Annotated in this window: 34 protein-coding genes, 1 pseudogene and 3 CRISPR repeat arrays (1 of these 38 running past the window's edge); of the genes and pseudogenes, 23 read left to right on the forward strand and 12 right to left on the reverse strand. The window is 45.4% G+C overall.

Going from position 1 to position 57,671, the window contains the following annotated elements:
* Window positions 1–589: 589 nt before the first annotated feature.
* Together QUB63_RS30300 and QUB63_RS30305 are read right to left on the reverse strand one after the other, a co-directional pair.
* Window positions 590–1,327, reverse strand: a complete 738-nt coding sequence (locus tag QUB63_RS30300; protein ID WP_332949077.1) for a class I SAM-dependent methyltransferase — start codon at window positions 1,325–1,327, stop codon at window positions 590–592.
* A gap of 7 nt (window positions 1,328–1,334) precedes the next feature.
* Window positions 1,335–1,532, reverse strand: a complete 198-nt coding sequence (locus QUB63_RS30305; RefSeq protein WP_332949078.1) for a hypothetical protein — start codon at window positions 1,530–1,532, stop codon at window positions 1,335–1,337.
* 48 nt (window positions 1,533–1,580) lie between these two features.
* Between QUB63_RS30305 and QUB63_RS30310 the strand changes: the two genes are divergently transcribed.
* From QUB63_RS30310 to QUB63_RS30325, 4 genes and pseudogenes are all read left to right on the forward strand, one after another.
* A complete protein-coding gene (locus QUB63_RS30310) occupies window positions 1,581–1,781 on the forward strand; it encodes a hypothetical protein (protein ID WP_332949079.1) in 201 nt (66 codons plus the stop codon).
* A 556-nt stretch (window positions 1,782–2,337) separates the two neighbouring features.
* Window positions 2,338–3,527, forward strand: a pseudogene (locus tag QUB63_RS30315) (RNA-guided endonuclease InsQ/TnpB family protein).
* Between the two features lie 101 nt (window positions 3,528–3,628).
* Window positions 3,629–6,172: a mannose-1-phosphate guanyltransferase gene (locus QUB63_RS30320; RefSeq protein WP_332949080.1), complete on the forward strand. Its 2,544-nt coding sequence runs from the start codon at window positions 3,629–3,631 to the stop codon at window positions 6,170–6,172.
* Window positions 6,173–6,469: 297 nt separating this feature from the next.
* Window positions 6,470–7,021: a single-stranded DNA-binding protein gene (locus tag QUB63_RS30325; protein WP_332949081.1), complete on the forward strand. Its 552-nt coding sequence runs from the start codon at window positions 6,470–6,472 to the stop codon at window positions 7,019–7,021.
* 243 nt (window positions 7,022–7,264) lie between these two features.
* On the opposite strand, the gene lipB is transcribed toward QUB63_RS30325, so the two are convergent.
* Window positions 7,265–7,975, reverse strand: a complete 711-nt coding sequence (gene lipB / locus QUB63_RS30330; protein WP_332949082.1) for a lipoyl(octanoyl) transferase LipB — start codon at window positions 7,973–7,975, stop codon at window positions 7,265–7,267.
* A gap of 151 nt (window positions 7,976–8,126) precedes the next feature.
* Between lipB and hpf the strand changes: the two genes are divergently transcribed.
* Entirely contained in the window at window positions 8,127–8,780 is a 654-nt protein-coding gene (hpf, locus tag QUB63_RS30335; protein ID WP_332949083.1) for a ribosome hibernation-promoting factor, HPF/YfiA family, read from the forward strand.
* Between the two features lie 560 nt (window positions 8,781–9,340).
* Window positions 9,341–9,706 carry a Uma2 family endonuclease gene (locus QUB63_RS30340; RefSeq protein WP_332949084.1) on the forward strand — a complete coding sequence of 122 codons (366 nt, stop codon included), beginning with the start codon at window positions 9,341–9,343 and terminating at the stop codon, window positions 9,704–9,706.
* 81 nt (window positions 9,707–9,787) lie between these two features.
* Here QUB63_RS30340 and QUB63_RS30345 read toward each other — a convergent pair whose 3' ends face one another.
* Complete coding sequence (locus tag QUB63_RS30345; protein ID WP_332949085.1) at window positions 9,788–10,963, reverse strand: helix-turn-helix transcriptional regulator; 1,176 nt, start codon at window positions 10,961–10,963, stop codon at window positions 9,788–9,790.
* Window positions 10,964–11,153: 190 nt separating this feature from the next.
* Between QUB63_RS30345 and cas10 the strand changes: the two genes are divergently transcribed.
* From cas10 to cas2, 9 genes are all read left to right on the forward strand, one after another.
* Window positions 11,154–14,135, forward strand: coding sequence for a type III-B CRISPR-associated protein Cas10/Cmr2 (gene cas10, locus QUB63_RS30350; protein WP_332949086.1), 2,982 nt, complete (start codon window positions 11,154–11,156; stop codon window positions 14,133–14,135).
* Between the two features lie 11 nt (window positions 14,136–14,146).
* The gene (locus tag QUB63_RS30355; RefSeq protein WP_332949087.1) at window positions 14,147–15,319 is read left to right on the forward strand and encodes a type III-B CRISPR module-associated Cmr3 family protein; all 1,173 of its coding nucleotides are present in this window, start codon (window positions 14,147–14,149) and stop codon (window positions 15,317–15,319) included.
* The gene (gene cmr4, locus QUB63_RS30360; protein WP_332949088.1) at window positions 15,312–16,148 is read left to right on the forward strand and encodes a type III-B CRISPR module RAMP protein Cmr4; all 837 of its coding nucleotides are present in this window, start codon (window positions 15,312–15,314) and stop codon (window positions 16,146–16,148) included. Before QUB63_RS30355 ends, cmr4 begins: the two co-directional genes overlap by 8 nt.
* Window positions 16,149–16,160: 12 nt before the next feature.
* Window positions 16,161–16,553: a hypothetical protein gene (locus QUB63_RS30365; protein WP_332949089.1), complete on the forward strand. Its 393-nt coding sequence runs from the start codon at window positions 16,161–16,163 to the stop codon at window positions 16,551–16,553.
* 2 nt (window positions 16,554–16,555) lie between these two features.
* The gene (locus QUB63_RS30370; protein ID WP_332949090.1) at window positions 16,556–18,598 is read left to right on the forward strand and encodes an RAMP superfamily CRISPR-associated protein; all 2,043 of its coding nucleotides are present in this window, start codon (window positions 16,556–16,558) and stop codon (window positions 18,596–18,598) included.
* Between the two features lie 71 nt (window positions 18,599–18,669).
* Window positions 18,670–20,250, forward strand: coding sequence for a hypothetical protein (locus tag QUB63_RS30375; RefSeq protein ID WP_332949091.1), 1,581 nt, complete (start codon window positions 18,670–18,672; stop codon window positions 20,248–20,250).
* Between the two features lie 154 nt (window positions 20,251–20,404).
* Window positions 20,405–20,689, forward strand: coding sequence for a CRISPR-associated protein Csx18 (gene csx18, locus QUB63_RS30380; RefSeq protein WP_332949092.1), 285 nt, complete (start codon window positions 20,405–20,407; stop codon window positions 20,687–20,689).
* A 230-nt stretch (window positions 20,690–20,919) separates the two neighbouring features.
* The gene (cas1, locus tag QUB63_RS30385) at window positions 20,920–21,912 is read left to right on the forward strand and encodes a CRISPR-associated endonuclease Cas1 (protein ID WP_332949093.1); all 993 of its coding nucleotides are present in this window, start codon (window positions 20,920–20,922) and stop codon (window positions 21,910–21,912) included.
* Window positions 21,913–21,915: 3 nt separating this feature from the next.
* The gene (gene cas2, locus QUB63_RS30390) at window positions 21,916–22,197 is read left to right on the forward strand and encodes a CRISPR-associated endonuclease Cas2 (RefSeq protein ID WP_332949094.1); all 282 of its coding nucleotides are present in this window, start codon (window positions 21,916–21,918) and stop codon (window positions 22,195–22,197) included.
* Between the two features lie 184 nt (window positions 22,198–22,381).
* Window positions 22,382–25,405: direct repeats of the CRISPR family, unit length 36 nt.
* Window positions 25,406–25,516: 111 nt separating this feature from the next.
* A CRISPR array of direct repeats spans window positions 25,517–28,249; the repeat unit is 36 nt; unit sequence CTCCCCACTCGCTGGGGAAACTAATTGAATGGAAAC.
* Window positions 28,250–28,368: 119 nt separating this feature from the next.
* Window positions 28,369–33,501: a CRISPR direct-repeat array (repeat unit 36 nt; unit sequence CTCCCCACTCGCTGGGGAAACTAATTGAATGGAAAC).
* Between the two features lie 159 nt (window positions 33,502–33,660).
* Here cas2 and QUB63_RS35180 read toward each other — a convergent pair.
* Entirely contained in the window at window positions 33,661–34,038 is a 378-nt protein-coding gene (locus QUB63_RS35180; protein ID WP_442921763.1) for a hypothetical protein, read from the reverse strand.
* Between the two features lie 121 nt (window positions 34,039–34,159).
* Here QUB63_RS35180 and QUB63_RS30395 point away from each other — a divergent pair, with 121 nt between their 5' ends.
* Window positions 34,160–34,411, forward strand: a complete 252-nt coding sequence (locus tag QUB63_RS30395) for a hypothetical protein (protein WP_332949095.1) — start codon at window positions 34,160–34,162, stop codon at window positions 34,409–34,411.
* Window positions 34,412–34,623: 212 nt separating this feature from the next.
* Complete coding sequence (locus QUB63_RS30400) at window positions 34,624–35,181, forward strand: HPP family protein (protein WP_332986451.1); 558 nt, start codon at window positions 34,624–34,626, stop codon at window positions 35,179–35,181.
* 495 nt (window positions 35,182–35,676) lie between these two features.
* Here QUB63_RS30400 and QUB63_RS30405 read toward each other — a convergent pair whose 3' ends face one another.
* The 3 genes from QUB63_RS30405 to QUB63_RS30415 form a co-directional block, all read right to left on the reverse strand.
* On the reverse strand, window positions 35,677–36,135 hold the full coding sequence (locus QUB63_RS30405; protein ID WP_332949097.1) for a peroxiredoxin: 459 nt from the start codon (window positions 36,133–36,135) through the stop codon (window positions 35,677–35,679).
* A gap of 454 nt (window positions 36,136–36,589) precedes the next feature.
* Window positions 36,590–37,486 (reverse strand): metal ABC transporter permease, encoded by an 897-nt coding sequence (locus QUB63_RS30410; RefSeq protein WP_332949098.1) that lies wholly within the window; start codon window positions 37,484–37,486, stop codon window positions 36,590–36,592.
* A gap of 433 nt (window positions 37,487–37,919) precedes the next feature.
* Window positions 37,920–38,729, reverse strand: coding sequence for a metal ABC transporter ATP-binding protein (locus QUB63_RS30415; RefSeq protein WP_332949099.1), 810 nt, complete (start codon window positions 38,727–38,729; stop codon window positions 37,920–37,922).
* Window positions 38,730–38,831: 102 nt separating this feature from the next.
* On the opposite strand from QUB63_RS30415, the gene QUB63_RS30420 reads away from it, so the two are divergent.
* Window positions 38,832–40,067 carry a metal ABC transporter substrate-binding protein gene (locus QUB63_RS30420; protein WP_442921761.1) on the forward strand — a complete coding sequence of 412 codons (1,236 nt, stop codon included), beginning with the start codon at window positions 38,832–38,834 and terminating at the stop codon, window positions 40,065–40,067.
* 370 nt (window positions 40,068–40,437) lie between these two features.
* On the opposite strand, the gene QUB63_RS30425 is transcribed toward QUB63_RS30420, so the two are convergent.
* Genes QUB63_RS30425 through QUB63_RS30435 form a run of 3 tightly spaced genes read right to left on the reverse strand, consistent with a single transcriptional unit; the run spans window position 40,438 to window position 47,382 of the window.
* Window positions 40,438–44,076: a helicase gene (locus tag QUB63_RS30425; protein ID WP_332949100.1), complete on the reverse strand. Its 3,639-nt coding sequence runs from the start codon at window positions 44,074–44,076 to the stop codon at window positions 40,438–40,440.
* The gene (locus tag QUB63_RS30430) at window positions 44,076–47,099 is read right to left on the reverse strand and encodes a hypothetical protein (protein WP_332949101.1); all 3,024 of its coding nucleotides are present in this window, start codon (window positions 47,097–47,099) and stop codon (window positions 44,076–44,078) included. Before QUB63_RS30430 ends, QUB63_RS30425 begins: the two co-directional genes overlap by 1 nt.
* Before the next feature lie 13 nt (window positions 47,100–47,112).
* A complete protein-coding gene (locus QUB63_RS30435) occupies window positions 47,113–47,382 on the reverse strand; it encodes a YciI family protein (RefSeq protein WP_332949102.1) in 270 nt (89 codons plus the stop codon).
* A 164-nt stretch (window positions 47,383–47,546) separates the two neighbouring features.
* Between QUB63_RS30435 and QUB63_RS30440 the strand changes: the two genes are divergently transcribed.
* On the forward strand, window positions 47,547–48,116 hold the full coding sequence (locus tag QUB63_RS30440) for a Uma2 family endonuclease (RefSeq protein ID WP_332949103.1): 570 nt from the start codon (window positions 47,547–47,549) through the stop codon (window positions 48,114–48,116).
* 156 nt (window positions 48,117–48,272) lie between these two features.
* Here QUB63_RS30440 and pheT read toward each other — a convergent pair whose 3' ends face one another.
* Window positions 48,273–50,717 (reverse strand): phenylalanine--tRNA ligase subunit beta, encoded by a 2,445-nt coding sequence (gene pheT / locus QUB63_RS30445; protein ID WP_332949104.1) that lies wholly within the window; start codon window positions 50,715–50,717, stop codon window positions 48,273–48,275.
* 642 nt (window positions 50,718–51,359) lie between these two features.
* On the opposite strand from pheT, the gene QUB63_RS30450 reads away from it, so the two are divergent.
* The 4 genes from QUB63_RS30450 to QUB63_RS30465 form a co-directional block, all read left to right on the forward strand.
* Window positions 51,360–52,994 carry a serine/threonine-protein kinase gene (locus QUB63_RS30450; RefSeq protein ID WP_332949105.1) on the forward strand — a complete coding sequence of 545 codons (1,635 nt, stop codon included), beginning with the start codon at window positions 51,360–51,362 and terminating at the stop codon, window positions 52,992–52,994.
* Window positions 52,995–53,311: 317 nt separating this feature from the next.
* The gene (locus QUB63_RS30455) at window positions 53,312–54,085 is read left to right on the forward strand and encodes an MASE1 domain-containing protein (protein WP_332949106.1); all 774 of its coding nucleotides are present in this window, start codon (window positions 53,312–53,314) and stop codon (window positions 54,083–54,085) included.
* Between the two features lie 40 nt (window positions 54,086–54,125).
* A complete protein-coding gene (locus tag QUB63_RS30460; RefSeq protein WP_332949107.1) occupies window positions 54,126–56,483 on the forward strand; it encodes an ATP-binding protein in 2,358 nt (785 codons plus the stop codon).
* Between the two features lie 361 nt (window positions 56,484–56,844).
* Window positions 56,845–57,671 carry the start of a PAS domain-containing sensor histidine kinase gene (locus tag QUB63_RS30465; RefSeq protein ID WP_332949108.1) on the forward strand. It continues 961 nt past the right edge of the window, so the window shows 827 of its 1,788 coding nt (coding positions 1–827); the start codon lies at window positions 56,845–56,847; its stop codon lies off the right edge, out of view.

Below are 57,671 nucleotides of genomic sequence, written 5' to 3' on the forward strand. Positions count from 1 at the left end.
TCTCCTGAAGCTGCGCCTTCTCCTGAAGCTGCGCCTTCTCCTGAAGCTGCGCCTTCTCCTGAAGCTGCGCCTTCTCCCGAAGCTGCGCCTTCTCCCGAAGCTGCGCCTTCTCCCGCTACCGCAAATTGATTGTTCGTGGGAAAGCGGGAATTATTGGTGATATCAAATCTGCTTGCTTCGCTTTAGTAGGGTGCACCAGCTTCGATATTTGTTGTTTCTCAAACTAACTTGGTAGTTGCTGACGCACCTGACATTTTTAACTTGTGCATTGATGTTATAAACCGGGTTTCTGAGATTTAAGGAAGTATTTGTAGGGTGCGTCTGTTGCCCTATTTTTTGATTGTTAAACTAATTGATAGGCTGACGCACCTGCTTTTTTAACAGATAATGAGATTGTCGGTGAGACCTAGTTTTTTGCGGACTAAAGTCCGATGCTGCGAACCGGGTTTTTGCGGACTGAAGTCCTCACTGCGAACTGGGTTTTTGCGGACTTAAGTCCTTACTGCGAACCGGGTTTTTGCGGACTTAACTCCTTACTGCGAACCGGGTTTTTGCGGACTTAAGTCCTTACTACAAACCGGGTTACCTCTCAATTGTATTGAACTTTATACATTTGGAATAAATCGCCGCTTTGCTTTTTTACTACTTTAGCGCCGGCCGCTTTAATCATTTTTTCCCAGTCTTCGATTGTCTCTAAAAATACTTCCCCGGCTCGATAAGTTTCCAGAATTGCCCAATCTTCTGCTAGAGGTGCATTGGGGTTGAGGACATCAAACACAAAATGACCGCCCGGTTTTAGTACCCGCTTTACTTCTCCCATAACTGTACTCCAATAGTCTATGGGATAGTAACAGCTAAAGCCTGTCGCTAGGCATAAATCGAACTGATCGTCGGGGTAATTTAACTGGTGAGCGGGGGCCCATTCTACGCCTTTGAATAGCTTGGAATTGAGCTGAGGGCCGCGGGCGTTTAAGGCGTCTCGGGCGGCGCTGCTGATTTCTTGACCGTAAAAATATGCTTCCCATTCCCGCCAAGGGTAGATCAGAAAGCTGACTCCGCAGCCAATGTCTAAACAGCGCTGATTTTTTTGGGGTTTGGCAATTTTCCAGAAGGGAGATACTGTTTTTTCTTGGAGTGTTCCGGCGACTGATTCTAGGAAAATCGGCATGGCTTCGACTTCTTCGGGTAAGGCGAATGCTTCTCCTCGATATTCGCGATCGAACCGAGTGGCGACTTGCGACAGTAAAACTTGCCAGCTATCTGATTTTCCCTTAGCAAACCAAGTCTGCTCTTGACCTGCGACTGGGCGATCTGACTTTTTAGACATTCTTTAATTACCTTCTAGAGCCTTTGAGTGCTTTTGTAAAGTTTTGGCGGTAAGGCTTATTAAAAATTAACGCGGGCCAGAGCAGCGACAGTTTCAGGCGATTTGCGAAACTTCTGTCGAAGTTAGTGCGATCGAAACCATTCCAAAATTTCCAGATACCGCCGCCGTAAGCGACTAGCAGCGCCAATCCAATTAACGGTTCCATGAAATAACCCCCTAAACGACTGATTGGATTTTGAGTCAGCAAGCCTGCATGGCTACTTTTAATCTATCATTTTTCAGCCCTCCGGGCGCACCGATACCTGTAGCAATTCTACCTTCAGCTAGAGACTTCCAAATCCCCGCTGGCCACAAACTTAAAAATAGAGCCGAAAAAAGTTCGGCAACGGATTATTTAACCGATGTAACGGATGTTAGGCAAGTTCGGCTCTTGGGACCAATGTACCGGATGTAACGGACGTAACGGATGTTAGGCAAGTTCGGCTCTTGGGACCAATGTACCGGATGTAACGGACGTAACGGATGTTAGGCAAGAAGCAATATTCAGCAAGGATGGAAGCAATGCGAGAACGTCCTAACCGTCGGGCGCGGTTGCTATATAGCAGTTGACAGTTGACCGCTTGACAGTGGACAGTTACATAATACGGGAATCAAACCGTTTATGCTGTGGGTTCTCGTCTCCATTCATGGCAGTTATTTATGCCCTCACGCCATGTGGCGGTTGCTATAAGAGCCTGGAAATAGCTTTCAGGGAGCAAGTAAGAAGCGACTTCTGCCAAAAGTCGATGTGGCAAATCCTAATTCGGTTGAAATCGGTTGCTGTTGGGGGATGACCTCGCTTCCCTTGGATTTCAGAGACGCGCGATTACTCAAAGATAATTAACACTGATAGCTAGTACCCCACAAGTTACCGAAAAACTGGGTCTAAAGCCTCCCCCTTCTAGGGGGACTTTTCTTTAATCTACTTCTTTTTATGATGGGGGTGCTATCATAAAGACAGGAGGTAAACCATGCTAGTCTTTGAGTTCAAAACATACGGCAAAGCCAATCAATACGCTTCAGTAGACGAAGCTATCCGAACCACACAGTTTATTCGGAATAAAGCCATTCGATTGTGGATAGATGGTCAAGCAAAGTCATGGGTTGAACTTTCTAGGCATTGCTCAAAAATTGCTGCTGAGTTTCCGTTTGCCAACAAGCTAAACTCAATGGCACGTCAAGCAGCAGCAGAACGAGCATGGGCAGCTATCTCTCGGTTCTATGACAATTGTAAAAAGGGGATATCTGGCCAAAAAGGGTTTCCAGCATTCCAAAAAGACTGTCGTTCTGTAGAGTACAAAACATCTGGATGGAAACTTGCCGACAACCGGAAATCTATCACTTTCACAGACAAGAACGGTATTGGCAGACTGAAACTCAAAGGTACTCGCGACCTGCACTTTTATCAAATCGATCAAATCAAGCGTGTCAGATTAGTTAAACGTGCAGATGGTGTGTATGTTCAGTTTTGTCTGTCGGTTGACCGTAAAGAAGTTGTAGAACCCTCAGGTAATGCTATTGGTTTAGATGTAGGACTGAAAGATTATTATACCGACTCCAATGGCTTAACGGTTGAGAATCCTCGGTTTCTTCGCAAGGGGGGACAGAAACTCAAGCGTCGAACACGAAAAGTTTCACGAAGAGTGAAAGGTTCAAAAAACAGAGGCAAAGCCAGACAGGATCTTGGGAAGCGCCACCTCAAGATAAGTAGACAACGTAAAGACCATGCCGTCAAGTTGGCACGGTGCGTAATCACATCAAACGATGTAGTCGTCTATGAAGACTTGAGAATAAAAAATATGGTGAAAAATCACTGTTTGGCTAAGTCTATTAATGATGCTTCTTGGTATCAGTTTCGAGTCTGGCTTGAGTATTTCGGCAAGGTTTTCAAAAAAATAACCATCGCTGTAAATCCGGCATACACAAGCCTTGAATGCTCTAGATGCGGGACGATTGTTAAGAAAAGCCTGTCTACTCGTACCCACATTTGTAAATGTGGGTGCATTCTGGACAGAGATCGTAACGCTGCTAGAAACATCCTGAGTCAAGGATTGGGTACGGTAGGGCATACCGGAACCTTCATGCTAGACATGAGCAACGCTTTAGGAGAACGACCTCTACTTTGATTGGAGCAATCCTGTCTAAGCAAGTTGGCTCATAGATTAAAGAATCCCCGTGCGTTCACGCCCGGGAGTGTCAAAGCAGGCAAACTTTTTCTAGCGGACAATGACGGTAGAGAGGTTTCTAAGCAAGGAGGATTTTATGCGTGCAGTGCTGATGGCTGGGGGGTCGGGAACGAGACTCAGACCCCTGACGTGCGATTTGCCCAAACCGATGGTGCCGATTCTCAATCGCCCGATCGCAGAACACATTATTAATTTGCTAAAAAGGCATAATATTACGGAAATTATTGCCACGCTGCACTACCTTCCCGATATCATGCGCGAATATTTTACTGATGGGGCAGAGTTTGGCGTTCAAATGACTTACGCTGTGGAGGAAGACCAACCGCTGGGTACGGCTGGTTGCGTCAAAAATATTGCGGAATTGCTCGATCGAACTTTTATAGTCATCAGCGGCGACAGCATCACAGATTTAGACTTGACCGCAGCTATCAAATTTCACCGCCGCAAGCAATCCAAAGCGACGTTAATTTTAACTCGCGTTCCCAACCCGATGGAATTTGGGGTGGTGATTACTGACGAAAATTACCGCATCAGCCGCTTTCTGGAAAAGCCTTCTAGCAGCGAAATTTTCTCCGATACCGTCAATACCGGCACCTACATTTTAGAGCCCGAAGTCTTGGATTACCTGCCGGCAAATCAAGAGTGCGACTTCTCGAAAGACTTGTTTCCGCTGCTGCTGGAAAAAAACGAGCCGATGTACGGTTACATCGCCGAGGGTTACTGGTGCGATGTCGGCCAGCTTGACGTTTACCGGGAAGCTCAGTATGACGCGCTGCGGGGAAAGGTGCAACTGGATTTGAGCTACTACGACGAAGTTCGATCGGGACTTTGGGTAGGTCAAAATACTTTTATTGACGATAGCGCGCTCGTCGAAGTACCAGCCATGATCGGCAACAATTGCCGGATTGGAGCCCGAGTGAGAATCGATGCCGGTACGGTAATCGGAGATAACGTGACAGTCGGCGCCGACGCCAACCTCAAACGTCCCATCGTCTGGAATGGAGCAATTGTCGGCGAAGACGCTCACCTCAGAGCCTGCGTGATTTGCCGCAGTACCCGCGTAGACAGGCGCGCCCACGTCCTCGAAGGTGCTGTCGTCGGTTCTATGTCGATCGTGGGAGAAGAAGCGCAAGTCGGCCCTAGCGTGCGCGTCTGGCCGAGCAAAAATATTGAATCGGGCGCTCTGTTAAATCAAAATTTAATTTGGGGAGAACAAGCTAAACGGAATTTGTTCGGCCAGCGCGGCGTTCAAGGACTGGCAAATGTGGATATTACCCCGGAATTTGCGGTGAAATTGGGCGCGGCTTACGGCTCAACTTTGAAACCCGGGGCTTCGGTATCGGTTTCTCGCGATCAGCGGAGCATTTCGCGGATGGTTTCGAGGTCTTTGATTGCGGGTTTGATGTCGGTGGGAATTAATGTGGTCAATTTGGAATCGACGGCAATTCCGATCGCGCGCACGGTTTCGTCTACGCTCTCAATCGCTGGCGGCATTCACGTTCGCATTTCGCCCGATCGCTCCGACCACATTTTAATTGAATTCTTCGATATCAAAGGCATCAATATTACTAAAGCTGCTGAGAAAAAAATCGAGGGCGCTTATTTTAAGGAAGATTTGCGCAGGGCTCTGATTCCCGAAATTGGAGAGATGTCGTACTTTAACCAAGCTCTCGACGTTTACAACCGCATTTTTGAGCGGCAGATGAATGTTGAGGCAATTCGTTACAGCAATTCTAAGGTGGTAATCGATTACGTTTACGCAGTTTCCGGAGCCATTCTGCCGCAAATGCTCGCCAAATTCGGCTGCGATGCGGTAGTGCTCAATGCCAGTCTCAAGCAGACTTCTCTGAGCAACGGGGAACGGGAATATTTGCTCGACCAACTCGGCCGGGTGGTGAAAGCACTCAGCGCTAATTTTGGAGTGCAGGTGTCGGCCAACGGCGAACAACTCATTTTGGTAGATGAGTCTGGGATAGCGATTCGCGGGGAAATGCTGACGGCGCTGATGGTAAATTTGATGCTGACTTCTCATCCCAAAGGTACAGTAGTAGTGCCGGTGAATGCGTCTTCTGCGGTGGAGGCGATCGCCCGCCGCTATCAAAGCAAGGTAATCCGCACTAAGGCGAACCCAACTGCTTTGATGGAAGCCGCTAACAGGAACCCGAATGTGGTTTTGGGCGGCAGCGGTAATATGGGTTTTATTTTCCCGCAGTTGCATCCGGGCTTTGACGGAATGTTCTGCATTGCTAAAGTGATAGAAATGATGACGGTTCAGGAGCGATCGCTCGGACAGATCAAAGCCGAACTTCCCCGCGTCACCCACCGCAGTTACAGCGTCCGCTGTCCTTGGACGGTTAAGGGTTCGCTAATGCGGCATTTGGTAGAAACTCATTCGCCCGATCGTTTAGAATTAATAGATGGAGTGAAGATTTTTAACTACAGCGATGACAATTGGCTATTAGTTTTGCCCGATGCTAGCGAACCCACCGTTCATATCTTCGCCAACAGCGAGGATCGAGATTGGGTCTCTGAAACTTTGAAGGAGTACCGCGCCCTCGTTCACGATTTTGTCACCCAAAGCGAGGCGGCGGTTCGCCAAGATAAATTTGGTAACGGGTAATCGGGAAAAAGGGAAATTGGTAATTGGTAATTGGTAATGGGTAATCGGTGACAACTAACAGGGAAGAGCGCAGAAAAATCAACAGACTTGCATTGAATTCATTGACTCTCCTATCTTCTTGAAATGCCTCTGCTTTCCGAAGCGTTCCGAAGCGGTTTGCCTCAAAATCAAAGATTTATGCAATCTGGTCTAATAATCCTGAATTCCCAATTACCCATTCCCAATTACCCATTCCCAATTACCCATTCCCAATTACCCATTCCCAATTACCCATTCCCAATTACGCACAGATAAAAAATGAATAGCTGCATTTTAATGGCCGAAATCATTCAACAACCGCAACTCCGTTATACTTCGGAAAATCAAGTTCCAATCGCTGAGATGCTGGTGCAGTTTCCCGGCCCAAAACCTGAAGATCCGCCGGAACATTTAAAGGTGATAGGATGGGGCAATTTAGCTCAAGAAATTCACGACAAATATCGCGAGGGCGATCGCGTGATTATTGAAGGCCGGCTGGGTATGAATACGATCGACAGAGATGGTATCAAAGAAAAGCGCGCTGAACTGACAGCCCAAAGGATTTACACTCTCGGCGCCGATGCCATGAGCGCTGCACCCGCAGCTAGAACCGCCCCCGAACCCGCTCAAATTCGATCCACCGCCCCGGCTAATGTGCCGAGCAATGTGGTTCCCATGAGTTCCCGAGGCCGCAGTTCTAACAGCGCTCCAGCCCCTGCTAAGGGCACGTCTAGTTCGGATTGGAACTCGCATCAGTCTTCTGAGTCCGATCGCAAGTCTGGTTCCTCTAACGAAGCTGACAATCCAGATTACGATCCGATTCCGTTTTAAGATCCGACGGCGAATAGATCCGACGGCGAATAGATCCGACGGCGAATAGATCCGACGGCGAATAGATCCGACGGCCGTTGAAACCGCGTCTACACGAGACTTTACCCGACGGGAGCGGGTTGAAGATCCGTTGAAGATCAGACGGCGGTTGACATTACCTTCTTTTCTTCAGTCGGCGTCCGGCAGACTTCGTTTTTGTAAACCTGGTTTCAACCGTACGTCCTCGTTTTTGTAAACCTGGTTTCAACCGTACGTCCGATCCGATGGCACAATTTCGCGATCGGATCGCACAATTTCCACCCCAAAAACGCGAGCAAACTCTGCGACAACGATCGATCGGACTCGATCGACCTCAATTCCCGGAATAAACTGCTCTAAACTGCCAACGGGTTTATCAGCAATCCCGCAAGGTACAATTTGCCCAAAACCTGCGAGATCCGGACAAACATTTAAGGCAAAACCGTGCATCGTAATCCAGCGGCTGACTTTAATCCCGATCGCACCTACCTTGCAGCCATCCACCCAAACCCCAGTCATTCCCGGAACCCGCGAACCCTTCAGCCCGCAAACGAACAGCACCCCCAACAGCACTTCCTCCAACTGTCGCAAATACCAGTGCAAATCCTGCTGGTGGCGGCGCAAATTCAAAATCGGATAGCCCACCAACTGGCCCGGACAGTGGTAAGTCACCTCACCGCCCCGCTCAACTCGGTGCAATTGGGGCCCAGTTTGGCCAGGGTCAAATTTCACAAAGTCCAACTTCGATCCCAGTCCCAAAGTGTAAACCGGCGGATGTTCCAGCAAAATCAGCACATCAGGCAAATCTGGATTGTCCCGGCGCTCTTGCACCAGTTTTTGCTGGATTTCCCAAGCTTGGGAGTAGGGCACAAGTCCCCAATCGAGGAGCAAACAGGGTTCAGGGATCACAGGTTTATGGATGAGAGGGGAAATCATGAAAAAAATCAATAGTGTTTTTACGGAATATTGGCGCACTTTAAATCAAGAATTGTCAACAGATAAAAAAAGATTTGTAAGATAAGTGTTTTCTAGAATACATAGTGCTACTGTATAAACTATACCCACGTTACAGAAGGGAGGGAGCTCTATGAAGCTTGTTATCCAGGGTAAAAATATAGAAATCACCGATGCGATCCGCGAGTACGTCAATCTAAAGGTTGAAAAGGCAGTTAGCCATTTTCAAACTTTGACGACAGAAGTGGACATCCATCTATCGGTGGCTCGTAACCCCAGGATCAATCCTAAGCAGACTGCTGAGGTGACAATCTATGCTAACGGCAGCGTGATTCGGGCTGAGGAAAGCACGGAAAGCCTTTATGCCAGCATCGATTTGGTTGCCGACAAGATAGCTCGTCAACTGCGGAAATTTAAGGAAAAACGCCAGGACAACAAAACCCAGACTAATGCCAAAACGGTAACTGTGGTTGATGAACATCCTGTGGTAGCAGATTTGATTGGCGATCGAACTCCCGAACTTCCAGCCGAGGTGGTGAGGACTAAGTATTTTGCCATGCCTCCAATGACTGTGCAAGAAGCTTTGGAACAATTGCAGATTATCGACCACGATTTCTATATGTTCCGCAATGCGGAAACAAACGAAATTAACGTCCTCTACGAACGCAAGAGTCACAGCGGCTATGGAGTTATCCAACCCCGCAACGGCAACGGTAACGGTAATAGCAAAAATGGCAAAACTGCCGAAAGCGCTGCACCAGAAAAATCTAGTGTTGGGAAAAGCTAGATAATTGCTAAGTCTTAATTGTTAATGGCTGGAAGTCATTAGCAATAAAGGACTAAAGTCCTCACTACAAACATGAAGTTCGTAGTCAGGACTTTAGTCCTTTCTTGGTTGTTTAGACAATAGACTTGCATTGCATTCATTCGCTATTCTTGAAATCATCTGCGTCCATCTGTGTTTATCTGCCTTGTATCTGCGGTTGACTTATCGCTCAAAGATTTATACCAGAACTCTAATCATTCGCAGTAAGGACTTTGCTGATATTTCCTAAAGAAAATGGATGAACAATTATGCTATTGGAATTAAGACAATTAAATATTCAACCAGGTCAGCAATTACTGGTTGAGGATGTGAACTGGCAACAATTTGAAAGTATTTAAGCCGAATTGGGAGAACATCGTGCTTCCCGAATTTCCTATAGTAACGGACGGTTAGAAATTATGGTTCCTCTACCCGAACAGGAAAAAGATAAGGAAATAATTGGAGATATGGTAAAAATTTTGTTGGAAGCACGACAAATAGCATTTGAGTCCTTGGGTTCGACAACTTAAAAAAACGAACGAATGAGTCAGGCTGTCGAACCGGATACCTGTTTTTACATTCAAAATCAAGCAGCGGTAATCGGTAAAAATCGCCTCGATATGAGCGTCGATCCGCCGCCAGACTTAGCTATAGAAATCGAGCTCACCTCTCGCACGCAGTTGGATAATTATCAAGTTCTCGGAGTACCGGAACTTTGGCGAGACGCACGGCCAGGGCTACAAATCAACGTCTTGGAATCAGAACAATATATTGAGTCTGATGTGAGTCGGACTTTCCCAAATATTCCGATTGTTGAACTGGTGAATCAGTACACTCAGCAGAGTCAAGTGGCTGGTAGAACCCAGGCTATTCAAGCTTTTAGAAATTGGGTTCGGGAAAATCTATAATTGGGAATCGTAGGGTGCGTCACCATCGAAAATCTGTCAATAAAAATCGATAATCTAATAGCGACGCACCCGATCGCCCGATCAACTATATCTCGCGACTAAATCTATCGCTGCTTGTCGGTGTTTTTCTACCAAACTCGGCGGCGAAAGCACTTGGGCGCTATCCATATGCTTGTTCACCCACAGGCTGAATTCGTTGAGGGAGCGATCGGGCAAATCGATCCAATAATCAACATACAGCAGCTTGCCAGCACTATCTCGCGGGCCTTCCTTAATCTTTTGTCGCGGATGTCGCCGATCGCCCTCTAGAATAAATCCTACGACTTTCTCAAAAAATCGCACCTTCACTTTTTGCAACTTCAGCGTACCCTCCAATTCAGCCTGCTGTTGCTTTGGTTTACCCAAGTACAGCCCCCAACCATTTTTTAACAACTTTTGAGCTATTTTCAAGTTTTGTTCCTGTGCGGCCAAGCCGCGCCCCTCTGGATCGATAATTTCGCAGTAGTCACTAAAGCGGTTGATTCGTTCTACGGTTAAATGCCCGCTGTCGCAATCTTGGCAAATCAGATACCAGGCGATATCGTGATAAATCAGTTGCAGGGGCCAGATGCGCCGTAAGCCAGTATGGCTTTTGCCGTAATAGTTGCTTTGACGGTAAAGTTCGATCGACTGGCCGCGCACAATTGCTGTTTCGACAATATCTAATTTGTGGAATAGCGTATGCTGATTGTTTTGGCGATCGATCATTTCGACTGGATCGGTGTAAATAATGGCGCGATTCAGGTGTTGGCGAACGGGATAAAACAATTCGCCTTTGAGTTCGATATCCAATCCGCGCAACAGTTTAGTGAGTTTTTCGTAAATGCGGCGCACTTGGGCATTTCCCTGATGTTTTGCTTGGGATGCGAGTGCTTGGAATGCTACTTGCAGTTCTTCGCGAGTCATTGCACCGGTGCCGAGATAGTAGCCGGATCGATACATTCTTTTATCGAGGATTCCGTAGTTTCGCAAGGTTTCTAAGTCTTTGCGGATTGTGGGAGTTGCGGGATAGTTTTCGGGAAATTCGATGCCGGAGGCGGCGGCGATTTTCTGCAATTGCGATCGCACTTCTAGCAGGGCGTCGCGATATTTGCCGTCCGATGTTTCGGTGTCGGAGTATCCGATTCCCGGATGGTTTACTAATGTGGCAATTAGGAGCATTATGCGATCGAATGTCAGTTTGTCGGCGTAGGGGTGGGGGGTTGGTTTTTTTGCCATGAGCTCGGATACGGGTAAATCGCGGAAAAGTCAAGGAAAAGACAATATTGACATAAAATTTTATAAATGGCTGGATACGCTTATTTAGATAGCTTTAGCCTTCGCAATAAATTTAATAAATATTGTGAATTCCGAGCAGTGAGGCAGGCTCGACTGATATAGTAAGTTGAGTCGTTAGCGGAAGACAGCAATGTCAGAATTCTGGAAAGCTAAAATTTGGGGACTGCTGCACGACCCCGTGCTCAAAGCATTGCATTTCAATACAGGTCGCGGCGGGAACAGCTTTTGGCAAGACCTTGCTGTCATGCAAGAATGGCGAGAAAATAACTGGAATCCTGAAGAATCTACAGGAACGGCTTTAAAACACATTCACTTAGCCGATTATATTACTTCGGCGAGCGATCGGGCCGCGATCGGCAGTCTTTCAGAAAGCATTAATTACGCTCCCAAAAACAACTCAGACAAAGGTTTAGAACTTTTTCACCTTTTATCAAGCGAACCCCTTGACTTTAAGTTATCCCAGCACGAAAACCTGATTAAAGCGTCCAATCGAGCAAACTATTTAAACGAAATCGAACAATCATTATTTCAGCAACAAATCATCGACCCTGACGACAACCAGCCGAAACCAATAAGAGAAATTTCTCACCCGCAAAAAGTCTTTTGGTGGCTGTGGCGCTGTTTGCCTGTAGAAGTTTGCCGCCAATTTGGTAACGATGAATCTTTGCTGTTAATGCCGGCAGAAACTCGCATTCCCGATGCTTCCATCTGGAGTCACGCAAGTTTAACGGCGGCATTAGCAGGTGCTTTAGCTGGATATGGCTTAACAAGCGATCAAATTAAAAGATGGCCTGCTAATAAAAATGCCTCGCGACCTTACATAGCCATTTTCAGTTTTACTCCCATCCAAGAATTGATTAAAGCCAGTCGCAAAATGCGCGATTTTTGGGCTGGTTCTTGGATTTTGCATTACCTATCTGCTAAAGTTTGCTGGAAATTAGCCCAGCTTTACGGGCCGGATAGTTTGGTTTATCCCTGTTTGTTTCAACAGCCTTTAATTGACGCTTGGCTGTTACAACAATGGCCTGATTTTGATAATTGGATCGATAGTTCGCCACCCAAAAAAATATTAACTGCTGGCTTTCCGAATGTTTTGGTGTTAGTTTTGCCTGACGATCGAGTCAAGGAAGCCATGCAAGAAGCCAAGCAAATTTTATTGCAAGAATGGCACAATTTAGGTCATTTAGTTTTTGAGGAACTGAACGGTAACAGGCAGTGGATGCCTGACTTGGAGGAAAACAGCAAAACTTGGAAAGATTGGCTGGGCGCTCAATGGCAAACTTACTGGACTGCTGTTCCCCTTGGCGACATTGAAAAACAGCTTAAAAGCAGCGAAATTTATCAAGACGATCGGGAGGAAAACCAACAGTGGAGAAATGCTCAAAATCTGCTGTGCAATTTAGATAAAAAGCGGCAACTCTTTTTGACAGAAGAGTTAAACTTTTTGCAAGCAGCGGCAAAATTGCGTAAGGAAAAGCAAAACAGATATCCTTTTAGCGCAAATGTCGGTTCTTGGTGGCCGTATTTATTTGACCAGACGAGATTTGCTCTCAGTTCGATTAAAAGTGCTAGAACCTGGAAAATACCGACAGCTTTTGGCGATCGATCGACCATTTCCGGTTTGGGCCCCGCCGTACATCCCGATAACTTCGGAGGCCGCAAAGATTGGGTAACTGAAGCGCAAACAAAAGCTTTATGGCAGCGTCGAGTCGGCTTTTTTGACGGCAATGAAAAATTAAATTCCGCTGAAACAGTCAAGCGCTGTTTGCATAAAGTTTTACCCCAACTTTTCCAATTTAGCGAGGATGATATTGCGGCATCTTACCCGGATTTAACTGCTGGTGTTGCCGGATATCTCAAAGTTCACCCTGAAGGAAAGCAACATTTTGAAGATGCTTGTGACGCTATTCTCAAACAATTCGATTGGGCAAAACAAGTCATCCGGGAAATGCGGGGGAAATGGGGTATTCCTTGGGCTGATGCTGGTTCTCAAAAATATCACCCCCGCTTGCTGAATGCTGGCTGGTTAATTGAAGATGCAGAAGCCGAAAATCGGGAGCAGTTGCGGGTTAACGTGCAAAACTTAATTGACAGTTATTATCCCAACAATAATCCTGCTGATTGGTATGTCATTGCTGCGGGAGATGGAGACGGGATGAGCGATTGGCTCAAAGGTAAAAATTTGGGTAATTATGGCGATTTTATCCCGCAAGAATTGCGTACCAAACTTAATAAATCTCTTGAGACAAAAAAATTAGCTGAGTTGGAAATGGAAGTGCGCCAAACTTTCCAAACTTTCCTCGAACAGCCGAAGCGCATGGGGCCGTCTACTCACAGCGCTTTGAGCCGCGCTTTGTTGGATTTTTCCAATCAATTAGTACCTTATCTCACAGAACAGCGATATGCTGGGCGTTTGATTTACGGCGGCGGTGATGATGTTTTAGCTTATACAAATCTTTGGGAATGGGATAAGTGGCTGTGGGATATTCGCGAGTGTTTTCGAGGTGTTGATGACCCTCACGATGAATTTGAACGTCGGGGCGATTATTGGCAGTGGAAAGATGAAAAAACACTGCCCCAAAATTTAGCTCGACGCCCTTTATTTACAATGGGAAGCAAGGCGACGATTAGTTTTGGAATTGTCATCGCTCATCATTCAGTACCGCTGGCGATCGCCCTTGAAAATATCTGGCAAGCTGAGGCGGAAGCTAAGGAACACATCTCGCCCGATCGCCGTAAAAAAGATGCCGTGCAAGTTCGAGTTTTGTACGGTAACGGCAACATCTTAAAAGCCACCTGTAAATTTGAGGTGTTTCGTCAGTGGCAATTACTGACGGCTATCCCCGATTTAGACAGCGCTATTTTCGAGCAAGCTGCGACTGTCTGGAGCCAACATCCCGCACCGATGTCTGAGGCGATCGCACCTTGGAGCCAAGCCTTTTGTTCGCGGCGAGAGCAATTGGTTGATGACAGCGATCGACTGTTTCAGCAAAAGTTATCAGAGTTTCTTCAAGCTTTGTGGAAAACAACGGTAGAGGATAAGTTAACTCAAGAAATTTATAACTGGTTGAAATTAGCAGCTTTTGTCATCCGCAAACGTCAAATAAATTGAGGGGAGCTTGAATGTATTGGTACACTTTGACACCGTTGGATATCTTGTTGTTTCGAGATGCCAAACCATTTACACCGGGAGAAAGAGCTTGGGCGGGAAGCGTTTTTCCGCCGAACGGACACGCGATCGCAGGTGCTTTAAGTGCTTTCTTGAATCGTAAAAAAGACGATAAAAGTTTAAAACTAAAAGGGCCGTTTTTCTGCTATAATTATCAAAACCTTTACTTTCCCCGCCCTTTGGGTTTTGACAAAAAAACAGCGCTCGTTCCTTTAGCTTGGGTGAATCATCCGTTAAAGAATCAAGTGATGTACGATCGCGCTCAACCTTCTCCTTTAATCAGGCCGAGTGGCGCACCTCCCGATGATGATGAGGACGAGCTAGAATCCGAGGCTGCTTGTCCCAGTAATTACCGAAAAAAATATCGCCAGTTCCTGCCTTTTGATGTGGTTAAAACCTATCTGGAAACTAGCACCATTTTACCTGAATCTTGGCAAGCGGACGATGGCATTCCGGGAGAAGACAAACCTTGGATAGTTGAAACTCGATCGCACAATTCCTTGGAGTTGGGGACGAGGCAAGTCAAGTCAGAAGACGGCTATTTTGTCGAGAATGCAGTCAGGATGAAGGCTGGTTGGAGTTTGGCGATCGCCCTAAATCAAAAAATCGAAAATCCCGTCACTTTCCGACTTGGCGGCGAAGGACACCGAGTGATTTTAGAGCCGCAACCTCACCTCGGTTTGCAATGGGACGAACTGCAAGAACTTTCTAAAAAAAATCAAGATTTAGGTGGCAAAAGCCTCGCCTATTTAGTCACGCCCGGAGCCTTTGAACGCAAGCACAGCAACGGCAAAGTCTCGTGCAGGGCGTGGCCTTGGGAGTGGGATTTAGCCGAACCGGAAAATCCGCAAGCAAGGCGGGGGCAATTAGTGAGCGTGGCTACTGATAAAGCTGTTCCGATTAGTTGCAGGTTTCGCGACAAGCCGGAAAATAAAAGCATTCCCGCACCGCAGGTTTTTGCCGCACCTCCGGGGAGCGTTTATTACTTGAATCAACCGCAAAGTTTGTTTCAGGAAGATCCGCCGCTGACGAAGGATGGTAAACAAAATCCCATTAAAGTCTGGCGACAGTTGGGTTACTCAGAATTGTTTTGGATTAATTACAAAGGAGACAAAAACCATGATTAACTACGTCTACTTATATCTGCTTTCACCCCTGCATACAGGTGGCACTACTCAAGAGGGTAATTTATTGGGAATTGCCCGCGAATCTCATACTACTCTGCCCTATATTCCCTCTAGTACAATTCGAGGCAGGATTCGGGCAAGTGTTAGCGATCGCGTCCAGCGCATCCAGTTGTTTGGCCCCGAATTAGATGATGTTCAGAAGTTCGCTGATGACTACAAAAAAGCAACAGGGAAGGAGCTAAAACAACTCGAACAAGGTGATATTTGGGTTGGCGACGGGTCAATTCTCTGGCTGCCAGTGCCATCTCTCAGTCACGGTATTGTCTGGATTAGTTGTCCGATGCTGCTGGAACGCTGGAAAAGATTTTGCTCGATCGATGCTGAAATTCCTGTGGAGTACAGCACGAATATATCTAACAAAACTCGCGTCTATCTCAAGGATGCCATTCTGCAAAATTTATCAGATTGGCAAGAATGGAAATCTTTTGTACCGCAAACATCCGAAACCAGCAGCATCAAACAGGTACTTGTGCTGCCGAATCAACACTGTACTACATTGATTCAGATGAGTTTGTGGCGGCAAGTAAAAATCAAATTGGATGGCCATAAATCTGTAGAAGGTGGATTTCGGTACGAAGAGGCTATCCCCCCAGATACTTTGATGTATTTTCCTTGGGGGATTACATCTCAAGCAAACGGAACTGCACAGGAATCTCAGACTAAATTTGAAGATTTACTGTCAAACAATCAAATTCTGCAAATTGGCGGACAGGAAAGTTTGGGACGCGGTTTTGTACAGCAGTGGTTGGGCAACAACACATCTAATTAAGGAGTATAAATTATGACATTCGATCCGAGAACGATCGCCACACCCGTTTATGAGGCTTTGTCGCAGTTGCGATCGCAACCCAATCAAGACGATACTCGCCTCAAAGAACAAAAAAATCAAGCCGTGGAATTGTACACCTACCTTTCTACTTGGGGCATGATGCGACTGAAGGCAGAGGAACAAGCTTTAAGTCAAGAAGGAAAAAAGCAAGTTGTCAAGAAGTATTTTGAATGCTTGCAAGAACTTTCGGGAATTCCAAACTTAGCAGGAAACAGCGGTTTGAATGTCATTAAAAAGCTCAGCACTGATGAATATCTCGGTGTAACGGGTTTGGGATTAGCATTAGCACAAGAATTTAGTTTTTGGGCAACTGCTGTTTATCACGATATTTCTGGAGAAGCTTAAATATGTCGCCTAATCCTTGGGAACGCCCCAAACAATCGCCAAAAGCACAGCCTAAAGTATCGGGAACACCTAACCCTGCTACTCAAAAAGCTGGCACGGATAAAAAAAAGAAAGTCATTACGGTTGGCGGTGGCGGTGGTGGCACCAGTGGTGGTGGTGGCGGTGGACGCGGCCCTAATACGCCAGATCGCCCTTCACCTTGGCTTGACCCCGAAAATGAACCGCATACTGATGCAACTGCCAGTTTTGTTGAGTATTTGCGGTGGATGCGATCGCCCGATCTTCCTTACAAAGATGCTACCAAAGTGCAAATTCTGCAACTGGCAGAAGAAAAAGCAAATTATCGCGATCGGCTAACTCAACTCACCAACCGCACCAAGCTAATTGCAGGAGAAAAAAACTATTTTTCCGTTCAATGTCCTTGGCGAATTCGCACTGGCGGTCATCGCGGGCCCGAAAGCATTTTACTGCCTGCTTTTGATGCTTTGGGAATGCCTTTCATCCCATCTTCTACCTTGCGGGGAGTTGCTAGAAATCAAGCCATTCGGGAAATTATGGCTAAGGACAAAGTAGATTGGAAAGAAGCTGAAGAACTGGTAGCACCTTGGTTTGGTTCTCTCAAAGCCCAAGGGGGCGATCGGGCTGGCAAAGTTGTCTTTCTCGATGCCTATCCCTCACCTAGTCAAAAAGCGGGAGGGCTAGCAGTAGACATGGCAAATAATATCTGGACTTGGGAGGGAAACTCGCTCAAATATAGCCCCAATCCCAACCCCTTTTTCTCGCTCAAAGAAGCTACTTTTGTAATTGGGTTGCGTCTTGGCAGCGGTTGCAATGATATTACTGTATTGCAGCGTGTCAAGGAGTGGTTAATTCGAGGGTTGCAAGCAGGTATTGGCTCGCAAGTTAACACCGGTTACGGAGAAATATTAGTTGCAGGTCAAGGTCGGCCCGCTGATGAATTTTTCCGAGTACAGTTTAGTTTAGAAGGGCAGTTAATTCACGGGCGGCAAAAGTTTACTAATGTTAGGCCGCCTTACCAAAAGAATCGAGATGGTAGCTTTAAAACTGACAACAAAGGTAACTTGAAGCCAGAGACAACACCGGAAGCTGAAGTCCGTCCCGTTGCTTTTAAGTCAATGCTGCGTTATTGGTTTCGTACTTTAGCAATGGGAGTGTTACCACCAGAGCGAGTATGTGGTCTAGAGGCTATCTTATTTGGAGCAATTAACCCGCAACGTGAATGGGGATGGATTAAATTTACAGTCATTGATAGAGTACATCCCAAACCTAAATCCGGGCAAGACACTATTAATGAACAAAATGGCGAGTTAGTGCTTGCTTATTCTCATCTGATGCCAAGTTCCCAGAAAGAAACAATTACTGATTTGATGAAAAATTTAACTTGGCTCATGTTCCACTTGGGAGGAATTGGTCAGGGAGCTAGGCGGCCTTGTTACTCGCGCCAAAATCGTCCTTATTTGCGCGGTTCAACATTGATACCTAATGAAAGTGGGGATTTTTGGATTTTACCCAGCACTCCAGAAGAATTTCAACAACGATTTCGTGCTTGCTTGAGGGATTTTTACACAGCCTTGAATAATTTGCAGAGTTTTTATGCAGCACAAAAACAGCTAACAGCAATCATTGTTAATGCCAACGCACCAAGAAATATTAACCCATTAAGTTCGCATCAATGGGCTGAAGCTGTTGATGCCAATTGCAGAATTGTAGTTACCTGTGGAGAAGATAGCGAGACAAAATGTTATGCTTTAGATATTCTCCATCAGCATTTCCACAAGTTGGAAAACGAGGGTAAATACAGAGAAGCTAAAAGCTTATGTGGCGGAGTTAAAGAGGACATTTTGAGAGTTAACGGTGAAGAAGTTAAACGTAAAGTAACTCCTTCTCCTGTTTGGATTGCTGATTTAGGCGATTATCAAATTGTGACAGTCTTTGGGGCTACCCAAAATCCGCGCCAAAAATATTTAGCAAATTTACAGGAACAAACTACTAAGCAAAACTTCGTTCAACTCTGGCCTTTTTGAAAAAGCCATCGCACTCATTTCTTTACTGTGCAATCGGCATCTTCTCCACTTATCCCACTCCTAATTAAACCATGAAAAACACACAAGTATCATCCAATTCGGTCAACACCCTCATCATCACCGTAGGCACGCGCCAAGTGGGATGGAACTGCAAAGATGGCGTCATTCGCTCCTTCGGTGCTGACGGCAATATCGGCTACCCGCCTCACGTTAACGAACTCTATCAAGAAATAGAAATCCCTCGGGAAAACTATCAAGAAAAAGATAAAACCTATCCTTGGAGTGCTAGAGATTTAGGCAAGCGGTACTACGATCGCTGTATTTACGAACTGATTTACGATTTTAGCAAAGTTGAACTGTTGCTAGACTATCAAATTATTGAAGCCGGTGTCAAACAAGGACTAAAACATATCATATTGTGGGGAACTGACCAGCCGGAAAACGTTTCCTGGTTCTACCGCCGCCTCGATACAATCTGGCTTGCTAAACTCATGGAAGGTAAAATCAAATCTATTTGGCCAAATCTCAAAGTTGACGTTCATACTCCCCAAATTGAAGCCAACGATAACAGCGCTATTCGGGAAGAATTGGAACAGTTAATTTTGCGAGAAGCCCTTGAGTTTTTCTCCCCCGCAGGTATTGACGAACAGTTTGTTTTGTGGATTCAAAATAAAGGCTGCACGCCCGCGATCGCCTCTGGTGTCGAAATCTGCGCTGCTGCTTTAGTCCGCCAATGTCAAGTCTTTAACGCCACTCCAGACGACCCGGAATCATTTTTTGCGCCTCACCCCAGCGGTGCTCAATTTGCCTGTCATTCTCCAGGCTACAAACTAATTCCAATGGGCGAATATTTCTGGCCGCTGGAACGGGTGCGGGTGATTTCTGCATGGAAGCGCGGCGACTTTTCCGAAGCTCAAATTTGGCTGAAATTGCATCAAAATCGCTACAGTCTTATCTATAAATTAGCGGGCATTTTGGCTCTTTCGGCTAACTGGGAAAATGACAAATTTTTTACTAAAATAGGAGAGTGGGTGCGCTCCAGAGATGTGCTAAAATCAGTAGGAGAAAGCCAAGTTCAAGCCTGGGAAGCACAGCTCGATCGGCTCAAAAGCAATCAACCTGTTCAAGCTTGGGAATCCAGTTTTTTGATTGAGTTGCCCTTGTACCGCCAAAACTACACGGCTGCTTTTATCCAGTTTGTCCAAACTTTAGAAAGGCTGCTGTACCTGCACAGCAAATCCGGTGATTGGCTCGGCAAGCGCTATATTACAATTCCGCCTCATTTGACTCATTTAGGCAGCAAATATCAACCGGGATTTAGCGGGTTAATTGACGGCTGGTGTCAATCTAAAAAGTTTGATGAAAATCACAAATGGTACAAATTGCTGCACCGACTTCGGGAAAAAAGAAATCAAGTAATTCACTCAGGCGAATCCGTAACTTTGGCTAATATTCGATCGCTCTGGTCTGATGGAGGCTTGTTTCCTGTCAAGCATTCAGAAGACCCGGCAGTAATTAGAGACTTGATGGTAGCAGTGCTGAAAGAAATCTGCGATCGCAATTGGCAAATACCTCAAAAAACTTTGCTCCGTTCCCTCTACGACTGGGGATTGAAAACACTCAACGATGAATCAGCATCCTCAAAAACCTAAACCAATCCCCCCTCCCACCCCGAAAAATGCCAAGAAACCGGGTTTTTTACCCAACCTGCGGGCTGTAACGAAGTATTCCTGCAAAAACCCGGTTTCTGACCCCGCGTGCGTCCAGGGCGCACCAAGCGTTTTCCCACACAAAAGGTAAAAATATATGTACACTACCTCCCGCGCCGCTAACCTCCGCAACCTGTCCATCGCCCTTGTCAACGGTACGGTTACTCTGATAATTCTCCTGATCGCACCCCTCGGATTGGCTGCGGTAATTACTAACACGTTCCTCGTCACGGCTGCTACTTTTTTGACGGCTACTGCGGCCGACCAAATCACTCGCTACCTGCAACCTTCGCGCGATCGATCGCTCCAAAATCCCTTAAATTATGACCCGGAATCGTCGCAAATCATTGAAGGCGATTCCCAAAATTTAGAACGAAAATAATTGGTTTTTTTCGACCAAAATTCCGTAGGGGCGGGTTCACCAATAACCTTTAATACTCACAAAGAATCTCAATAAACCCGCCCCCACACAACAGATAACCTACGGGCAAAAATGTATTTTAGAATTGTTTGTTGGGCTGGGGCGGGTTTAGGAATTCTTGCTCTGCGGCCCAGATGGTTGGTGAACCCGCCCCTACCAAAATTCTGGCAATACCGAGTTTTTTATTGCTTATGCGTACTGTCTATGTTTCCCAACCGGGCTGTTATGTTTCCTTGCAGCGAGAAATGCTGGTAGTCAAAAAAGGCGAGGTGATTCTCGGTGAAGTTCAGCTTCCTTTGCTGGAACAAGTTCTGATTTTTGGTCAATCTCAAGTCACAACTCAAGCAATTAGAACTTGTCTGTGGCGGAATATTCCCATTGCTTATCTTTCGCGGATGGGTTACTGTTACGGGCGGATTCTTCCCATCGAGCGCGGCTACCGGCAACTGTCTCGCTACCAGCAACAGCTTGCTTTTGTGGAGCGCTTGCAAGTGGCACAACGCATCGTGCAAGCTAAGCTGAAAAACAGCCGCGTTATTCTCCAACGACAGCAGCGCCGACAAGCTTCTGATGTTATTGCTTTTGCGATTCAGTGTTTGGAACATTTAATTAAAAAGGCGGGTGAGGCTGAAACTATTGAGCGGTTGATGGGGTTGGAAGGTGCTGGGGCGGCTCAGTATTTCTCGGCTTTTGAAGAGTGTTTGAAAAATCCAGATTTTGTGTTTGTAAGTAGATCGCGCCGCCCTCCGGGAAATCCTGTGAATGCTATGCTGAGTTTTGGGTATCAGGTTTTGTGGAATCATTTGTTGAGTTTGATCGAACTGCAAGGTTTAGATCCTTATTCGGCTTGTTTGCATCAGGGGACGGATCGCCATGCGGCTTTGGCGTCGGATTTGATTGAGGAGTTTCGCGCGCCAATTGTTGATTCTTTGGTGCTGTGGATTGTTAATTCTAGGGCTATTGATGCTGAAACCGATTTTGTGTATCGCAATAGTGGCTGTTTTCTGAATGATTCCGGCAGAGCTAAATATCTGAAGTTTTTTTTGCAGCGCATGGAAGAGGAGATTAATACTAATTCTGGTGACAAACAGCCCCGATGGGATTTGCTAAATCAGCAAATTAAGGCATACAAGCAGTTTGCATACAATCCTGTTCAGCTTTATCAACCTTATCAAATTCGTTAGATCGTGTTGTTTTATGTAGTGGTTTACGATATGCCGGATGACAAACGCCGCCAAAAGGTACACGATCTGCTTAAAGGTTACGGGACTTGGGTGCAGTATTCGACTTTTGAATGCGTGCTGACTTCGAGGAAGTTTGCGGAACTTCAGAAGAGACTTAGCAGACTGGTGGTTTTGACTGAGGATAGTATCAGGTTTTATCCGCTATCGAGTCATACCTTGAGCCAGGTGGAGGTTTGGGGTGTGGGGCGCGAGATTGCTGAACCACCCAAGTCTGTGATTATCTGAAATCTGCGAGGGGGCAGGCAAATCGCTGAAACATCGATTCGGTGGTTGACCCCCTCGATATACTGCTGGGCAAGGGTTTCAGGGTTTTGTTGCGGGGAATTTGCGGTGTTTGTCAAGACAATTTTCGACCCCCTCGCAAACGGCCTCTGGACTGCTTGCGCTGTATGGGGTGTATAATGGAGGACTCCCCACTCGCTGGGGAAACTAATTGAATGGAAATCGATCGCAAACATCACACCTTTCCTGCCCATTATCTCTCCCCACTCGCTGGGGAAACTAATTGAATGGAAATCTTGCAAAATTCTTTCACATCATTTTTTAGACCAAAATCTCCCCACTCGCTGGGGAAACTAATTGAATGGAAATTCTATTTCAATGCGTTTAATTTCTTCAGCAATTTTACTCTCCCCACTCGCTGGGGAAACTAATTGAATGGAAATCAACAAACAACACGCTTGCCCAGTTTTCAATTTTGCTCCCCACTCGCTGGGGAAACTAATTGAATGGAAATAAACTGGTGTTAATCCCCCCGTAATTGGAGTTAGCAGCTCCCCACTCGCTGGGGAAACTAATTGAATGGAAATCTTTAGTGAGATAGAGATAATATGCCGCAGATATGAAACCTCCCCACTCGCTGGGGAAACTAATTGAATGGAAATTTCAACTCTAGTTCTGTTTGTTCGGCGATAAATTCCGGGGTCACTCCCCACTCGCTGGGGAAACTAATTGAATGGAAATTCCAAATCAAGTAGTTATCTCTGATATTTCAGAAGATGAATACGAAGACTCCCCACTCGCTGGGGAAACTAATTGAATGGAAATGTTAGAAACTGTGGGGAATTCTTGAAACCTTTTGGGTCCTCCCCACTCGCTGGGGAAACTAATTGAATGGAAATAACTGCGTCCGGCGACGAGTAACTGCGTAGTCCGTTTTCACTCCCCACTCGCTGGGGAAACTAATTGAATGGAAATGCTACAGTTTGCTGAGTTTCTTGGCGAACACCGCTATCCTCCCCACTCGCTGGGGAAACTAATTGAATGGAAATATAATCAATTGTTCACTAACAACCTTCCAAGTCAAATCTCCCCACTCGCTGGGGAAACTAATTGAATGGAAATCTTTCTAGGCTAGGATTTACAAGCATAGAAACAAAACAATCACTTCAACTCCCCACTCGCTGGGGAAACTAATTGAATGGAAATTTTAAAGGGCGGTTACGGTCTTGCGAATTTGTGCAACCGATCTCCCCACTCGCTGGGGAAACTAATTGAATGGAAATTTAAAAAGTTTGGTGTCGGGGTCGATCGTAAAGCTGCTCCCCACTCGCTGGGGAAACTAATTGAATGGAAATAAAAAGAATTGGAAGAAGCCCAAGCCGAAATTAACTCCCCACTCGCTGGGGAAACTAATTGAATGGAAATTGGAGGCAAACAATCAAGCTGAATAGATCCTTTCAGCTCCCCACTCGCTGGGGAAACTAATTGAATGGAAATGTCGTAGAACCACAAAGTAGCACCAACAAATTCGCCCTCCCCACTCGCTGGGGAAACTAATTGAATGGAAATAATGTCAGAGTTGCTAGTCGGTGGCATCAGGAACCTCCTCCCCACTCGCTGGGGAAACTAATTGAATGGAAATTAGTATTCATGCCCTCTCTTTCTTGCTTTCAAATATTCCAAACTCCCCACTCGCTGGGGAAACTAATTGAATGGAAATAGTTTTGAAGTGTTCGCCACTATTCTTGCAGCGCGTCGCCTCCCCACTCGCTGGGGAAACTAATTGAATGGAAATCTGAACGAACGCAAGCTGTGCATTTTTATTCAGCTTTAGTGGTCTCCTCCCCACTCGCTGGGGAAACTAATTGAATGGAAATCATACCTTAACAATGTACGCGAACCGCTGGATGATTTCCAATCTCCCCACTCGCTGGGGAAACTAATTGAATGGAAATGCCAGCCATTTCTTGACCCCTTCCGACATCGGACAACCTCCCCACTCGCTGGGGAAACTAATTGAATGGAAATCGTCCCGTTCTCAATCCGCTCCATCATTGCGGTAACTCCCCACTCGCTGGGGAAACTAATTGAATGGAAATCTCAAATTCAAAAGGTCGGTTTCCGACCGACAAAAGATAACTCCCCACTCGCTGGGGAAACTAATTGAATGGAAATAATCTAGTAAGGCAAGTACATCAAACTCGCTTTGATCTCCCCACTCGCTGGGGAAACTAATTGAATGGAAATTTAGCTATCCTCTAAGTTTTATAACTTTCATTACTAAACTCCCCACTCGCTGGGGAAACTAATTGAATGGAAATTCATCTACTTGGACGCTAGCGACAAGCTCTTCAAGAATCTCCCCACTCGCTGGGGAAACTAATTGAATGGAAATTAATTTCACCAACTGACCGATACGGGGTTTAACAATTTTAACTCCCCACTCGCTGGGGAAACTAATTGAATGGAAATAGTATTGGAAAGTTTACAGGAAACTTCTGCCGCCTCTTTAGCCTCCCCACTCGCTGGGGAAACTAATTGAATGGAAATATCGCAAAGAACCCTGAATACTCGTACGGAACTCCCCACTCGCTGGGGAAACTAATTGAATGGAAATTTGTTGTGCGATCGCAGCGCTTGAGAAATTTTTGCTATTTCCTCCCCACTCGCTGGGGAAACTAATTGAATGGAAATGAGAATTTAATTGCTTATCAGAGGCAGTCTTCAGATTACCTCCCCACTCGCTGGGGAAACTAATTGAATGGAAATGTGATTGCTATTTGGATCGAAGACAATAACGCGATCTCCCCACTCGCTGGGGAAACTAATTGAATGGAAATAACTCTGGCAACAACTTGAAACAATGTTTTGCACTCCCCACTCGCTGGGGAAACTAATTGAATGGAAATTTTGCTAGTGGAGCGTAATTCCAGTAGTCTTTGCCGACTCCCCACTCGCTGGGGAAACTAATTGAATGGAAATGCTACCGAATAAGGCATTACTGATAGTAGTCAGCCGACTGTTGGCTCCCCACTCGCTGGGGAAACTAATTGAATGGAAATGCCATAAGGTAAGAGCGGGAATAGATTCTCCTTGACTCCCCACTCGCTGGGGAAACTAATTGAATGGAAATCCAGTGCCATTCCAAAAGCTCAGCATATCTTCCTCGTCAGACTCCCCACTCGCTGGGGAAACTAATTGAATGGAAATTAACAGTTTACTTTTACACGGAAGATTCGAGATGTAGCTCCCCACTCGCGCTTGGAAACTAATTGAATGGAAATTCTACCAAAAACAGCAGTTTGCCCACAGGTAGCAAGCTCTCCCCACTCGCTGGGGAAACTAATTGAATGGAAATCTCATTGAGTGACAATCCAATACCTTAAGTGCAAGCTTAAAAGCTCCCCACTCGCTGGGGAAACTAATTGAATGGAAATTTCGCTGCTGTACTGCGGCGAGAACGTCTGATTGATATTTTGACTCCCCACTCGCTGGGGAAACTAATTGAATGGAAATTGTATTTCAGGAGCCGATCGCGCTCCTTAGCCTCATACTCCCCACTCGCTGGGGAAACTAATTGAATGGAAATTTCCGAGACATTATCTCAGTATTACTCGGTTTACTCCCCACTCGCTGGGGAAACTAATTGAATGGAAATTATTACGATACTAACGGTTTTATGCCTGACGAAATCGTAACTCCCCACTCGCTGGGGAAACTAATTGAATGGAAATAAAAAACAATCTACCCGCCAGGTGACTTCTTTTCTCCCCACTCGCTGGGGAAACTAATTGAATGGAAATTTAATTCTTCTACTAATTACGCAGAGTTTAGTTATCGTAAACTCCCCACTCGCTGGGGAAACTAATTGAATGGAAATTCTTCTACTACCTCCGAATGAATTTCTGCAATTTTATCCTCCCCACTCGCTGGGGAAACTAATTGAATGGAAATGTTCATCATATTCTAGTTACTTATGATTCTCTTCCTCTCCCCACTCGCTGGGGAAACTAATTGAATGGAAATTTCTTCTAAATATAGTTCATTTACTAGATTGTTATCTCCCCACTCGCTGGGGAAACTAATTGAATGGAAATCGTCTTGACCCTCGAACATAAAGTCACAAGTAACTTGGAACTCCCCACTCGCTGGGGAAACTAATTGAATGGAAATATGTCAGACATAGCTTACGCGGGTATAAAATCAGCAGTACTCCCCACTCGCTGGGGAAACTAATTGAATGGAAATTCCCCGCTGGTTGGGCCAAAACTACCAGCGCAAAGTTTGCTCCCCACTCGCTGGGGAAACTAATTGAATGGAAATATTCAAATTGGTGCGATGAGTGCTTTCTCAACCCCTCCCCACTCGCTGGGGAAACTAATTGAATGGAAATACAAACTTATCCTCTTCTTTGGCATGAGGATTAGCCTCCCCACTCGCTGGGGAAACTAATTGAATGGAAATTCGAGGTGCGCTATCTGGACATGGTCAGCTCCCCACTCGCTGGGGAAACTAATTGAATGGAAACTTGGAAAAGTTTGTGTTAGTGGAAATTGTCGTTGCAGCTCCCCACTCGCTGGGGAAACTAATTGAATGGAAACCAAGTATGTGGAAGAGGTCATCGTCTCGGCCGGACTTCACTCCCCACTCGCTGGGGAAACTAATTGAATGGAAACATTACCGGAAAACCCGTGTTGGATTTTGCTTACCCTTTTGGCATCTGGGCTCCCCACTCGCTGGGGAAACTAATTGAATGGAAACGCGTTGATAGCCGTTTCCAGTTGATCCACCATTAGAAACTCCCCACTCGCTGGGGAAACTAATTGAATGGAAACTGCAGACGTTGCTGACTTGGTTGTAACTATGAAACTCCCCACTCGCTGGGGAAACTAATTGAATGGAAACGTACAAGCACACCGTCGACAAGAAGGATTTCTACGCTCCCCACTCGCTGGGGAAACTAATTGAATGGAAACCCTAAAGAAAGAGCAAGAAAAGCGGCGACAGAAGCAGTTTTAACCTCCCCACTCGCTGGGGAAACTAATTGAATGGAAACGAGTAACTAGAGTAACTAAAAAGAGTAATTGACTCCCCACTCGCTGGGGAAACTAATTGAATGGAAACCTTCCCATGTACCACATCGATCATTTATTGGATCCATCAAACTCCCCACTCGCTGGGGAAACTAATTGAATGGAAACTACGATATAGACTCAACGACCTGCGCCTGCAGATCAAGCTCAACTCCCCACTCGCTGGGGAAACTAATTGAATGGAAACGTGATGCCGCTGGACGGCAGTGTGCCGCCGCTGTCGGTCACTCCCCACTCGCTGGGGAAACTAATTGAATGGAAACCCGACGGCGGGGCGGCGGCCGTGGGAGGGGACACCTTCAGTTCACTCCCCACTCGCTGGGGAAACTAATTGAATGGAAACCAAAAAGATCACAAAATCGAAAACCCTCTACAGAGAGGTAGACCCGACTCCCCACTCGCTGGGGAAACTAATTGAATGGAAACTTCAGCCATAGCAACCAAGCCACGCAGGTTTTTAGTTGTATCGACTCCCCACTCGCTGGGGAAACTAATTGAATGGAAACGGTTAGGAGATGAGTATCTGATATTGGGAATTCAGAGCTCCCCACTCGCTGGGGAAACTAATTGAATGGAAACATTATTAACATCTTTTTTATGTTCAGTAAGAACCGGACTCCCCACTCGCTGGGGAAACTAATTGAATGGAAACTAAACTATCTGAATCAGAACCTTTAGAGGGTGGAGTTTTAACTCCCCACTCGCTGGGGAAACTAATTGAATGGAAACTTGACCTTGAGACTCTTCTTGCTTGTCTACTCGGTTTACTACTCCCCACTCGCTGGGGAAACTAATTGAATGGAAACAAGACTTAATCTTTACATCGTTTACAAATACTCCAATTCTTCCTACTCCCCACTCGCTGGGGAAACTAATTGAATGGAAACTCAAACCCAGAAGCTCTTAATGGATTACATATAGAAACCTCCCCACTCGCTGGGGAAACTAATTGAATGGAAACTCCATTGATCTACTAATTCCTGCTGTTCATATATCAAATAGTCGTTGGGATTCTTTGATAGATAAAACTCTTCACCTGAATGCTCGTAATTCGTGTCTAACCAGAGATCAAAGTCCGTTGCTCCCCACTCGCTGGGGAAACTAATTGAATGGAAACATAGAAATCCTCAAGATGCTAAAAACTCCTTCGGTGCAGTTATCTCCCCACTCGCTGGGGAAACTAATTGAATGGAAACGTTTGCTTCGGCAAACTCGTCAAAATTTCCCCAGTAGTTGTAGTTCTCCCCACTCGCTGGGGAAACTAATTGAATGGAAACTCGGTTTGCGCTGAGCAATTGCCTGCATCCATCGCTCTCCCCACTCGCTGGGGAAACTAATTGAATGGAAACGCAAGACGCAATCGAGGAAGCGGCTCAAAAAGCTCCCCACTCGCTGGGGAAACTAATTGAATGGAAACGATTGAAGATTATCGCAATGTGGCGATCGCGGACTCCCCACTCGCTGGGGAAACTAATTGAATGGAAACTTATTAAACCATTTCAGCAACTCTTCTAAATCGTTAAACTCCCCACTCGCTGGGGAAACTAATTGAATGGAAACAATCGCTTACCGCGCAAAGTAGATGAACAAAGCAGGTGCCTCCCCACTCGCTGGGGAAACTAATTGAATGGAAACGTCCCATGACTTGAACATAGGTATTGTGCGAGTCCCTCCCCACTCGCTGGGGAAACTAATTGAATGGAAACAGCCGACTTTTTCAAAAACCTTGACACGTCTGGAAAAATGCTCCCCACTCGCTGGGGAAACTAATTGAATGGAAACCTTAATAGAAATAGATGTTTGTCTGCTTTGTTCTGTTACCTCCCCACTCGCTGGGGAAACTAATTGAATGGAAACCTACAAACCGCAGTAACAGATATTAAAACTAAAGACTCCCCACTCGCTGGGGAAACTAATTGAATGGAAACATCTGATGAATAAAGGGCGTAGATGTGAGTCACCTTCCGACTCCCCACTCGCTGGGGAAACTAATTGAATGGAAACGAAGGTTTTTGCACCGGTATCTTGAAACATATATTAACTCCCCACTCGCTGGGGAAACTAATTGAATGGAAACATTGATACGGGATTTTACAAATATTTCTTTACTTATCTCCCCACTCGCTGGGGAAACTAATTGAATGGAAACGTGTAGTTTAACTTTGAGATAGAGTCGTTTATCCCACCCTATACTCCCCACTCGCTGGGGAAACTAATTGAATGGAAACCATAGAGTTTACTCTCTAATTTATTGACAAATTCTCTAACACTCCCCACTCGCTGGGGAAACTAATTGAATGGAAACGTATACGTTTATTCATAAGAAAACCTTGGTAAGAGGAACTCCCCACTCGCTGGGGAAACTAATTGAATGGAAACGTTGAACGTCTATGGGCGGAGCAAGTCGGAGGCCGAATCTCCCCACTCGCTGGGGAAACTAATTGAATGGAAACCGAATCCAAGAAGATATAAAAAGAGAATTCTGGACTCAGCCAAACTCCCCACTCGCTGGGGAAACTAATTGAATGGAAACCCGATGGCGACCCGCTACCGCCACCGATCTGATGCAAGCTCCCCACTCGCTGGGGAAACTAATTGAATGGAAACTACAACTGTCCGATTAGACTTGCAAGAACTAACCTTTGCTCCCCACTCGCTGGGGAAACTAATTGAATGGAAACCTAATCGCTTGCATTTTCACGCTCCAATTTACCCTCCCCACTCGCTGGGGAAACTAATTGAATGGAAACCGAGCTGCGCCTTATGAACGCCTTCCTGCAGGACCTCCCCACTCGCTGGGGAAACTAATTGAATGGAAACGGTGGGGGGGAGTGAGATGAGTTAACTAAAATAAATCAATTGGCCATCTCCCCACTCGCTGGGGAAACTAATTGAATGGAAACTTAAAGAGATGTATGTTTAAGAAAAAGTTAGGCAGTTTTCCACTCCCCACTCGCTGGGGAAACTAATTGAATGGAAACACTAAAAACGAAACACTCTCTCGCCGGGAAAACCGCTCCCCACTCGCTGGGGAAACTAATTGAATGGAAACATACTTAACAATCTAGTTCCCTCCTTTTGACTTTCTTTTTGACTCCCCACTCGCTGGGGAAACTAATTGAATGGAAACATGGGTAGGAGAGAATATTGTTCTGCAAATTCCTCAACTCCCCACTCGCTGGGGAAACTAATTGAATGGAAACATAAGGATTAGTCAGCCTTGCTAAGTGATTGATTATATCTCCCCACTCGCTGGGGAAACTAATTGAATGGAAACATCTGGTAAAAAATAAAATGATTGTGTTTTCCATACTATTCTCCCCACTCGCTGGGGAAACTAATTGAATGGAAACGATATGGAGTTGCAAGCTCGATAAAAGGGATAGAACGGCTTTTTACTCCCCACTCGCTGGGGAAACTAATTGAATGGAAACAATAGCTCCGGCTGTTAGTAATCCGGCTACTATAATCCCTCCCCACTCGCTGGGGAAACTAATTGAATGGAAACCAGCTTTTTCACAGACTGCTGATGCAAACCGAGTCTCCCCACTCGCTGGGGAAACTAATTGAATGGAAACTAAAGTCAGCCAGTCGATATCATTTCTGGGGTTTTTAACTCCCCACTCGCTGGGGAAACTAATTGAATGGAAACTTTATTATCCGCTTCAATATATATCGGCTGATAATCTCCCCACTCGCTGGGGAAACTAATTGAATGGAAACGCAAAAAGTCGATCCTACCCGCTGAGCTTGTTTTGCTCCCCACTCGCTGGGGAAACTAATTGAATGGAAACGTTCCATCACCAACACGCCGCCATATTGATCCGCTCCCCACTCGCTGGGGAAACTAATTGAATGGAAACGATCAAGGTCGATCGCCCGATATTTAAATGATGATTCAATCAACTCCCCACTCGCTGGGGAAACTAATTGAATGGAAACAAGCAATGTCAGAGTCTTGTTTAGGTCTTCGCACCTCGCCTCCCCACTCGCTGGGGAAACTAATTGAATGGAAACCTTACGCCATACGACGCAGGAATGCCCATCTCTTTTAATTCTCCCCACTCGCTGGGGAAACTAATTGAATGGAAACGTAATACTAAACTTAACTTTAAAGATTGGAGCTCCCCACTCGCTGGGGAAACTAATTGAATGGAAACCTTTGTAGTAAGAGACCATGAATCTCTGTTTCCCAAAGTGGTCACGCTCCCCACTCGCTGGGGAAACTAATTGAATGGAAACTCTTTTCTCGATTCAGGTATCAAATCATTTACTTGAGTTACTCCCCACTCGCTGGGGAAACTAATTGAATGGAAACCTCTAATGTTGGACACTGATGAAAACTCAGCTTATTCTGACTCCCCACTCGCTGGGGAAACTAATTGAATGGAAACGGTCTTGTTATCGGCTTCTACGTATATCGGTCGATAATCATAGCTCCCCACTCGCTGGGGAAACTAATTGAATGGAAACTTAAAAATAATGCGTTAATTAATGCGGCTGCCTCCCCACTCGCTGGGGAAACTAATTGAATGGAAACGCTAGGTCAACAAGTCTAAAGCCAATGGTGGCAACTCCTCAGTTCTCCCCACTCGCTGGGGAAACTAATTGAATGGAAACGCGTCTTTCATGTAGGCTATCAGACTGTAAGTCTTGCACTCCCCACTCGCTGGGGAAACTAATTGAATGGAAACACGGTATTGAACAATCAATGGCGAAATCTGATTTAACTAACTCCCCACTCGCTGGGGAAACTAATTGAATGGAAACTAAGCTCAAATACTCATAGTCTGTGGAGCAGATAACATCCGTACTCCCCACTCGCTGGGGAAACTAATTGAATGGAAACCATTATGGGATTCAATAGGAAATGGTATTAAAGATGCAGGTAAACTCCCCACTCGCTGGGGAAACTAATTGAATGGAAACTAAAGATTAAATTTTCTGAAATTATTGAGAAGATGAACTCCCCACTCGCTGGGGAAACTAATTGAATGGAAACTCCTTTAATAGAACCGATAGTCGTTGGTTTTGTTATTAACTCCCCACTCGCTGGGGAAACTAATTGAATGGAAACTTGGAATCGTTCTGTTGCTTTAGACGGTGAAATTCCTTTGTGGTCTCCCCACTCGCTGGGGAAACTAATTGAATGGAAACATTAAGAAAATGAAAATTACAGTAGATGAAGGAATGTTTCGCCAGCTCCCCACTCGCTGGGGAAACTAATTGAATGGAAACATAAAGACCTTACAGAAACACTTATCGGTTATGCTCCCCACTCGCTGGGGAAACTAATTGAATGGAAACGAGACCTTCATAGCTAAAGTGATCTCCTCTGCCATAATCGTTAACTCCCCACTCGCTGGGGAAACTAATTGAATGGAAACATCTAAGTATTACTCGATTTAACTGGTAGCCTCCATCTCCCCACTCGCTGGGGAAACTAATTGAATGGAAACTCTGCACATTGTCCGAATCCCAGAAACTTATTAGTATCGAGATCAACTCCCCACTCGCTGGGGAAACTAATTGAATGGAAACAATTGGCTCGTTTGCAAATTGAAAAGTTAAAAGAACTCCCCACTCGCTGGGGAAACTAATTGAATGGAAACCAATTGACTCCTGACTGAAATCTAAAGCATCAGATAAATACTCCCCACTCGCTGGGGAAACTAATTGAATGGAAACAATTTAAACGGGAGATATATTTAACTAAAGACATTACCTCCCCACTCGCTGGGGAAACTAATTGAATGGAAACTTAAAAGAAAAAGATAACCATTATGAAGTTAAGTCTCCCCACTCGCTGGGGAAACTAATTGAATGGAAACATTTACAAAAGCGGTAAAGGCTTCAAGTTCATCCGCTCCCCACTCGCTGGGGAAACTAATTGAATGGAAACGAACGCCGGGTCACTATATCTTTAATTGGGGTAGGAGAACTCCCCACTCGCTGGGGAAACTAATTGAATGGAAACTCGGTTTTTGCTTCCCAGTGACCGCAAGTTACGGTGTCGGTCAAACCGCCTCCCCACTCGCTGGGGAAACTAATTGAATGGAAACTGCTAGTAATAAGTTTGTCGCCACCGGTGTTAAAAGTTTGCTCCCCACTCGCTGGGGAAACTAATTGAATGGAAACTTTTTTGAGAAATCTTGACTAATTTTCATAATTTTAGGGACTCCCCACTCGCTGGGGAAACTAATTGAATGGAAACTTGCGATCGCCACAACAGCGCCTAACGGAAATTCACACTCCCCACTCGCGCTTGGAAACTAATTGAATGGAAAATCCAAAAGGAGGGATTAAAATAAAGTAAAGTAACAGACCTATTACTCCCCACTCGCTGGGGAAACTAATTGAATGGAAAAATCAGCTAGAAAACCAATAACTGCACCAAATAAAATCCAAGACTCCCCACTCGCGCTTGGAAACTAATTGAATGGAAAAAAGCTACCAGTTTTTCAACGCCAAAACATTCATCTCCCCACTCGCGCTTGGAAACTAATTGAAGGGAAAAAAACCACAAGTAAGTTAAAACAAAACCGTTAATTCTCCCCACTCGCGCTTGGAAACTAATTGAATGGAAAAACGAACTTTCATGTGAATTCTCCGAGTTATTTGCTCCCCACTCGCGCTTGGAAACTAATTGAATGGAAAAGTTTTGAGAGGTGATATACAGGGTACAAAAAGAAAAGACTCCCCACTCGCGCTTGGAAACTAATTGAATGGAAACTACGGCGTCAGCGCCCATGACTCGGGTAACTGACCGATCGCTTCTCCCCACTCGCGCTTGGAAACTAATTGAATGGAAACTCGAGCCAGCACCGCCGCGTGGTACTGCGAAGGAAATCTAAGGGCTTTCTGAGGAAATCATGGTGAATTCGGGAGAGACCGTTGTGGATGATATATCGCGCGATCGCACGGCTAAACCAGAGGCTTATCCCAAGCTTGCTCGCGATGCCTGCGGCGGGCTACGCCAACGCACTAACCAGAAAACGGCGATCGCACGGCTAAACCAGAGACTTATCCCAAGTGTGGGTGCGATCTTTCAATTCATGCTTGCTGGGCATCGCACCTTACAAATAACCTCTCGCTTTAACCTCATCAATAACTCTGACGGCTAACGGTGAAGTTGTGCGACTGCCGATCGCGTCTGTTGCAAAACCGACCAAACTTGCTAGTCGGTTCCAACCGAGTTGTTAGTGGCAGCTTTAGTGGCATAGAAGTAAAAAATCTGTGCCTTTCACTACTTTTTGACAAATTGTTATGGTATCTTAACTTTAGCGGAGGCTAGTTCAGGCAATTTAAGAAGCCTGGCGATCGAGTAACCTGATTTATGATTGACCGTAAAAAAATTGAACTGAAATGGGAAAGTTATTGGTTTAAAACCCTTGGGAGATGGCGATCGTGTCCATTGACCTGCCCAGTAGACAGACCTCATCCCCGGCATATTTTTTGGAGTTGGATTGGCAGTTTTTTGGCAATTACTGCAACGTCCTATCTTGCTGTAAAAACTAATTCTCCTTTACTAATGGCTCCGTTTGGCGCTACAAGCGTTCTGATCTTTGGTGTCCCTGACAGCCCTTTGGCTCAACCCCGGAATGTCATTGGGGGCAATTTCTTAGCTGCTCTCACCAGTTTAATGATTCTGCATTTTCTCGGTTCTTCTCCCTGGGCGATGGGAATGGCTGTTTCTAGTGCGATCGGAATTATGCAGATTACCGGAACTCTACATCCGCCTTCGGGAGCAGTTGCCTTAGTCGTCATGATGACCAAACCAGATTTGAAATTTTTGCTAACACCTGTTTTTGAGGGCTCAATAATCTTGGTCTTGTGCGCCGTCATCTTTAATAATTTAGCGGCAGAAAGGACGTATCCCAAGCACTGGTTATAGCATTGTCTCTAATGATTTCAATTTATAAGGACGATCGCCATCTCATATTGAATTCAGTTGCGTTTGAGATACTTTAGACTTTTTATAAATTCTGAGCCGCATTAAAAGCAGCTTCTAAGGCTTAATAAAGGGGGAGATATCCTGGACTATGGGGTGAGCAACTTCGATATGGGGTAGTGGTGCACAAGTAATGTTTCTCGCATTTTTAATTCATATCCAGAAACGGTTGTATCGAATCACATCATTACTTATGCAGCGCTACCGAATGGAAACGAGAAAAACCATACTGCCAGCGATGGCAAGAAATGAGCTCCCCACTCGCGCTGGGAAACTAATTGAATGGAAACAGGCCTCTTTAGACTCAAACAAGTACCGTAGAAACCTCCCCACTCGCGCTTGGAAACTAATTTAGTCCTGGCCACAGTGCGTCCAGGACTAAAGTCAAAAAAAAGCGGTTGAAACCGCCAAATTCCATCGAGATAATTTCCAATTCACCTAACTTTTGATAGCTTCTAAGGTTTTCAGCGCTTCCGAAACGTGTGCTTTAAAATCCAACATCGAGTCAAAAATGTGCTTAACAACACCTTGTTTGTTAATGACATAAGTTACTCTACCCGCCATAATCCACAGTGTAGGTGGAACTCCGTACAATTGCCGAACCTTATTGCCCGTATCGCTCAGCAGTGTAAATGGTAGCCGATATTTGGTGGCAAATTCCTGGTGCGATTGTGGCGAATCTTCGCTAATTCCTATGACTTCTGCACCTGCGTCTTTGAAGACTTCGTAACTATCTCGAAAAGCGCAAGCTTGGGTTGTGCATCCGGGCGAGTTGTCTTTGGGGTAAAAGTAGACTATGACGTTTTTTTTACCTTTAAAATCTTTGAGGCTGACTGATGTGCCAGTTTGAGATGGTAAGCTAAAATCGGGGGCGGTGTCTCCTACTTTGACTGTCATGTTTTTTAACTGAGTAGCTCTGTTTGCGTGAAAATTTAACTTTTGTTATTGTACAGTTGTTTTGAGCAATAGTTCGCAGTTGCGATCGCCCGCTGCGACAGCCTCCCATTTTTGCTTTCTCGCACTCAAACAAAAAAACCCTTTTGACAACATCGGAATGATGTCGGCGATTCGCAGTTAGGCGGATTAATTGGAGAAGCTTTTTTGAACCGCAGATGCACGGGGATTAACGCAGATGGTCACTCGATTTTAGATTTTAGATTTTAGATTTTAGATTTTAGATGGACTCCATAGATGAATCTGCGTCATTAAGCTAATCCGCATTTAAATTGCATGGTAAAATAAATTTTCACGCCTTGGGGTGGGCAGGAGAGCCCGCCCTCAACATACAATTTAAATGCACAACAGCTTAAAAATTCCAGGAGTGGCGCTGAAACGTTACTAAAGTTAATTGTTATCGGCCTTTGGTTAAATTTTTTAATTCCCGCCATATTGGAGGAAGTTGGCCGGAGCTTGTGCGGGGCTGGGTGAGGATTCCTTGAGTTGGACTGAACAGCAATGATAGCACAAATAACCCCGATGCAACTAAAACTATTGCGGGCCCGGATGGTAAGTTATAGAAGTAGCTGAGATACATTCCGCTAATGCTGGAAATAACTCCGATTATTGCTCCTAAAATCATTACTTGGTGCAGGCGAGTGACTAGGAGATAGGCGGTACTTGCGGGCGTAATTAATAGGGACAAGACTAGCACTACGCCCACGGCTTTGAGGCTGGCAACTATTGTGAGGGCGATGAGTACCATCAGTCCGAAGTTGAGCAGGTTTACTGGCAAACCTGTTGCTTGCGCTCCTAATGGATCGAAGGTGTAAAATAGCAGTTCTTTGTAAAAGAATACTACAACTAATAAGACTAGGGCGACAATGAAGCCTGTGTCGATCGCATCTTCGGCGGTAACGCCGAGGATGTTGCCGAAAAGAAAGTGGTTGAGGTCGATTTTGTTGTCTTTTTGGACGATCGTAATTAGGGTGATGCCGAGAGCGAAGAATGCGGAAAATACGATGCCCATTGCGGCGTCTTCTTTGATTGTCGATCGAGTTTTGATCCAAGCTATGATTACTGTACTCAAAACTCCCGCAATGAAGGCGCCGATAAAGATATTTGCTCCGAGGATAAATGCGATCGCCAATCCGGGCAAAACCGAGTGGCTGATGGCGTCTCCGAGCAAGGCCAGCCGCTGTACCATTAGGTAGCTGCCGACGATCGCGCAGACGATGCCGACGAGAATGGCAATTACGAGCGATCGCTGCATGAATCCGTACTGCAACGGCTCAATTAAGGTTTGTATCATAAAATTATCAAATCACAGTTAACTAATGACTAACAACCAAAGCAACCCGGTTCGATCCGAGATGTTGCACCATTCTCAATAAGCTTTTTATGAACAGCCAAGATGCCTGTTCCACAATAAAATTCACTCTTTGTGGAACAGGCATCTTGCCTGTTCTTGAGAATGGTGCAAGATGTGAGTTCGAGCCGAGATTTATCGTTGCCCAATTCAAGATTATCAAAAAAACCGGGTTCAAGAGTGTAACTCCTAGATTAATGACCAAGAATTTCAAAGGTGGTACCCGCCACGTGATTTATCCGTGGAATCAATCCAAAATCTTCAACGCTCATCCTTGCGTCCCCCGCATTTATCCGTGCGGTCAATCTAAAATCTAAAACTTGTTCTGAGCGAAGTCGAAGAATCTAAAATCTAAAATCGATTGACTGCTGGCTAATTAAGCTGCTTGTCCGGCAAAGAACATTACTTGTCCGCCGTAGGCGCGGTAAAGGTTTTCTTGCGTTAGCACTTCTTGGCGGGGACCAGCGGCAATCAATTCTGTATTTAGCAAAATTAAATCGTCAAAATTGGTGATTGATTCGCCTAAGTCGTGGTTGACTACTAAGACGGTTTTTCCGGCATTTGCTAGCTGGTGGAAGATGTCGAAAATGATATTTTGAGTTTTTTGGTCAACGCCGACAAACGGCTCGTCAAAGCAGAAAATAGCGGCTTCTTGGGCTAAGGCTCTAGCTAGAAATACTCGCTGTTGCTGTCCGCCGGAAAGTTGTCCGATCGGTCTGTCTTTGTAAGCACTCATGCCTACTCTTTCTAAGGCATCGGCAGCGGTGCGGCGGCTAGCTGCCGAGAAGCGGCGAAACCATCCGGCTTTTCTGACTCTTCCCATCATCACGACATCCCAAACGGTGGCGGGATAGTTCCAGTCAATTTGCGATCGCTGCGGCACGTAGGCTACTGTTTCGAGTCGATCGGCGATCGCTTCTTCGCCGCAGGTAACAGTGCCGCGATCTGCGGGAATTAAGCCCAACATAGCTTTGATCAGCGTGCTTTTGCCCGCACCGTTGGGGCCAATAATACCCGTCAGCCTTCCCGGTTTGACGGAAAGATTGATATCTCTGAGTGCCTCTACCGTGCGGTAGTTTACTGCTAAGTGCTTAACAGCGATAATTTCTGTGTCGGTAGCCGTGTCTTGGAGGTGGCAAACCATTTGAGACCACGGAGTCTCGTTGGGGAAGGCGGCGGTATTCATGGCGGTGACTATATCTCCTTTTTGTTAAGTTTACTGTAAAAATGAAAAGAATATGAAATCCTCGGTAAATAGGAATAATCTGGAACGCAGGAGAGGTACATAATGCGACAGTGCAAGCTCGAAACCCCTCAAACCATAGGTTTTGTGGCAAAAATGTCAAGTAGGTTAAAACTTATATCTTCCACCATTCTCAACGATCGCGATCGGGGTGCGCTATTGACCCACCCCACCAGAATATTGAATCATTGGGGAACAGGCATCTTGCCTGTGGTGGAGAAGAAGGCAAAATGTGAGTTAAAACCGACGGCAATTGTGAAGCAATCCTATAAAGGAGAGTTTAGCCGTGAGTCGGGGATTGAAAGCGCCGGCCCTGGATTGGACAAGTCCAAGGTATTTTTGATTAGAAGTATTGCCTGCGGCATATTGACTGTGGGTTTATTTAGTTGCGCTCAAACCCAGAGCGATCGCCTCTCTCCAGAGGCAGATGCTAAACCCAAGGTAGTTGCTACCAGCACAATTATTGAGGATTTGACCGATCGAGTAGCGGGTGGCGAAGTTCAGCTAACAGGAATTTTGCAGCCGGGAACCGATCCTCACGTTTACGAACCGGTGCCAAAAGATTCTCAAGCTTTAGAAAAAGCTAACTTAATTTTGTATAACGGTTACAATTTGGAACCGGGATTAATTAGAATGATGAATGCCGCCGGAATTAAGGCGCGGAAATTAGCAGTGGGTGAAGTTGTCAAGCCTTTGCTACTGAATAAAGAAGGCAATACCGTACCCGATCCGCACGTTTGGGGAAATGTGGAAAATGTAGTTCAAATGGTGGAAGCGATTCGGGATGCGCTAATCGACCTGTCGCCGGAAGATCGAGAGAAGTTTACGCAGAATGCTGTCAAACTTACTGAAGAGTTAAAACGCTTGGATAGTTGGATCGAACAAGAGATTAAAACAATCCCCGAAAATAAGCGCGCATTAGTAACAACTCACGATGCTTTTCAATATTACAGCCGCGCCTACGGATTGGGAAGTGCGGGCAGTTTGATCGGGATTAGTACGGAGGAACAGCCGAGCGCTCAAACGGTGCAAAAGTTAGTAGAATCGGTGAAAGCTGCCGGAGTTCCTGCTATTTTTGCCGAGACTACAATTAACCCGCAACTGATTAGAACAGTGGCGGAGGAAGCGGGGGTGAAATTGGCGGCGCAGCAACTTTATTCGGATTCGATAGGGGCGGCCGGAAGCGAGGGCGATTCTTATGTGAAAATGATGTCGGCTAATACTCGCGCCATCGTCGAAGCTTTGGGGGGGAAATACACGCCGTTTGAAGTTAGCAAGTAGCAAGTATGGTGCGCTATCTCAAATCCGCCGGTAGCATGGGAATTTATATTACCCACAGACTTGGACACGGCAGTGCCGTGTCCCTACAATTAATCCGGGTAGGGACACGGCACTGCCGTGTCCTCTATATAATTCCGGTGCAACCGGAAACCATATCAGAAGAGTTTTATTTTATCTGCGGATAGCAGGGTGGTTTCATTCTCACGAAAATCGCGATTTTGTAGGGGCGGTGCCCCCGTGCCCGCCCCCCCCACAGACGATTTCACAGGCGTTTCAGACATGGGGGCAACCACGGGGGGTTTGCCCCTACGGAGAATGAAACAGCCCTGCTGCGGATAGGGTGACAGCTAACTAACACACCCTAAAAGTTTCAGTTTACCTGCTTCGACAAAATTAAATTGAGCACGTTCAACTCGTTGGAACTTAAAAGATATTTATCTGTAAAAATCTTTTCTCTACTTTGCTCTAAACTGTAGCTTCTAAACACGATAAATGGAAAGTCTTTATACTTGTGCCCGATCGGCATTACACTATCTACAGGGTAGATCGATCGCACATAAGCCGACAAAATATCCCGAAACCGCCTATCTTCCGGTTCTTCCAGCTTACTGTCAGCAAAATACTCCTGCATTTCCTCCCCGCTGACAAAAGCAAACAGCGGTATGGCATAATAGCGATCGAACTGCTGACTCTGCTGCTCGAAATACTGAGTTTTCTCCAAATCGCCGTTGAGAAACTGCAAAAGCTCGATCGCACCTCCTCTAATTGCCGATATTACATTCTCCGGGGACGAATCGCTATCCCTAATTCGACGCATTTTGTCCAGCAACTTCTTCTCTAGACATTGCTTAATTTCTCGATGAAGCCGCATCTGGTATGTTTCTACCAAATTTTGCTTAGCTAGAGGTACGAGCAACACACTACCGCAAACATGACCGAGTTCTAAATTATCATAGCTCAACAAACCATCAAGAGGAGTGCACTTTTCCAAAAATTTACGATTAAAATCGTCCCGCATTTCCAGATAGGAATCGCCCTTTTGACGAGAATTATCAGAATTTTTCAAAACAAACTCCCCGCGACTCAAAAGCTGTTCCAGACTCGTATAAACCTCCTTAAACAACCTATTTCCTCGCTGGCTCTCGCTCTTTAATGTCTTAATTAGAGCCGCCATTTTGCTGCTAAAAGTATCCCCGACTGCGGAAACCGACTTACCGCCGATGGGAATCATCAAAAACTTTTCCCTACCTAAATAACCGTATCCCGAAATTCGCGTCATCACCGCCGTCTTGAGAATTAGCAATAAATTCAACAAACTCAACTTGCTTTCTTGCAGGGAAAGTTCCGCATCATCAGCGTAATAAACTGCGGTATCAGATAGGTAAAAAACCAATTCTTTGTCTTCACCATCAAGGGTTTTACCGTTGTCATATTCTCCGCGTCCCCGATAAATCACCTGTATGATTTCCATCAGATTTTTCTCAATTTGGAAGCGGGGAATATCAACTAAAATATGCTTAGTTTTCGGGAAAGATAAGCCGCGACTTCCCGATGCAGTCATAAAGATTACTTTAGCTGTATTTTTGTAGTTCTGTATTTTTTCTTTCTCCTCTTCCGAGATATTCGCGTGAATTTCCAGATAATCGGTAAACTGATTAAATTCTCGTTCTTTTTGAATTTTTTCAATCAATTCTGCCAATCTTTTTTTGCTTTGAATATCGACTATAATTTGTTCAACACCAGGTAGCGCCCCTCGCTGGTTTATATCCTGAATTATGTCAGATTGCACCCCTTTTACTAAATTAGTATCTTCCTTTAAAGACGCATCTTCATTGTATTTAACAGTTTCTACAAATACTTTGTAAGTCATTTTTAAACTGCGGGCAGGGTAAGAATTTGCATTAATAACAGTTGCGGCTAAACGATTAAACTTAAATGATGGAATGACTTGCAAAGGTGGGATAACTTCCGAATTGTCAGCTAACTTTTTAAAATAGATTTTATCCGGTTCAGACGATGTATTCTCCAGATGCTGTTTGATAACATCACGATCTACGATCGAAGCATCAGCTACAATAATTTTAGTATTAAAACCATGTTGCGAATCCGCCAACTCATACTCGTGGACAATCCGATTTATTCCTGACAAAAACTCAACGCCTCCGTCATCTCCGGTGATTTCATCTATCATAATGAATAAGTGTTTGATGCGTCGGGAGATTTGCTGCATCTTAGCTGGTATGACTTTTCCGCCTCGTTTGCTGTAGACATCTTGAAATATCTTTTCAAAGTGTTTAAGGGTATTATGTCCATTTTCTGTTACCTTCAAAGACTGGATGGAAGCCGTGGCGACAATATTATTAGATATCTCACAGTTGATGAGAGTGTATATCGCATCGCAAATGCTGTTTAGCACTCCCCTAGTTTTTGCTCTAGTTGGTTGAAGTAAGGTTTCTCCTTTTCTTTCAATTTGCCGCTGGTAGTATTCTTTTCTCTTGATTTCGGGACTATCTTTGAAAAAATTGACAGTTTTTTTCGGGAAATCTTTGTGATAGTTGTTAGAGGCGTATTTTACAGTAGGACGACCAGCATTACTTGCAATAAGATCGGAGTTTGTGTTAATGCAGAATAGGCGATTATCACACAGTTCATGTTGAACTTTGAATTTTTCAATAATATCCAAGTTTACTTGCTTGCGGGGACTGACATAAAAGAATAAAAAACCGTCATCAATATGGCTTTTTAGGAAATTGGCGATCGCAGTTGTTTTCCCAATTCCCGGATTCCCAGTTAAAAAGATATAAGTTTCATCAGATTGAAGCGCTTTGATAATCAATTCAGCGTGAGCATCTCTCAAATGCAATCCGCGAGTAACTTGCAAATCATCTGCCCATTTATCTGATATAATATCTATTGAATTAGCAAAACCATCAATCCGTTCAGTATGAGGTACCATTGGAGTGTTTTTGCCAATTTCTAAAATAGAATCGACAAAGTTTCTGCCTTCTTTAAAACTGTCAGCCGCGTTGGTTTGAATTGTATGTAAAACTTGACTGCGGGCTTTGTCAATATCTTTTTCTGTTGTTTTATTTTTGTATATTTGCGAACAAGTGGACAGAAAATTAAGTTTATCTTTGCGAATAGAAATGGCGTTGACACTGCGATCGCTGTAGCCAACTATATTAAACAATACATCAGCATCACTAGAAATCATCCCGGTTTCTTGGAGGAATTCATAGAAACTGTGAGCGTAGCTACCCGCTTGAATTAACTTACTGCTTTCCTTATCCCGATAGTTAAAAGCTTTAAAATAGTCTGTCAACCCTTCCGAGAAATCAACACCTAAAGTGCTTGTATCGATTCCCAGGTTAGAAAATACACTTTTCGATCGCAAATAGCTAATTTCCCTCCCTAACAGCTTCCGCATCACCTCAACTTCATTCAAATCAGGCATCTCAGCAGCAGGGGGAGCAAACACAGATAAATCAACACACAGAATTTTTAAACTCTTACCTTTTTGAATCAGCAAAAGCGTATCCGCTTGCAAAAACTCACCGTCTTTCAACCAATAGCGGTTTATGTACAAGTTAATATCAGGAGTTGATAGGCTAGGTTGCAAGGCTTTTAGTTGCTGTAAAACTTCTCTTAAACCTTCTATATCTTCTTTATTATTAGTTCCAATGCTGTTAGTTTTAGTGAAACTACATTGATAGTACAAAATTTTCAAATGCTGTGGTTTTCCGCCCACAGAGTCGAGGTACTCCCGGAAAAAATTTAAGCCGCCCAGAAAACCCTTTTGAATATAAAACAGACTCCATTTTTCAACTTTTTGGTCATCCAAACTGGATTCTCTGGTAAGATTTTTTACAATCTCTGAAAAATTAATATTTTGCAAATCTAGACGGTAGGAGTCGCCAAAATTGTGAGCTATTTTATTCTGCTGAATACAAGCGAGAATCCCGATATTAAATCCAACTTCAAAGAGGCGACCCAAGTTTACTGATATCATTATTTTTGACCTCCCTCAGTGATATTTAGCACTTCTCTTACCTTGTTCAAAAAAGCCAAGCAATTAAACGTAGCACTTCCCCCCTCGTGACTGAATTCAGATAAAGCACCAACTGATTCGTCTCCAATAATGCGATCGTAAGGATCGAGCTTTATACTGATTTTTTGTCTAGCTTCAAATCGATAAAAGTGAAATATTGTCAAATAGTGCAGCAAAGTATTTTTGATTTCACCATCATCAATCAAACCTTGGTAAATATCTCGATCGTCCAGAATACCTTCATAAATATTCAACAGAGTCGAATAGGAAATCACCCCGTTGTAAAAATTTTTTTCTCCTTGTTGCTGTACTTTTCTGCCGTTAAACAAATTGAAAAACACAGCCGCTTGCTTGCTGGTATCTGAAAATAAGCTGTTAAGCTCTGCTTTATCTTGAATGTAAAAAGATTCTCCCCTATAATCTTTGGGGCTATAAACGTAATATTTATCAAAAAATATAGGGTAAATTTTAATATCTTGGTGTTCTCCTTTCAAAGTTCGGATCGTGTCTTTTGACATCAAAAATAACTTCTCATCTTCCTCATTTTGAGTAATATGCAGCGTACTCATATAAGGTGCTTGGGAAATATATACAAAATTTCGATATCCTCGATTGTACAACTGACTGACAATATCTGCAAGAATTGAGGGCTGAGTATAAAGTTCCTGAAGGCTGTAGTTTGCTGAGAAAGTTTTCAGCATTCCAACTTGAATAATGTTGTTTTCGTAGCGCCTAATTCCGGTGATTTCACCCAATAAACAGGCTTTTCTCTGAACTTTATCCCTTCCCTTTCTCTCGTCGCTATCCCTAGTGGATACTGCAATAATCGCTAAATTCTCCAACTCTGGAGATAGCTTCACGTTGTCAAATCGAAACTTTTTAGGCAAGGTTGAATAGAGGGAACTCAAACCATTTTTGGCAGTCAAATGATAATTGCTTCCCCGCAGGCGAAATCCTTTAGAGTTCGATCGGTGTTTTTCGCTCAAAATATGACATAATGTTTTAGAAAAATGTCCCATAAACTTTTCTGAAGGTGAAGGTTTTTCGTGATAGCCTTCGTGAAGTCTCACAATCGGTACAAAGAAATTATTGGGTAGTTTTTGCAACAAAATTCTCAGGCAAATATACGACAGGAGCGAAATAGCAAACTTGTAAACAAAAGCTGCTTGTGATTTCAATCCTTCCTTGCTATCTAAGCGTCGATTGTCGTAGGGAAAAATCACAGATTTTTCCTGATAACTGTCGTCTAAAACTTTTTGAGATCGATCCGTTTTAGGAATCCAAAGCACCGGCAAAGCATTGATACCTTGGATATGGTATTTCATGCTGAAACTTTGAGATTCATCAGTTGGAAAATAGCGGACATCTTCAATGGTAATCTTGACAGGCAATTGACAAATAGCTTCTTTGCGAGTCTTCGCCTTTACTACCGAAATATACTGAAGCGTTTTCTTGGGATTCTGCTGTACGACTTCTTTGAAAAACTTCTTTTCTTGCAACGTAGTATTTATATTTTCAAGGATACTTCTTTTAATCAGAATCTCTCGCGATTCTGTGTGGGGCTGTAAAATATTTTTTTGCTTAATAAAATCTTGCAATAAACTCTTAAGGCATTGTATTTTATGCTGGACATTAACTTCCTTAAAACGAGTAAAAAAGTTTCGGAAAAGTCTCTTTTTCATTTCCTCATCGGAACCCTGCAATATAGGCAAGACTATTCTATCGAATCCTAAAATTGGGTCGCAATTAAGTTCTGATTCCGGGTTATAATTTGCTGTTAGGGGGTTGTGAGGAGAAGCAAAGACAAAGTGATACAAAAATGCTATATTTAATACCTTGCGAAAGAAAGTTTCATGATGGGCTGGTTCCTCCAATGCGGCTAGGTGTTCCTCGCTGTCTGGATCTAACAAATTGAGATTGTAGTCCAATACGCTATCGCCGCCCCGCGATTGAACTTTGTTACCCAACTTGATTTTTAAACCAAAAACAAATTGACGATCGCCCCCAGAATTATCTGTTATTTCTCCGAGGCTACCTGCTATAATAGGAATAATAGGAAGGCGATCGAAAGCTTCCGATCGCGAAAACATATCTTGATAATTAACCTCTACTCCCTGATAATTAACTAGGTAGTGTCCATCAACTTTATCGCTGTCGCTGCTGATGTATTCTTCGATCGAGCGCAAACGCCGAATCAAATCTTGCAAATAAATGCAGCCGCGAGAATTTGCTTGTTCGGGAGCGATATTGTCTAAAATATACTCCAAATAAGTGATTTTTGCTTCTTTCTTAAGTTGACCCAAAGTTTCGCGATCGACAACTCGAACCAGCCGATAAAAATCAGAATTTTCATCTTCCAGCATTTCCTGAAAGAGGGAATTCAGTTCTTCCTTGTCATCATCTGTATCAGCTTTTTCCTCCATATAATTCTCTAAACCCAGCTTCAACTCTTGTTCAAAAATATCTGCATTGCGGACAGAAACAGTCACTTTGTGAAACTTCAGCAGCGAATTACTACCAGCACCGATATGTTCCAAAGTCAGCTTTTGTTTCTGCAAATTGTGATGTTTTGTGTCAAAATCGTATTTAAAACCTAACTGCCTTCCGTCGCCTTGAAAAGATTCTAGAGGACTGGTTAAACTAGCTACAAACTTGTCAATTGCAACACTTTCTCCCAAAATAGATTGTAAGTGGCGCCGCAAATAAACTTCAATCTGTCTAACTTGAGTGCCAAATCGAGTTTCAACTTCGGGAGTGAAATTCACTGTGGCAGAATGTGCTTGACGTTCAAATTCACCCAAAGGATGTCGCACTTTCAAACTCGATATTTGAGCGGCTACCGCATCAATATCTATTAGCAGACGACGCTTATCATCCGAAAGGCTAAATGGATTTTTTCCCTGCAAAACCTCTAAAATCTTGTCCAGCAAATCGCCATAGTCCACTGGAACTAAATCGCTGTCATCCAATCTTAAGATGTTCACCCTATTAACCCCTTCAAAAAGCTTGAATCCACTCTTTCACATCGTACTCAGTCCAAACCCCATTTACCCAATAAGGATCGGCTTCCACCAATTGTCGCACAGCCGACTCCTCTTCTGCTTCGTAAATTGCAAAAACTTTTGTTAAATCTTTTGTAGGCCCGATCGTACTTAATACTCCCGATTCCTTCTGCTTAGCCAATCCCGCTAAATGAGCGTCTCGAAACGGAGCGCGTTTTTCTAGAACGTCTTCGCAGTAACTTCCCCACATCACATATTTGGTCACGGTTTTGAGCCTTGGATGAATTGGTTGAAAACTTATTGTACAATAAGAGTAGCAGGATTTGATGATTTTTTTTAGGATAAAATTGATTAACCGCAGAGGGCGCAGAGGTCGCTGAGGAAGATAGGGGAAGAAGAGAGAGGTTTGTTAGAGAGAAGGAGGTTACTATGACTTTATTAGATATTCGGCTGCTGACTGTTCATGAATATGACCGGATGACGGAAATTGGTATTTTTGATGAGGATGAACGGGTAGAATTACTAGCAGGACAGATAGTAAAGATGGCAGCGAAAGGAACAGCACACGGTGCGGCAATTGCGCGCACGAAGATATTACTGGATAACCGTTTAGGAGAACAGATTTTGGTGCGGCTGCAAGACCCGGTTCGGATGAATAATTACTCGCAACCTGAACCGGATATTTCTGTAGTTATACCAGATCCACTTTACTATGAAGACCACCATCCAATTCCTTCAGAAGTTTATCTGATTATTGAAGTTGCCGATACTACGCTGAGAACGGATTGCGGGATTAAAGCAAAAATTTATGCTGAGTCGGGAATTACTGATTATTGGGTTTTGGATGTGAATAATCGGCAACTTCATGTTTTTCGAGAACCGAGTCAGGATGGTTATCAAAGTCGGGTGATTCTTGCGGATGGTGATAGTATTTCTCTTTGGCGGTTTCCTGATTGTTCTTTTTTTGTGCGGGAGATGTTGCGGCCGTTAAGTTATTAACTTGTTCAACAAATTTAGGACTCGCTTGGCCGCAGAAACCGGGTTTCTCTGTTAATAGTTGGTTGATGGCGGTACATCTTGGAAGAAACCCGGTTTCTCAGTCTTTGCGTGTAAGAAGTCGAGAGAGGGCCGGCACTTTTAGCACCGCCCCTACAATTAGCTTCTTAGGCTGACTCCGAATTTTTGTACTAGGATGTCGCGGACTTTTTGTTGGGCGGGTTCGACATCGGTTTCGCTTAATGTTCGATCGCCCGCACGGTAAACTAACCGAAAAGCCAAACTCCGCTGTCCCGCCGGCACGTTGTCGCCCCGATATTCGTCGAACAGTTCCACCGAATCCAGCAAACTACCCGCCGCCTTTTTCATCGCACTCTGCATATCTACAACCGGAACCTCTACAGGCGCGAAAAACGCAATGTCTCTGTCTGAAGCGGGGAAACTCGAATAACCCGCGAATTTGCGAGTTAAGTTGTTCGATCGCCCTAATTCAGCTAACAGCACCGCTAAATCTAATTGAAACACGTAAACCTGCTCAGGCAAATCCTTTTCTTGCTGCAATTGCGGGTGCAACTGTCCGAAAATTCCTAAATGTTTTCCGTTTAACGATAACGCAGCGGTGCGGCCCGGATGCAAGCGTGTATTAGAGGAATCGCTTTGATATTCCACCGACAAACCCAACCCCTGAAACGCACTTTCCAAGATACCTTTTGCCTCAAACCAAGTCAAAGGTCGATCGCGCCCGGACTGCTGCCATTTCCACACAGTCGGATCGCCGCCAATAATCCCCGCAACTGCATCGGCTTCCTTCATTGCATCCCCATCTTTCCAGAAAATGCGGCCGACTTCAAAACCATTTAGCGCCCCATTTCCCTGTTCCAAATTGTACCCGAAAGCATCAATCAAACCCGACAGCATTTCTGTCCGCAAAGCCGAATACTCCACAAACAGGGGATTCGCCAGCACAACCTGATTGTCTCCCTCAGTTTTCACCAAAGAATAGTGCATCAACTCCGTCAAACCGGCCGCCCGAAAAGCCGATCGCACGTTCCGAATTGCCGCATATTCCGGCGACAAATAACCGGGTTCCGTTTTGCTAGGCAAAGTATCGCAGAAATTGTCATAACCGTGGAGTCTGGCAACTTCTTCAATTAAGTCAATTTCCCTTTCTAAATCTCGGTAGCGGTAAGGAGGAACAGTTATCGCAAACACCCGTTCTTTTTCCGTTGGAACCACTTCGCATCCCAAGGCTATGAGAATATTTTTCACCTCTTCCGGTTCCAGATATTTAGAACCGCCCGTTTCCCCTCTTTTCAACTGCCCCAAAACCAGATTTACTCGGTCTAAACGCAATTCGAGCGATCGCGAAAAACTCAAATCCTCGCCGGAACTCGCCGTTTTCTGAACCGTCGCAGTGCCTCCAGCCAACTCCAAAATTAGGGCGACAGCGCGGTTGCAGGCCGTCGCCAAGGCCGCCTGATTCACCCCCCGCTCGTAGCGGATCGAAGCCTCGCTCCGCAGGCCTTGAGCGCGCGCAGAACGGCGAATCGTTGCCTGGTCAAAAATCGCTGCTTCCAAAACTAAATTTTGCGTTCCTTCGTGAACTTCCGTATCTTCGCCGCCCATTACCCCAGCTAAGGCAACGGGTTTGTCGCTAGCAGTAATTAACAGATTTTGAGCTTGCAAATTGCGGTTTTGTCCGTCCAAAGTTTTGAAGGATTCGCCTGATGCAGCAAAGCGGACGCCGATGCTGATATCTTGATTACCTGTGAAAGATTGCAGGCGATCGCGATCGAAAGCGTGCAGCGGTTGTCCCCATTCCAGCAAAATGTAATTAGTTACGTCAACTACATTATTAATCGGCCGCACTCCCGCCGCCTGCAACCGCTGCTGCAACCAAGCTGGAGAAGCAGCAATTTTCACACCTTCAATTGCCGTGCCGATGTAAATCGGGCATCCTTGCGGTGCCGATATTTCTATTGCCAAACCAGGACTTTCTTTGCCCTCAATCGCAACACCATTCGCGTCGGGAATTCTCAAACTCGCCCCAGTCAGCGCCGCCACTTCTCGCGCTACACCCACCATGCTCAAAGCGTCAGCACGGTTGGCAGTTGCTGTCAAGTCTAAAATCACATCGTCTAAACCCAAAAGTGGGCGAATATCGCTGCCCAATTCGGGATTTTCTAGCTCGAAAATGTGAATTCCCGCTGATTCTTTAGACAATCCCAATTCGGCGAGAGAGCAAATCATTCCTTCAGAAGGAACGCCGCGCAATTTAGCTGGTTTAATTTTCAGATCTATCGTCGATAAAAAAGTACCGACAACGGCTACAGGTACATAAATATCTGCCCTCGCATTGGGTGCGCCGCACACAATATTTAAGGGTTCTGGTTGGCCGACATCAACTTGACAAACTCTCAATTTGTCAGCGTTGGGATGTTGTTCGCAGGCGACTATTTTGCCCAAAACTACGCCGTCGGCCCACGGGCGGCGATCTTCGATATCTTCGACTTCAAATCCTGCCATTGTCAGGGTTTCGGCTAATTCTTCTGGGGATATTGTCACATCCACCAATTCCCGCAGCCAGTTTAGAGAAATACGCATAATTTTGTCAGTAGTTAGTTGTTCGTGCTCGGTAAGCTGTACTGCATTTAAATTGTATATTTCAATGCCGTATTAAAACTCATCAAATCCTCTCCCTCTCCCCCCCCCTCTCCCCCTCTCCCCCTCTCCCCCTCTCCCCCTCTCTCCCTTTGATTAGTCTGCGCCGGCTGGCTTCGACTGTGGAGTGCCAGAATTTATTCGGGAAAGCTTTTAATACCACAGTCATTTAATTTTGTCAAGACTATTGTGGTATATATAAGCACAAACGAGCGATCGCCCTTTCGGTCGATGGCTGCTGGGGGATGAGTAACATTCTCATTGAGAGAATGAGGTATGCTAGAGACATCTAACAGCGCAAAAAGCACCTAAGTTTAGAAAGACTTTACACAAAAAAGGACAACTTTAGCAAGTCTTTAAACTATCTTCAAGGATAATCTACCGAAAAAACTCACAGCAGCGACATAATCAAAATAGGGAAAAGATATCGGCCTAAAAGACTTAGGTGCAATTCCAATTCGCAACCGGACGCACGGCCCGCCGCCAACTGATAGATAAGTATTTCTAGCAGAAGCGGTTTAAGGGAATTTGTGCCCTCGAGCGATCGCTGGCAAAATCAGAAAAACATAGGCAAACTCAATCAACATGAGCTACTGCGTAAATCCGGGCTGTCCCCATCCTCAAAATCCTGCTGACTCTATTCTCCAGTGTCAGACCTGCGGCGCGCGGCTATTGCTGCGCGCTCGCTACCGAGTCATTGAACCGTTAGGACAAGGAGGTTTTGGAGCTACATTTCTGGCAAAAGACATCTCTTTGCCTGGTCAACCGAGTTGCGTGGTCAAGCAACTCCGACCCAGTAGTTCGTCGCCGCGAGTTTTAGAAATGGCGCGGGAATTATTCAAGCGAGAGGCGAAAACCCTCGGCCAACTCGGCGACCACCCGCAAGTACCGAGGCTGCTAGACTATTTTGAAACCGAACAGCAATTTTACTTAGTTCAAGAGTATGTTAAAGGCTCGACTTTGAAACAAGAAGTCAAACAATCAGGCCGTTTCAATGAATCGGATGTTAAAAATTTTCTATTAGAAATTATGCCAGTAGTGCAATACATCCACAGCCAAGGAGTAATTCACAGAGATATCAAGCCGGCAAATATTATTCGCCGAGTTCAAGACAATCACTTAGTTCTGATTGACTTCGGAGCGGTAAAAGACCAAGTTAGCCAAACAATATTATTAGACCCCGCCGACCAAAGCGCCAACACGAAATTTTCAGTCGGCACGTTTAGTTTTGCTCCCCCGGAACAAATGGCGCTGCGACCGATATTTGCCAGCGACATCTACGCTTTGGGCATGACTTGCTTGTACTTGCTGACAGGAAAGTCGCCCAAGGATTTAGATTTTGATGCCGTAACCGGGGAAATTGTTTGGCAGCCCCACGTTCAGGTGAGCCCAAATTTTGCGCGGATTCTTGAGAAAATGCTCAAGCCGATCGTCAGCCACCGCTTTCAATCCGCAGCAGATGTCGTCAAAGCTCTCAATGGCGAATATGAAGACGCAGACCTTTGCGACGGCTTGGCAACTCAATTCAACGCAGGCGGCCGCACAGTTGAGGAACCGACGATATTTAACAGTGATGCTACTTCGTTGCCCTCGCCCCACGCAAAAACCGGTCAAGATTTGCGATCGACAAAGCAAAATATCCGCGGCAGAACTTCCTTCACCCAATCGGGAAACACGGGGATGCAGCCCAGAGTTGCCCGCAGTCTGGCAGAGTCCGGCAGAACTTTCGGGACGGCCGCATTTTCCAACGGCAATTTAGCAGCGCCAAAGGTCACGAAAGCGGTTGTGAAGTGGGACAGCAGCAGCTTGCGAGCGGCATATTTTAAAGGTAAACGCGATTTTGCTGACTGCGAACTGTCGGGTTTGCAACTGCCAAAAGCGCAGTTGGCGGGGGGGAATTTTTATCAGGCTAGGTTGGTGAAGGCAAATTTGCAAGCAGCGGATTTGTCGGGGGCGAATTTGGGCCACGCGAGGTTAATTAAGGCGAATTTGCGAGGAGCAAATTTGACTGAAGCTTATTGCAGCACTGCTAATTTTGAAGGCGCGGATTTTCGAGGTGCTGATTTGACGGGCGCTTATTTGAGCAAGGCGAATTTGCGGGGGGCGAATTTGTGCGGTGCGAATCTGACTGACGCTACAGTTACCGAGGAACAACTGGCAACTGCTAAGACGAATTGGCTGACTACCAAGCCCGATGGTAAGCGGGGTTTTGGATTTTAAGAAGTCAGTTGTCAGTTGACAGTTGACAGTTGACAGTTGACAGTTGACAGTTGTCAGTTGTCAGTTGTCATTAGTCATTAGTCCGAGGGAAGAACAAAAATGCTCCCCTCTCCCCCTCTCCCCCTCCCCCAATCTCCCCCTCTCCCCCTCCCCCAATCTCCCCCTCTCCCCCTCCCCCAAATCTCCCCCTCTCCCCCTCTCCCCCTCCACTCGGACACTCCCCCTTCCCCCAGTCAGGTGATTCCTCAGGAGGAAGCTCGATCGCCCGTCATCCGCCTAAATTAAAAAGTAGCAATGGAGGATTCGATCGCACAAAAATGAAACTGCTCAACCGCCGCACTCGACCCCTTCTGCACGCCGGCATCCTGGCCCTGGCCTACTTCGTTACCGGAAAACTCGCAGCGTCCATACTGGGACTGGTGAAAGCCGAAGCCTCGCCTGTGTGGCCGCCCGCCGGCATTGCCCTAGCCGCAGTGCTGCTGCAAGGGCGGCGGATGTGGCCCTTCATTGCCCTCGGTTCGGTGCTGTTAAACTCTACCGCCGGTATACCCTCCGCCATCATTGTCACATCGGCTTTTAGCGTCACCCTGCAAGCGCTGGCTGGGGAGGCTGTGCTTGGCAGGATCGGATTTTCTACTAAGCTCGATCGACTGCGAGATGTTCTGGGTTTAGTAGCCGGCGCTGTCATCGGGTCTACTTTCCTCGGTTCTACCCTCGGCAACTTGGGCGCGTGCATTTTTGGTTGGGCTCAGTGGAGCAATTTCTCTCGCAACTGGTGGACTACGTGGCTCGGAGACGGGATGGGAATTTTGATTGTCACGCCGATGCTGCTGACTTTGAACCACGCCATAGAAAGTTTTAAATTAAAAATAAAACCCCCCATTATTTCAACTTTTATAGCAGTTTTTAACCGGGCAAAGTACCAATTCCCAATTCCCCATTCCCAATTACCAATTCCCAATTCCCAATTACCAATTCCCAATTCCCAATTCCCAATTCCCAATTCCCAATTCCCAATTCCCAATTCCCAATTCCCAATTCCCAATTCCCAATTTTCCAAGCACATCTCATGCAACTCAAAACCGCTATAATATTCGATTTTTAATTATTCATTATTTAGAAGCACTGATTTTGCTAACTCTGCTGTTGAGCGTTAGCTGGCTGGTTTTTTGCTCGAAAACACAGGGGGCGATCGCTCTGTATCCGCTGGAGTATCTGCCTTTTCCTCTGATAGTTTGGGCAGCCCTGCGGTTTCAACCGCCGGGAGCAATTTTTGCTTATTCGATCGTCTCTTACATCGCGATTTGGGGAGCGGTGCAGTCCGGCGGCCCGTTTTTGGTCAAAAGCGAAAATCTGCAACAGGCGGTGGTATTTTTACAAGCTTTTACCGGTACGATCGCCCTTGTAGCTCTCATGTTGGCGGCCGCCGTCGCAGAACGCCAGCAAGCGCTGGTGGAGGTGCACCGGACGGCAGCCATGTTGCGCGACGCTCACGCTAGTTTAGCCAACGCTCAGCGCATCGCTCAGTTGGGCAATTGGGATTTAAATTGCGCCGCCGTCGCCACAACTCAAAACTGCGCCCAATCCCCAGAACATCATATATCCCATATCGAATTGCGGTGGTCGGACGAGCTTTACCGGCTCTTGGGCTTGACTCCGGGAACTGTCAAACCAACACCATCCGTTTTTTTGCAGGCGGTACATCCAGAAGACCGAGATTTGGTGGCGCGAGCGCAGTGTCAAGCCATGTTCGATCGCAAACCCTATTGCATTAACTACCGAATTGTGCTCGCCGACGGCTGCGAGCGCACTGTCTGCGAACAGTCGGCAATTAACTCAAACGTCATCGCCGCCACAGTCCAAGACGTTACCGAACGCCACCGCACAGAAGCTGCTTTGCGAACATCCTCCGAGCGCGATCGCCTGCTCTCAGAAATGGCCCTGCGAATTCGCCACTCGCTCGACCTCGAAGCAATTCTCAATACTACTGTTGCCGAAGTCCGGCAATTTTTCAAGGCAGACCGCGCTTTCATCGGTATTGTGAACGCGGGCGGGGCAAATGTTGTTAGCCCGGTGTACGGTAAAATTGTGGCTGAGTCTGTCGGTGCCCAATGCCGTTCTCTTATAGGGTGGGTGCTCGCTGACGAGAATCACCTCGAACAGCAGAAAACTTTTTATGCTAACAACCGCGTCCGAGCTGTCTCCGATACTGCTACGGTGCAAGTCAGCGATAGAATTGCCCAATTATACAGCGACTATCAAATTCGGGCGACGTTAAATGTGCCGATCGTCCTCGGGGATGAATTGTTCGGGATCTTGGCCGTCAACCAGTGTTCTGGGCCCCGCCAGTGGCAGGAATTTGAAATTGATTTATTAGAAAAACTCGCTACCCAAGTCGCGATCGCCCTCCAGCAAGCCCAACTTTTGCAGCAGGTAAAAGATCTCAATGCTAACTTAGAATCTCAAGTGGAGGAACGCACCCGCCAACTGCAGCAAAAAATGCACGAACTGCAAGAAAGCAACCGCCTCAAAGATTTATTTTTGCACGCAGTTTCTCACAATCTCCGCACTCCCGTTATGGGAATGTTAATACTGCTGAAAAATTTGCTCAACAAATCGGCCTGTGAGTCCCTACAGGATGTTCCGGTTTCTCGATCGATTTTGCAGCGCATCGTTCAGGCCAGCGAACACCAGTTGACTATGGTTAATTCCCTGCTCGACGCTCACGCCAGCGAGGTGAAAGGGATTGTTCTCAAGACGGAACCGCTGCACTTGCAGTCTTTGACTTCAGCAATTGTTGCCGGTTTAGAACCGCTCCTGGCCAAAAATCAAGCAACTTTGACTCAGGAAATTCCTGCGGATTTGCCGCCAGTCAATGCTGACAGCAAACACTTGCAGCGGGTGCTGGAAAATTTGCTAACTAATGCGATCAAACACAATCCTCCGGGAGTCAAGATAACTTTTAAAGCCGAGGTAATTGAAGTAGAAAAAGCCCTAATTTTTGAAGGAAATTCACAGGTTTTTACTTCCCCAAATACTCCCGTAGCCGGCTGTATCCCTAACATCCCGAATGCTGCGGGCGAGATCGCTCCAATACTCGACACCGCTTGGGAATTGGCGGCGGGCGATCGCGACACCACCCATAAAAATCCAGAAACCCGGGCCAAATTTCACCTCGACGGCAGTTGTCAACTGCCCCGCTATCAGGGTCAAATTCGCAATACAGGCGGCAAATTGCCCAAAGTCACCGTAAAAATGGTTCGCTGCACTGTAACAGATAATGGAGTGGGAATCAGCGCCAAACAGCGGGAATCTCTGTTTGAACTTTACGTTCAAGACCCCAATATCCGACAATTAACAGGGCTGGGTTTGGGATTGTACCTCTCCAAGCAAATTATCAAAGCTCACGGCGGCTTCATCGGCGTCGAAAGCACTCCCGGAGGCGGCTCGACTTTCTGGTTTTCGCTACCGACTGTCAGTCGATTTTAGATTTTAGATTTTAGATTTTAGATTTTTAATTTACTCCACAGATAAATGTGGGAGGTTTAACTCTTAGTCTAAAATTTTGATTTTTCCACGACAACAGTCGGGCGCTTGTATCCGTTTGATATGATGTCCGATCGATTACCATAACAAAAACGGATCGAGCGTGTGGACTTTAGTCCGCTCTTTTTGCGGACTAAAGTCCACACTACGAACTTATTTTATCGCGGTCAATCGACTGGACATGATATGAGGGCTGATTCAACTCAGACAATCGCTATTAACCCAATTATTAAATCTTCAATTATTCAATTATTCAGTCTTCAATTCTTCAATCCAAAATCCCAAATCCAAAATCTAAAATCGTATGTTCTATCCTGGCCATGCAAAATCAGTTGAGGCGCTAACGGTTTATGAGGTGTGGCGCGATCGCTTCCTCCGAGATCGGCTGCGCCCTGCTGTGCGAATTGCCATCTTTTTTGCCTTCACAATAATTGTCTATCTTCTGGGCGAAGCAATCTTCGCTCCCCGGGAGTTTAAAATTGTTTATTTGTACACTAGCGCTGCTGTAGAATTGGGTTTGCTGACCTGTTTGGTGTTGCAAAAAACATCGATCGGAAAGCGCTATCCAGGTTTACTATTTTTAGGTTTTTCGTGGTCGCTGACTGTCGTTGTGCAGATTGGGTTAGCCGCAGCAAAAGTCGGGGACTTACCAATTTTAACTTGGAGTTTAGCGTTTCTAACTCAAGCTACGCTGATGCCCGTTCGCTGGCGCCTTCACCTAATTTCTCAACTCGGTGTTTTGTTCTGCCACGTCGGCATAAATTTGGTTTTAAATCTAAGTTTGGCTAAGTATACTGCTTTTAGGCTGAGCGGGTTTTATTTATATTTATTTTGGTTTTGTTTGATTTGCGATTTGTCGGTTTATTGGTACGAATGTCTGCAACGAACAGAGTTTAGTACCAGGCGCGAGTTGGAATCTGCTTATCAAAAATTGGAGGTGGCGGAGGCTAAGTACCGCAGCATTTTTGAGAATGCGGGCGAGGGAATTTTTCAAAGCACTCCCGACGGTCGCTATATTACTGCAAATCCAGCTTTGGCGAGGATTTACGGCTGCGATTCCCCGGAAGAAGTGACGGCAAAGTTTACTGATATCGAGCGGCAGTTGTATGTCGATCCGGCTCGCAGAAATGA

This window comes from Microcoleus sp. ARI1-B5, assembly GCF_036705795.1.
Taxonomy (GTDB): domain Bacteria; phylum Cyanobacteriota; class Cyanobacteriia; order Cyanobacteriales; family Microcoleaceae; genus Microcoleus.

Bases quoted from the DNA above. Each gene is read 5' to 3' on its own strand.
- QUB63_RS30300 (WP_332949077.1), bottom strand. From the start codon at position 1,327: ATGTCTAAAAAGTCAGATCGCCCAGTCGCAGGTCAAGAGCAGACTTGG.
- QUB63_RS30305 (WP_332949078.1), bottom strand. From the start codon at position 1,532: ATGGAACCGTTAATTGGATTGGCGCTGCTAGTCGCTTACGGCGGCGGT.
- QUB63_RS30310 (WP_332949079.1), top strand. From the start codon at position 1,581: ATGGCTACTTTTAATCTATCATTTTTCAGCCCTCCGGGCGCACCGATA.
- QUB63_RS30320 (WP_332949080.1), top strand. From the start codon at position 3,629: ATGCGTGCAGTGCTGATGGCTGGGGGGTCGGGAACGAGACTCAGACCC.
- QUB63_RS30325 (WP_332949081.1), top strand. From the start codon at position 6,470: ATGAATAGCTGCATTTTAATGGCCGAAATCATTCAACAACCGCAACTC.
- lipB (WP_332949082.1), bottom strand. From the start codon at position 7,975: ATGATTTCCCCTCTCATCCATAAACCTGTGATCCCTGAACCCTGTTTG.
- hpf (WP_332949083.1), top strand. From the start codon at position 8,127: ATGAAGCTTGTTATCCAGGGTAAAAATATAGAAATCACCGATGCGATC.
- QUB63_RS30340 (WP_332949084.1), top strand. From the start codon at position 9,341: ATGAGTCAGGCTGTCGAACCGGATACCTGTTTTTACATTCAAAATCAA.
- QUB63_RS30345 (WP_332949085.1), bottom strand. From the start codon at position 10,963: ATGGCAAAAAAACCAACCCCCCACCCCTACGCCGACAAACTGACATTC.
- cas10 (WP_332949086.1), top strand. From the start codon at position 11,154: ATGTCAGAATTCTGGAAAGCTAAAATTTGGGGACTGCTGCACGACCCC.
- QUB63_RS30355 (WP_332949087.1), top strand. From the start codon at position 14,147: ATGTATTGGTACACTTTGACACCGTTGGATATCTTGTTGTTTCGAGAT.
- cmr4 (WP_332949088.1), top strand. From the start codon at position 15,312: ATGATTAACTACGTCTACTTATATCTGCTTTCACCCCTGCATACAGGT.
- QUB63_RS30365 (WP_332949089.1), top strand. From the start codon at position 16,161: ATGACATTCGATCCGAGAACGATCGCCACACCCGTTTATGAGGCTTTG.
- QUB63_RS30370 (WP_332949090.1), top strand. From the start codon at position 16,556: ATGTCGCCTAATCCTTGGGAACGCCCCAAACAATCGCCAAAAGCACAG.
- QUB63_RS30375 (WP_332949091.1), top strand. From the start codon at position 18,670: ATGAAAAACACACAAGTATCATCCAATTCGGTCAACACCCTCATCATC.
- csx18 (WP_332949092.1), top strand. From the start codon at position 20,405: ATGTACACTACCTCCCGCGCCGCTAACCTCCGCAACCTGTCCATCGCC.
- cas1 (WP_332949093.1), top strand. From the start codon at position 20,920: ATGCGTACTGTCTATGTTTCCCAACCGGGCTGTTATGTTTCCTTGCAG.
- QUB63_RS35180 (WP_442921763.1), bottom strand. From the start codon at position 34,038: ATGGGCGCTGACGCCGTAGTTTCCATTCAATTAGTTTCCAAGCGCGAG.
- QUB63_RS30395 (WP_332949095.1), top strand. From the start codon at position 34,160: ATGGTGAATTCGGGAGAGACCGTTGTGGATGATATATCGCGCGATCGC.
- QUB63_RS30400 (WP_332986451.1), top strand. From the start codon at position 34,624: ATGATTGACCGTAAAAAAATTGAACTGAAATGGGAAAGTTATTGGTTT.
- QUB63_RS30405 (WP_332949097.1), bottom strand. From the start codon at position 36,135: ATGACAGTCAAAGTAGGAGACACCGCCCCCGATTTTAGCTTACCATCT.
- QUB63_RS30410 (WP_332949098.1), bottom strand. From the start codon at position 37,486: ATGATACAAACCTTAATTGAGCCGTTGCAGTACGGATTCATGCAGCGA.
- QUB63_RS30415 (WP_332949099.1), bottom strand. From the start codon at position 38,729: ATGAATACCGCCGCCTTCCCCAACGAGACTCCGTGGTCTCAAATGGTT.
- QUB63_RS30420 (WP_442921761.1), top strand. From the start codon at position 38,832: ATGCGACAGTGCAAGCTCGAAACCCCTCAAACCATAGGTTTTGTGGCA.
- QUB63_RS30425 (WP_332949100.1), bottom strand. From the start codon at position 44,076: ATGATATCAGTAAACTTGGGTCGCCTCTTTGAAGTTGGATTTAATATC.
- QUB63_RS30440 (WP_332949103.1), top strand. From the start codon at position 47,547: ATGACTTTATTAGATATTCGGCTGCTGACTGTTCATGAATATGACCGG.
- pheT (WP_332949104.1), bottom strand. From the start codon at position 50,717: ATGCGTATTTCTCTAAACTGGCTGCGGGAATTGGTGGATGTGACAATA.
- QUB63_RS30450 (WP_332949105.1), top strand. From the start codon at position 51,360: ATGAGCTACTGCGTAAATCCGGGCTGTCCCCATCCTCAAAATCCTGCT.
- QUB63_RS30455 (WP_332949106.1), top strand. From the start codon at position 53,312: ATGAAACTGCTCAACCGCCGCACTCGACCCCTTCTGCACGCCGGCATC.